At 60.0% G+C, this 54,097-nt stretch carries 62 protein-coding genes and 1 tRNA gene (2 of these 63 cut by a window edge); 33 read left to right on the top strand and 30 right to left on the bottom strand.

Annotated features, from left to right (window positions below):
- The 3 genes from ptsP to HNQ72_RS21130 all read right to left on the bottom strand — a co-directional run.
- Positions 1–2,150, bottom strand: the 5' portion of a protein-coding gene (ptsP, locus tag HNQ72_RS21140) for a phosphoenolpyruvate--protein phosphotransferase (protein ID WP_183995066.1). It extends 115 nt beyond the left edge of the window; 2,150 of the gene's 2,265 nt are visible here — the first part of the coding sequence; its start codon is at positions 2,148–2,150; its stop codon lies off the left edge, out of view.
- A gap of 81 nt (positions 2,151–2,231) precedes the next feature.
- The gene (locus tag HNQ72_RS21135) at positions 2,232–3,509 is read right to left on the bottom strand and encodes an aspartate kinase (protein WP_183995009.1); all 1,278 of its coding nucleotides are present in this window, start codon (positions 3,507–3,509) and stop codon (positions 2,232–2,234) included.
- A gap of 258 nt (positions 3,510–3,767) precedes the next feature.
- The gene (locus HNQ72_RS21130; protein WP_308422351.1) at positions 3,768–4,643 is read right to left on the bottom strand and encodes an SH3 domain-containing protein; all 876 of its coding nucleotides are present in this window, start codon (positions 4,641–4,643) and stop codon (positions 3,768–3,770) included.
- A 602-nt stretch (positions 4,644–5,245) separates the two neighbouring features.
- Between HNQ72_RS21130 and HNQ72_RS21125 the strand changes: the two genes are divergently transcribed.
- The 3 genes from HNQ72_RS21125 to HNQ72_RS31295 all read left to right on the top strand — a co-directional run bounded on the left by HNQ72_RS21125 (position 5,246) and on the right by HNQ72_RS31295 (position 6,795).
- Entirely contained in the window at positions 5,246–5,644 is a 399-nt protein-coding gene (locus tag HNQ72_RS21125) for a hypothetical protein (RefSeq protein WP_183995007.1), read from the top strand.
- Positions 5,645–5,698: 54 nt separating this feature from the next.
- Positions 5,699–6,445 carry a bifunctional 2-polyprenyl-6-hydroxyphenol methylase/3-demethylubiquinol 3-O-methyltransferase UbiG gene (gene ubiG / locus HNQ72_RS21120; RefSeq protein WP_183995005.1) on the top strand — a complete coding sequence of 249 codons (747 nt, stop codon included), beginning with the start codon at positions 5,699–5,701 and terminating at the stop codon, positions 6,443–6,445.
- A gap of 173 nt (positions 6,446–6,618) precedes the next feature.
- Entirely contained in the window at positions 6,619–6,795 is a 177-nt protein-coding gene (locus HNQ72_RS31295; RefSeq protein WP_183995003.1) for a type II toxin-antitoxin system RelE/ParE family toxin, read from the top strand.
- Here HNQ72_RS31295 and HNQ72_RS21110 read toward each other — a convergent pair.
- The 5 genes from HNQ72_RS21110 to HNQ72_RS21090 all read right to left on the bottom strand — a co-directional run bounded on the left by HNQ72_RS21110 (position 6,771) and on the right by HNQ72_RS21090 (position 9,746).
- Entirely contained in the window at positions 6,771–7,346 is a 576-nt protein-coding gene (locus tag HNQ72_RS21110; protein WP_183995001.1) for a DUF3291 domain-containing protein, read from the bottom strand. The two genes, HNQ72_RS31295 and HNQ72_RS21110, sit on opposite strands and share 25 nt — an antisense overlap.
- A 14-nt stretch (positions 7,347–7,360) precedes the next feature.
- Positions 7,361–7,789: a DUF1178 family protein gene (locus HNQ72_RS21105; RefSeq protein ID WP_183994999.1), complete on the bottom strand. Its 429-nt coding sequence runs from the start codon at positions 7,787–7,789 to the stop codon at positions 7,361–7,363.
- Complete coding sequence (locus tag HNQ72_RS21100; RefSeq protein ID WP_183994997.1) at positions 7,786–8,655, bottom strand: carbon-nitrogen hydrolase family protein; 870 nt, start codon at positions 8,653–8,655, stop codon at positions 7,786–7,788. The genes HNQ72_RS21105 and HNQ72_RS21100 overlap by 4 nt, the downstream gene beginning before the upstream one ends.
- Before the next feature lie 12 nt (positions 8,656–8,667).
- Positions 8,668–8,922: a glutaredoxin 3 gene (grxC, locus tag HNQ72_RS21095; RefSeq protein ID WP_183994995.1), complete on the bottom strand. Its 255-nt coding sequence runs from the start codon at positions 8,920–8,922 to the stop codon at positions 8,668–8,670.
- Between the two features lie 92 nt (positions 8,923–9,014).
- On the bottom strand, positions 9,015–9,746 hold the full coding sequence (locus HNQ72_RS21090) for a ComF family protein (protein WP_183994993.1): 732 nt from the start codon (positions 9,744–9,746) through the stop codon (positions 9,015–9,017).
- A gap of 56 nt (positions 9,747–9,802) precedes the next feature.
- On the opposite strand from HNQ72_RS21090, the gene HNQ72_RS21085 reads away from it, so the two are divergent.
- Positions 9,803–10,675: a methyltransferase domain-containing protein gene (locus tag HNQ72_RS21085; RefSeq protein ID WP_183994991.1), complete on the top strand. Its 873-nt coding sequence runs from the start codon at positions 9,803–9,805 to the stop codon at positions 10,673–10,675.
- 35 nt (positions 10,676–10,710) lie between these two features.
- Here the strand turns inward: HNQ72_RS21085 and HNQ72_RS21080 are convergent, their stop codons facing one another.
- The 6 genes from HNQ72_RS21080 to HNQ72_RS21055 form a co-directional block, all read right to left on the bottom strand.
- Positions 10,711–10,884 (bottom strand): Flp family type IVb pilin, encoded by a 174-nt coding sequence (locus HNQ72_RS21080; protein ID WP_183994989.1) that lies wholly within the window; start codon positions 10,882–10,884, stop codon positions 10,711–10,713.
- A 46-nt stretch (positions 10,885–10,930) separates the two neighbouring features.
- Positions 10,931–11,251, bottom strand: coding sequence for a hypothetical protein (locus HNQ72_RS21075; protein WP_183828186.1), 321 nt, complete (start codon positions 11,249–11,251; stop codon positions 10,931–10,933).
- A gap of 167 nt (positions 11,252–11,418) precedes the next feature.
- On the bottom strand, positions 11,419–11,829 hold the full coding sequence (mutT, locus tag HNQ72_RS21070; protein WP_183994987.1) for an 8-oxo-dGTP diphosphatase MutT: 411 nt from the start codon (positions 11,827–11,829) through the stop codon (positions 11,419–11,421).
- On the bottom strand, positions 11,826–12,596 hold the full coding sequence (locus tag HNQ72_RS21065; protein WP_183994985.1) for a GNAT family N-acetyltransferase: 771 nt from the start codon (positions 12,594–12,596) through the stop codon (positions 11,826–11,828). The genes mutT and HNQ72_RS21065 overlap by 4 nt, the downstream gene beginning before the upstream one ends.
- A gap of 8 nt (positions 12,597–12,604) precedes the next feature.
- The gene (gene argJ, locus HNQ72_RS21060; protein ID WP_183994983.1) at positions 12,605–13,846 is read right to left on the bottom strand and encodes a bifunctional glutamate N-acetyltransferase/amino-acid acetyltransferase ArgJ; all 1,242 of its coding nucleotides are present in this window, start codon (positions 13,844–13,846) and stop codon (positions 12,605–12,607) included.
- A 78-nt stretch (positions 13,847–13,924) separates the two neighbouring features.
- Positions 13,925–14,821, bottom strand: a complete 897-nt coding sequence (locus tag HNQ72_RS21055; RefSeq protein WP_183994981.1) for a peptidylprolyl isomerase — start codon at positions 14,819–14,821, stop codon at positions 13,925–13,927.
- 242 nt (positions 14,822–15,063) lie between these two features.
- On the opposite strand from HNQ72_RS21055, the gene secA reads away from it, so the two are divergent.
- The 3 genes from secA (at position 15,064) to HNQ72_RS21040 (ending at position 20,618) form a co-directional block, all read left to right on the top strand.
- Positions 15,064–17,775, top strand: coding sequence for a preprotein translocase subunit SecA (secA, locus tag HNQ72_RS21050; RefSeq protein ID WP_183994979.1), 2,712 nt, complete (start codon positions 15,064–15,066; stop codon positions 17,773–17,775).
- A gap of 165 nt (positions 17,776–17,940) precedes the next feature.
- Entirely contained in the window at positions 17,941–19,350 is a 1,410-nt protein-coding gene (locus HNQ72_RS21045; RefSeq protein ID WP_183995062.1) for a lipopolysaccharide biosynthesis protein, read from the top strand.
- Between the two features lie 2 nt (positions 19,351–19,352).
- Positions 19,353–20,618 (top strand): GNAT family N-acetyltransferase, encoded by a 1,266-nt coding sequence (locus HNQ72_RS21040; RefSeq protein WP_183994977.1) that lies wholly within the window; start codon positions 19,353–19,355, stop codon positions 20,616–20,618.
- Between the two features lie 72 nt (positions 20,619–20,690).
- Here the strand turns inward: HNQ72_RS21040 and HNQ72_RS21035 are convergent, their stop codons facing one another.
- The gene (locus HNQ72_RS21035) at positions 20,691–21,446 is read right to left on the bottom strand and encodes a hypothetical protein (protein WP_183994975.1); all 756 of its coding nucleotides are present in this window, start codon (positions 21,444–21,446) and stop codon (positions 20,691–20,693) included.
- A 231-nt stretch (positions 21,447–21,677) separates the two neighbouring features.
- Here HNQ72_RS21035 and HNQ72_RS21030 point away from each other — a divergent pair.
- The 4 genes from HNQ72_RS21030 to HNQ72_RS21015 all read left to right on the top strand — a co-directional run bounded on the left by HNQ72_RS21030 (position 21,678) and on the right by HNQ72_RS21015 (position 23,458).
- Positions 21,678–21,762: transfer RNA gene (locus tag HNQ72_RS21030), tRNA-Leu, on the top strand.
- A 185-nt stretch (positions 21,763–21,947) separates the two neighbouring features.
- Positions 21,948–22,229 (top strand): hypothetical protein, encoded by a 282-nt coding sequence (locus HNQ72_RS21025; protein ID WP_183994973.1) that lies wholly within the window; start codon positions 21,948–21,950, stop codon positions 22,227–22,229.
- A 123-nt stretch (positions 22,230–22,352) separates the two neighbouring features.
- Positions 22,353–22,694 carry a hypothetical protein gene (locus HNQ72_RS21020; protein WP_244654440.1) on the top strand — a complete coding sequence of 114 codons (342 nt, stop codon included), beginning with the start codon at positions 22,353–22,355 and terminating at the stop codon, positions 22,692–22,694.
- A gap of 224 nt (positions 22,695–22,918) precedes the next feature.
- The gene (locus HNQ72_RS21015; RefSeq protein ID WP_373289455.1) at positions 22,919–23,458 is read left to right on the top strand and encodes a disulfide bond formation protein B; all 540 of its coding nucleotides are present in this window, start codon (positions 22,919–22,921) and stop codon (positions 23,456–23,458) included.
- A gap of 33 nt (positions 23,459–23,491) precedes the next feature.
- On the opposite strand, the gene HNQ72_RS21010 is transcribed toward HNQ72_RS21015, so the two are convergent.
- Together HNQ72_RS21010 and HNQ72_RS21005 are read right to left on the bottom strand one after the other, a co-directional pair.
- Positions 23,492–24,049, bottom strand: coding sequence for an HNH endonuclease (locus HNQ72_RS21010; protein ID WP_148148246.1), 558 nt, complete (start codon positions 24,047–24,049; stop codon positions 23,492–23,494).
- Positions 24,050–24,148: 99 nt separating this feature from the next.
- Positions 24,149–24,805: a DNA-3-methyladenine glycosylase family protein gene (locus HNQ72_RS21005; protein WP_183994969.1), complete on the bottom strand. Its 657-nt coding sequence runs from the start codon at positions 24,803–24,805 to the stop codon at positions 24,149–24,151.
- A 181-nt stretch (positions 24,806–24,986) separates the two neighbouring features.
- Between HNQ72_RS21005 and gluQRS the strand changes: the two genes are divergently transcribed.
- Complete coding sequence (gene gluQRS / locus HNQ72_RS21000) at positions 24,987–25,868, top strand: tRNA glutamyl-Q(34) synthetase GluQRS (RefSeq protein WP_183994967.1); 882 nt, start codon at positions 24,987–24,989, stop codon at positions 25,866–25,868.
- Here gluQRS and HNQ72_RS20995 read toward each other — a convergent pair.
- Positions 25,797–26,771 carry a YihY/virulence factor BrkB family protein gene (locus HNQ72_RS20995; RefSeq protein WP_183994965.1) on the bottom strand — a complete coding sequence of 325 codons (975 nt, stop codon included), beginning with the start codon at positions 26,769–26,771 and terminating at the stop codon, positions 25,797–25,799. The two genes, gluQRS and HNQ72_RS20995, sit on opposite strands and share 72 nt — an antisense overlap.
- 82 nt (positions 26,772–26,853) lie before the next feature.
- On the opposite strand from HNQ72_RS20995, the gene HNQ72_RS20990 reads away from it, so the two are divergent.
- The 7 genes from HNQ72_RS20990 (at position 26,854) to HNQ72_RS20960 (ending at position 32,148) form a co-directional block, all read left to right on the top strand.
- Positions 26,854–27,687 carry an SDR family oxidoreductase gene (locus HNQ72_RS20990; protein ID WP_183994963.1) on the top strand — a complete coding sequence of 278 codons (834 nt, stop codon included), beginning with the start codon at positions 26,854–26,856 and terminating at the stop codon, positions 27,685–27,687.
- Positions 27,688–27,707: 20 nt separating this feature from the next.
- Positions 27,708–27,911: a twin transmembrane helix small protein gene (locus tag HNQ72_RS20985; protein WP_183828216.1), complete on the top strand. Its 204-nt coding sequence runs from the start codon at positions 27,708–27,710 to the stop codon at positions 27,909–27,911.
- Between the two features lie 12 nt (positions 27,912–27,923).
- Positions 27,924–28,496, top strand: coding sequence for a cob(I)yrinic acid a,c-diamide adenosyltransferase (locus HNQ72_RS20980; protein ID WP_183994961.1), 573 nt, complete (start codon positions 27,924–27,926; stop codon positions 28,494–28,496).
- Positions 28,497–28,518: 22 nt separating this feature from the next.
- Complete coding sequence (locus HNQ72_RS20975; RefSeq protein WP_183994959.1) at positions 28,519–29,265, top strand: rhomboid family intramembrane serine protease; 747 nt, start codon at positions 28,519–28,521, stop codon at positions 29,263–29,265.
- A 139-nt stretch (positions 29,266–29,404) separates the two neighbouring features.
- The gene (locus HNQ72_RS20970; protein ID WP_183994957.1) at positions 29,405–30,151 is read left to right on the top strand and encodes an electron transfer flavoprotein subunit beta/FixA family protein; all 747 of its coding nucleotides are present in this window, start codon (positions 29,405–29,407) and stop codon (positions 30,149–30,151) included.
- 25 nt (positions 30,152–30,176) lie between these two features.
- Positions 30,177–31,106 carry an electron transfer flavoprotein subunit alpha/FixB family protein gene (locus HNQ72_RS20965; RefSeq protein WP_183994955.1) on the top strand — a complete coding sequence of 310 codons (930 nt, stop codon included), beginning with the start codon at positions 30,177–30,179 and terminating at the stop codon, positions 31,104–31,106.
- A 166-nt stretch (positions 31,107–31,272) separates the two neighbouring features.
- Positions 31,273–32,148 (top strand): 3-hydroxybutyryl-CoA dehydrogenase, encoded by an 876-nt coding sequence (locus tag HNQ72_RS20960; RefSeq protein ID WP_183994953.1) that lies wholly within the window; start codon positions 31,273–31,275, stop codon positions 32,146–32,148.
- A gap of 3 nt (positions 32,149–32,151) precedes the next feature.
- Here HNQ72_RS20960 and HNQ72_RS20955 read toward each other — a convergent pair whose 3' ends face one another.
- The 3 genes from HNQ72_RS20955 to tlpA form a co-directional block, all read right to left on the bottom strand.
- Positions 32,152–32,550: a type II toxin-antitoxin system VapC family toxin gene (locus tag HNQ72_RS20955; protein WP_183994951.1), complete on the bottom strand. Its 399-nt coding sequence runs from the start codon at positions 32,548–32,550 to the stop codon at positions 32,152–32,154.
- Positions 32,550–32,792 (bottom strand): type II toxin-antitoxin system VapB family antitoxin, encoded by a 243-nt coding sequence (locus tag HNQ72_RS20950; RefSeq protein ID WP_183994949.1) that lies wholly within the window; start codon positions 32,790–32,792, stop codon positions 32,550–32,552. Before HNQ72_RS20950 ends, HNQ72_RS20955 begins: the two co-directional genes overlap by 1 nt.
- Positions 32,793–32,864: 72 nt before the next feature.
- The gene (gene tlpA / locus HNQ72_RS20945) at positions 32,865–33,533 is read right to left on the bottom strand and encodes a thiol:disulfide interchange protein TlpA (protein WP_183994947.1); all 669 of its coding nucleotides are present in this window, start codon (positions 33,531–33,533) and stop codon (positions 32,865–32,867) included.
- Positions 33,534–33,557: 24 nt separating this feature from the next.
- On the opposite strand from tlpA, the gene argH reads away from it, so the two are divergent.
- The 4 genes from argH (at position 33,558) to HNQ72_RS20925 (ending at position 39,433) form a co-directional block, all read left to right on the top strand.
- Positions 33,558–34,958 carry an argininosuccinate lyase gene (gene argH, locus HNQ72_RS20940; RefSeq protein WP_183994945.1) on the top strand — a complete coding sequence of 467 codons (1,401 nt, stop codon included), beginning with the start codon at positions 33,558–33,560 and terminating at the stop codon, positions 34,956–34,958.
- A gap of 101 nt (positions 34,959–35,059) precedes the next feature.
- Complete coding sequence (locus HNQ72_RS20935; RefSeq protein WP_148148233.1) at positions 35,060–35,257, top strand: hypothetical protein; 198 nt, start codon at positions 35,060–35,062, stop codon at positions 35,255–35,257.
- Between the two features lie 15 nt (positions 35,258–35,272).
- Positions 35,273–36,541, top strand: a complete 1,269-nt coding sequence (lysA, locus tag HNQ72_RS20930; protein WP_183994943.1) for a diaminopimelate decarboxylase — start codon at positions 35,273–35,275, stop codon at positions 36,539–36,541.
- Positions 36,542–36,697: 156 nt separating this feature from the next.
- Positions 36,698–39,433 (top strand): TIGR02302 family protein, encoded by a 2,736-nt coding sequence (locus HNQ72_RS20925; RefSeq protein ID WP_183994941.1) that lies wholly within the window; start codon positions 36,698–36,700, stop codon positions 39,431–39,433.
- 216 nt (positions 39,434–39,649) lie between these two features.
- Here HNQ72_RS20925 and HNQ72_RS20920 read toward each other — a convergent pair whose 3' ends face one another.
- From HNQ72_RS20920 to HNQ72_RS20910, 3 genes are all read right to left on the bottom strand, one after another.
- A complete protein-coding gene (locus HNQ72_RS20920; RefSeq protein ID WP_183994939.1) occupies positions 39,650–40,027 on the bottom strand; it encodes a response regulator in 378 nt (125 codons plus the stop codon).
- A gap of 150 nt (positions 40,028–40,177) precedes the next feature.
- Complete coding sequence (gene hpt, locus HNQ72_RS20915; RefSeq protein WP_183994937.1) at positions 40,178–40,720, bottom strand: hypoxanthine phosphoribosyltransferase; 543 nt, start codon at positions 40,718–40,720, stop codon at positions 40,178–40,180.
- 65 nt (positions 40,721–40,785) lie between these two features.
- Complete coding sequence (locus HNQ72_RS20910) at positions 40,786–41,460, bottom strand: hypothetical protein (protein ID WP_183994935.1); 675 nt, start codon at positions 41,458–41,460, stop codon at positions 40,786–40,788.
- 222 nt (positions 41,461–41,682) lie between these two features.
- On the opposite strand from HNQ72_RS20910, the gene ftsE reads away from it, so the two are divergent.
- The 4 genes from ftsE to HNQ72_RS20890 all read left to right on the top strand — a co-directional run bounded on the left by ftsE (position 41,683) and on the right by HNQ72_RS20890 (position 45,044).
- Entirely contained in the window at positions 41,683–42,342 is a 660-nt protein-coding gene (ftsE, locus tag HNQ72_RS20905) for a cell division ATP-binding protein FtsE (RefSeq protein ID WP_183686322.1), read from the top strand.
- 85 nt (positions 42,343–42,427) lie between these two features.
- The gene (locus HNQ72_RS20900) at positions 42,428–43,378 is read left to right on the top strand and encodes a cell division protein FtsX (protein ID WP_244654445.1); all 951 of its coding nucleotides are present in this window, start codon (positions 42,428–42,430) and stop codon (positions 43,376–43,378) included.
- A 70-nt stretch (positions 43,379–43,448) separates the two neighbouring features.
- Positions 43,449–44,180 (top strand): YdcF family protein, encoded by a 732-nt coding sequence (locus HNQ72_RS20895; RefSeq protein WP_183994932.1) that lies wholly within the window; start codon positions 43,449–43,451, stop codon positions 44,178–44,180.
- A 72-nt stretch (positions 44,181–44,252) separates the two neighbouring features.
- Complete coding sequence (locus HNQ72_RS20890; protein ID WP_183994930.1) at positions 44,253–45,044, top strand: lysophospholipid acyltransferase family protein; 792 nt, start codon at positions 44,253–44,255, stop codon at positions 45,042–45,044.
- Here the strand turns inward: HNQ72_RS20890 and HNQ72_RS20885 are convergent.
- Positions 45,029–45,568, bottom strand: a complete 540-nt coding sequence (locus HNQ72_RS20885) for a gamma-glutamylcyclotransferase (RefSeq protein ID WP_183994928.1) — start codon at positions 45,566–45,568, stop codon at positions 45,029–45,031. The genes HNQ72_RS20890 and HNQ72_RS20885 overlap by 16 nt on opposite strands.
- A 52-nt stretch (positions 45,569–45,620) precedes the next feature.
- Here HNQ72_RS20885 and HNQ72_RS20880 point away from each other — a divergent pair, with 52 nt between their 5' ends.
- Positions 45,621–46,625, top strand: coding sequence for a DUF2125 domain-containing protein (locus HNQ72_RS20880; RefSeq protein WP_183994926.1), 1,005 nt, complete (start codon positions 45,621–45,623; stop codon positions 46,623–46,625).
- A gap of 51 nt (positions 46,626–46,676) precedes the next feature.
- On the opposite strand, the gene HNQ72_RS20875 is transcribed toward HNQ72_RS20880, so the two are convergent.
- Positions 46,677–47,606, bottom strand: coding sequence for a prephenate/arogenate dehydrogenase family protein (locus tag HNQ72_RS20875; protein ID WP_244654438.1), 930 nt, complete (start codon positions 47,604–47,606; stop codon positions 46,677–46,679).
- Positions 47,606–48,712 (bottom strand): histidinol-phosphate transaminase, encoded by a 1,107-nt coding sequence (gene hisC / locus HNQ72_RS20870; RefSeq protein WP_183994922.1) that lies wholly within the window; start codon positions 48,710–48,712, stop codon positions 47,606–47,608. Before hisC ends, HNQ72_RS20875 begins: the two co-directional genes overlap by 1 nt.
- 141 nt (positions 48,713–48,853) lie before the next feature.
- Here hisC and HNQ72_RS20865 point away from each other — a divergent pair, with 141 nt between their 5' ends.
- Positions 48,854–49,282 carry a nuclear transport factor 2 family protein gene (locus HNQ72_RS20865; protein WP_183994920.1) on the top strand — a complete coding sequence of 143 codons (429 nt, stop codon included), beginning with the start codon at positions 48,854–48,856 and terminating at the stop codon, positions 49,280–49,282.
- On the opposite strand, the gene HNQ72_RS20860 is transcribed toward HNQ72_RS20865, so the two are convergent.
- Positions 49,273–50,022 carry a class I SAM-dependent methyltransferase gene (locus HNQ72_RS20860; protein WP_183994918.1) on the bottom strand — a complete coding sequence of 250 codons (750 nt, stop codon included), beginning with the start codon at positions 50,020–50,022 and terminating at the stop codon, positions 49,273–49,275. The genes HNQ72_RS20865 and HNQ72_RS20860 overlap by 10 nt on opposite strands.
- Positions 50,023–50,111: 89 nt before the next feature.
- On the opposite strand from HNQ72_RS20860, the gene gloB reads away from it, so the two are divergent.
- Both gloB and HNQ72_RS20850 read left to right on the top strand, forming a co-directional pair.
- Positions 50,112–50,882 carry a hydroxyacylglutathione hydrolase gene (gloB, locus tag HNQ72_RS20855; protein ID WP_183994917.1) on the top strand — a complete coding sequence of 257 codons (771 nt, stop codon included), beginning with the start codon at positions 50,112–50,114 and terminating at the stop codon, positions 50,880–50,882.
- Positions 50,883–50,885: 3 nt separating this feature from the next.
- Entirely contained in the window at positions 50,886–51,326 is a 441-nt protein-coding gene (locus HNQ72_RS20850; protein ID WP_183994915.1) for a cupin domain-containing protein, read from the top strand.
- 1 nt (position 51,327) lies between these two features.
- Here HNQ72_RS20850 and yddG read toward each other — a convergent pair whose 3' ends face one another.
- Together yddG and HNQ72_RS20840 are read right to left on the bottom strand one after the other, a co-directional pair.
- A complete protein-coding gene (gene yddG / locus HNQ72_RS20845; RefSeq protein WP_183994913.1) occupies positions 51,328–52,218 on the bottom strand; it encodes an aromatic amino acid exporter YddG in 891 nt (296 codons plus the stop codon).
- A gap of 51 nt (positions 52,219–52,269) precedes the next feature.
- The gene (locus HNQ72_RS20840) at positions 52,270–53,040 is read right to left on the bottom strand and encodes a DUF3108 domain-containing protein (RefSeq protein ID WP_183994911.1); all 771 of its coding nucleotides are present in this window, start codon (positions 53,038–53,040) and stop codon (positions 52,270–52,272) included.
- Positions 53,041–53,282: 242 nt separating this feature from the next.
- Between HNQ72_RS20840 and rpmB the strand changes: the two genes are divergently transcribed.
- Together rpmB and HNQ72_RS20830 are read left to right on the top strand one after the other, a co-directional pair.
- Entirely contained in the window at positions 53,283–53,573 is a 291-nt protein-coding gene (gene rpmB, locus HNQ72_RS20835; protein WP_148148213.1) for a 50S ribosomal protein L28, read from the top strand.
- A 109-nt stretch (positions 53,574–53,682) separates the two neighbouring features.
- Positions 53,683–54,097 carry the 5' portion of a queuosine precursor transporter gene (locus HNQ72_RS20830; RefSeq protein ID WP_183994910.1) on the top strand. It continues 227 nt past the right edge of the window, so 415 of the gene's 642 nt are visible here — the first part of the coding sequence; it begins with the start codon at positions 53,683–53,685; its stop codon lies off the right edge, out of view.

The raw sequence follows: 54,097 nt of genomic DNA, 5'->3' as shown, positions 1-54,097 counted from the left end.
AGACCAAGCAGCATCGCCTTGACCGGACCGATCGAGGTCGCCGCCATCGACACGGAGCGGAAACCGACGCCGATAAGCGCCATGGCGGAAAGCGGTTTGCCGGCCATTTCGCCGCAAAGCGTCACCAGCGTCCGGTTGCGCTCGCCGGCCCGCGCAATATCGCGCAGCATCCTGAGAAACGGTTTGCCGAGATTGTCGAAACGCTCGGAAACCCGCGCGTTGCCGCGGTCGGCCGCCATCGAGAACTGGAAGAGATCGTTCGACCCGACGGAAACGAAATCAACCTCCGCCATAAGCTCGTCGAGCTGCCACATCAGCGCCGGCACTTCCAGCATCGCACCGAACTGCAGCTTGCGCGGCAGCGTGTGGCCGAATTTGGAGAGATACTGCACTTCCTTCTGCAACAGGTCGCGCACCGCACGGATTTCCGAAACCTCGGTCACCATCGGGATCATCATCCGCAGTTCGGCACCGGCAGAAGCCTTCAGAAGCGCGCGGAGTTGGGTGCGCAACAGACCGGGCCGGTCGAGCGCGAGCCGGATCGCCCGCCATCCCAGCGCCGGGTTTTCCTCTTCCTGGGCGCGGAAATAGGAAACCACCTTGTCGCCGCCGATATCGAGCGTTCGGAAAGTCACCGGACGCCCCGCCGCCTGCTTGATCACACTGCGATAAAAGGCTTCCTGCTCCTCCAGCTTCGGCATGGTCGAGGCGATCATGAACTGCAGCTCGGTACGGAAAAGCCCGATGCCCTGCGCGCCGGATTCCGAAAGCTGCGGCAGATCCACCAGCAGGCCCGCATTCATGTTGAGGCTGATATGACGCCCGTCCCGGGTCAGCGGTTCGACGGACCTGAGCGCCCGGAACTGCTCCTGCCGCTTGGCGCGCAGGCGAACCTTTTCCTCATAGGCGTTCTGCAGGTCCGGCATCGGCCGCACATGCACCTGCCCGTCGTCGCCATCGATGATGATCGCGTCGCCGTTTTCGGCAAGCGCCACGAGACCCGTCGCCTGACCGACGACCGGAATGCCCATGGCGCGCGCAACGATCACCACATGGCTCGTCACAGCACCATCTTCCAGCACCAGACCACGCAGATTGGCGCGCGGATAATCCAGCAGTTCCGCCGCACCCATGGCGCGCGCGAGCACGATGGAATCGGACGGCAGCTCGTCCATGCTTCGCCCGGAATATCCGGTCAGCTGGCGCAACAGCCGGTTGGCCAGATCGTCGAAATCATGCATCCGTTCGCGCAGATACGAATCCGTCATGCGCATCATCCGCGCCTTGGTATCGCTCTGCACCTTCTCGACGGCAGCTTCCGCGGTCAGACCGTTATGGATCGCCTCTTCCATGCGGCGCACCCAGCCCTGGTCGTGGGCAAACATGCGGTAAGTCTCGAGCACCTCGCGATGCTCGCCTTCCTGCGCCACGTCGCGGCGCGACAGCATGTCGTCGATCGAGATGCGCAGCGAGCCGAGCGCTTCCGCCAGCCGGATGATTTCCTTTTCCGAATCCTCGTTCAGAAGGTTGGTCACGACGATGCGGTGCTCGTGCAGCACCACATGTCCGAGCCCGATACCTTCGTTGTAACCATTGCCCTGGATCGTCACCGCGCGGGTAAGATCGAGCTCCAGCCCAGGTGCTGTAATCTTCTTGAGGTCGCCGGTGGCGATCATCTCGGCGATCACCATCGCGGTGGTCTCGAGCGCCTCGACCTCGTCCTCGCGGTAGTTGCGACTCGCCTTGTTCTGCACGACCAGAACGCCGAGCGTGCGCCCGGCCCTCAGGATCGGCACGCCGAGGAAGGAATGGTAGATCTCTTCGCCGGTTTCCGGCAGGTAGCGGAAGGCCGGATGCGCCTGGGCATCGGAAAGGTTCAACGGCTGGGCGGATGCGGCAATCGTACCGACGAGACCCTGTCCCATCTGCAGCTGCGAAAGGTGGACAGCTTCTTTATTCAGGCCTTCGGTCGCGTAAAGCTCCAGAACACCGTCAGAGCGCAGGACATAGGCCGAGCAAACCTCGGCCACCATGTTGCTGGCAATCTGGCTGACGATCCGATCAAGGCGTTCCTGCGGATCCAGCGGTTCGGCCATCAGTTCGCGCAGGCGCTTCAACAAAACGCGCGGACCGGCCGACAGGTCTCTAATCGGCATAATGCTCCCCTTACAGCCCAACCATCGCCGACCCGGCGACGACGCACCGAAAGGAGCATCATGCCGGATTAGACATTATTCGCTTTTATCGAGACCGTAGGAGGAATGCAAAGTCCGAACCGCAAGTTCCGAATATGCACCGTCGATAAGAATGGAAATCTTGATTTCCGAGGTCGTGATCGCCTTGATGTTGATCGATTTTTCGGCAAGTGCCTGGAAAGCCTGCGCCGCAACGCCGGCATGGCTGCGCATGCCGATACCGATGACCGATACCTTTGCGAGACCTGATTCGGTCTGCACGACATCGAAGCCGATCTTTTCCTTGTTGGCTTCCAGAACGCTCATCGCCTTCTGCACGTCGCCCGAAGGCACGGTGAAGGTCATGTCGGTCTTGGAACCGTCCTCGGAAATGTTCTGGACGATCATGTCGACATTGATATGGGCTTCCGCGAGCGGCCCGAAGATCGCAGCCGATACGCCCGGACGGTCGGACAGACGACGCAACGAAATCTGCGCTTCATCCTTGGCATAAGCGATGCCGGTGACGACTTCCTGTTCCACGATTTCTTCCTCGTCGCAAATCAAAGTACCGGGCGGGTTCAAGAAGTCTCCCATGCCCGGTGCATCGGGATCTTCAAAGCTGGAGCGCACAAAGGTGCGGACCTTGTGGACCATGGCAAGCTCGACCGAGCGCACCTGCAGCACCTTGGAGCCGAGAGACGCCATTTCGAGCATTTCCTCGAACGACACCTTCTTCATCCGGCGAGCCTTGGGCACGATGCGCGGATCGGTCGTGTAGACGCCATCGACGTCCGTATAGATGTCGCAGCGATCGGCCTTGACGGCAGCGGCAATCGCCACGGCGGACGTGTCGGAGCCACCACGGCCGAGCGTCGCGATCCGGTTGTCAGGGCCTATCCCCTGGAAACCGGCAACAACAGCCACTTGGCCTTCGCCCATCCGCTTGATGATGTCGGAACCGTCAATCTCCATGATGCGTGCAGCACCGTGTGCGTTGTCGGTGCGGATCGGGATCTGCCAGCCCTGCCAGGAACGGGCATTGACGCCCATCGACTGCAGCGCGATCGCCAGGATACCGGATGTCACCTGCTCGCCGGAAGCAACGACGGCATCATATTCGCGCGCGTCGTAGAACGGCGAATTGGCGCCTGCCACTTTCGGCATGTCCTGAACCCAGCCCACCAGTTCGTTGGTCTTGCCGGACATGGCGGAGACGACGACGGCCACTTCGTGCCCTGCATCGACTTCACGTTTCACATGGCGTGCGACATTGTGAATGCGTTCGAGATTGGCGACGGACGTGCCGCCGAACTTCATGACGATGCGAGCCATACGACGAAAACCACCAACTCGCCCTCGGCCACGCCGGGGCGCCTATTTGCTAACGCTGGATATCCCGGCGGCTGCCTGAATATCGAGTTGGGGTCTCTTAGCGAAAAGGGGGGGCACACGCAATGGCCGGATCATGGGCAAACAGTACGCCTGTCATAAAACTGAAGAAGCGGTCATCATACGCAAATGGCAGTCGATAAGAACAAGGGGCCGCTTGCGCGACCCCCTGCCGATCTGTCGTCGATCTGTTCGAAATCGTCAGTTGCAATTTGGCCCGACGACGCAGTTCTGGTTACGCTGCGGACGCTGCTGTTCCTCGCGCTGCGGGCGTTCACGGTCTCGCTCGCGGGCTCTTTCGCGATCACGATCGCGATCTCTGTTCCGCTCGCGCGCCTGATCCCGATCCCGGGCCTGATCCCGTTCTCTTTCACGGGCACGATCCCTGTCTCTGTCACGATCACGCTCTCTCTCGCGGTCGCGATCCCAACCGGGAGGCGGGCGCCGATCGTTGCCGTCAAAGCGCGGCCGATCACGGTCCCTGTCACGGGCCTGATCTCTGTCACGATTTCGGTCACGTTCCCACCGGTCGCGATCACGGGACTGATCCCAGCGATCCCGATCACGGGATTGGTCCCACCGATCGCGATCACGGTCGCGATCCCAGCCCGGAGACGGACGGCGACCATCATCCCAGCGCGGCGGGGGCGGAAGTGGACGCTGCGCACGCCAGTTGTAATCCCGCCAGCGATCACGATCCCGATAGAAATTGCGGTCGCGGTAATAGGTGCCCCAATAATTGTCCACGTCGAACGTGACCGATGGGATGCCGAGACCGCCATAGTAATCCGGCGCCACATAAACGCGGTTCGAACGATAGGATGTCTGCACGTAATTGCCGGACACCCAGCCGCGCCCGCCGGCAAAGGAGACGTCGCACCAGTTGACCGAACTCATGCAGCCGTTGATCGTCACGGGCGCGCCGTAAGGAATGACTGTAACCGCCGGATAACCGGTACTGGGGCCGGACCGCATGTTGACGTTTGCGGTGGCGTAACCGCGCACCGCCGCCTCGGCGATCGCGGGCGCCACCAGGAGCGTGCAGAAAGCCGCAGCACTCATCAGGAACTTTTTCACGGGCTTCCTCCTGAGGAAATTATCGAAACGGACATTGTTCCGTATCGAGTTTTTATCGCCATAAAATGTCGACTGGCCCCAATTGTTCCAGCATCCGCCTGAATAGGTCATGAATGATCTATTGGGCATCCGTTCACTCCCGCAATATCACCACAGGCGGGGAAGCCCGATCTCACGAGACCATTAGAAATCAGACAGTTACCGAAAAGACGGCGCACTGCCGTCCCCACTCTTGATGCCTGAGCATAAAATCAACCCGTTCCGCTTCGGCTACACCGGTCCGCATAACCGGCGAGGCGGAACCGGTGATCGGATGTTCCGCCCTTATGCAGACGGACCTTCCGGAGCCGCGCAGAAAATGGTCTGCCCCTGAATAAGGCGTGCGTGTGTCGCACACATACCGGCCGGCAGTTCGATGAGGACATAAGCCCGACCGCCGCAGACGGACCGGAGTTGCGCGGAAAAACACACCGAACGGGACACGCCGAGTGTCACATATAAAAATTCAATTCGAGGCACCCGACGTGTCCCGGCCGAAACAAGAAACTCTCAGGCACCAAGGGAGGACTCCATCCCCCCATACAGACAAGGAGAGGTGACCAATGAAAAGAAACGATTTTTCCGAATACGAAAAGCGCCGCGCACAGGATCATGAAGAAGCATGGCGTTTATCGGCGACGCTGGAGAACATACACAGCCGCCACTGCCACTACAGGATGTGTCGCCGTTCCCAGTTCTGCAGCGGCCCGATGCTGCCTTCCGAACACCAGCGCAGCGTGATCAGCGCCCATAAGGAGATCGGACTGAGCGGCATGGCCTGTGCCCGTCTACCCATGTGTATGGCCAATGCCACGTTGGATCGCTACGCCTATGTCCGCGGTGCACTGGAAAAGATCACCGAAGCGCGCAACGGCGAGCTGAAGCACCTTACATTCTGGGACATCGTATTCCTCATTCAGATGCAAGCGCGCAGCCAGCACAGAAACGCACCGCGCACTTGACTTCTCCGGCCCGACAGCCGACTTCAGGTTTCGAATGTAAAGGGTGATAAGACGATGACGGAAGCAGCCAGGACGACGGTCGACAAGGATCAGGTCGAGATGTTCTCGAAAATGGCTGCCGAATGGTGGAGCCCGACCGGAAAATTCCGCCCGCTGCACAAGTTCAATCCGGTTCGCCTTGCCTATATCCGCGAACGCATCTGCCAGAATTTCGGTCGTGACCCGAAGGCGCATCGCCCGCTTGAGGGCCTTCGCATCCTCGATATCGGCTGCGGCGGCGGCCTTCTGTCCGAACCCGTCGCCCGCATGGGAGCGACCGTCATCGGCGCCGACCCGTCGGAAAAGAATATCGGCATCGCCTCGACCCACGCGCAGGAAACCGGCACGCAGATCGATTACCGTGCCGTCACCGCCGAGGATCTTGCCCAGGCAGGCGAAACATTCGACGTCATCCTCAACATGGAAGTCGTCGAACACGTAGCCGATGTGAACCTGTTCCTCACCACCTGCGCGTCCATGGTGCGCCCCGGTGGTCTGATGTTCATGGCGACGATCAACCGCACGCTGAAGGCCCGCGCACTCGCGATCTTCGCCGCCGAAAACGTCCTGCGCTGGCTGCCCCGCGGCACGCATCAGTATGAAAAGCTGGTCCGCCCGGAAGAGATCGAACGCCCGCTCCAGACCTCCGGTCTGCACATCGTTCACCGCACAGGCGTCTTCTTCAATCCACTGCAGGATCGCTGGAACCTCTCGCCCGACATGGACGTAAACTACATGCTGCTGGCAAAGCGCGAGGGCTGATTTCACCTCGCCGCGTACGAAATCCTCTAACGCCGTCAACGTGATCTCGCCAGACGCAAGCTCGACGCAGAGCTGCAGAAGGGCATCGACGATATCGAGGCCGGGCGCGTCATGTCGCTCGAAGAAGCCTTCGACAGCGTCTATGATGAACTCGGCTGGAAACGCCCTGCCCGATGAAGGTGATCTTTACCCGGGAGGCTCGCCAGGACCTCGCGGATGTCGCGCGACACATATCAGTTCACAATCAGGTTCGGGCACGATCCTATGTCGAAGAGTTGCGAACGGCTTGCCGATCGACTGACCGTCCCCCTCCCCGGCTATCATGCTATACTTTCATCGAAAGCACATGAGACATCAGGTGTTTGTGTCTTTCGGCGTTCAGCGCGGCGAGTTCGCGCACGCGGGTACGGTCGATCGATATCCGTTCGCCATCATACCCGTAGGGATCTTTGAAATGAAAAGCCCTTGGCCCCGGCCCATGGTCGTGCAGATATTCGAACCGCTCGACAGCCTCGGCCCAATCAGGACGGCCCTCGGACCACCAGAGAACCAGAGCCGGCCATTGTTTCTCAACCTGCCAGTTCTTGGCATGCTTCAGCGCATCGGCATGAACGCCGGAATAGGAAAACGCCATAAGCGATTCCAGATCGGCCCATAGCGAAAGCGAGGAAGGTGCCCACTCGAACCCGCTTCCATTGATGAATCGGGGAAAGACCTGCGTTCCCCAGCTCTCTGGTCCCGGTTCGCCCTCATAACCGGAGCGGCCGATGAACCCTTCGGCACATTCGGCAGCCGAAAAATTGGCGGGTTCCCGCAGACGAAAACCCTCGACCGCGGGACTGTCATAAGACGCAACGAAAAGGCCAAAATTGTAGATCGCCAGTTTCGCCGCGCTGGTCATCTCACTTGGCCATATCAGTTCGTATCGTCCGTAAAATCCGGCAATGGCGCCACCTCGATCCCTTCGTCGATCAGGTCGCGAACCTCGTCCGCACTCGCCTGACCGATGATCCCGCGGGCATCCGCCTCGCCATAATGGATCTTGCGCGCCTCTTCGGGAAATTTTTCGCCTACATCCTCGGAATTAGCGCGGATATTGGCGACAGCTTCGTGAAGCTTAACCATTGCTTCCTGCCGGGCGAGATCCATCGCCATCTGCTTCTTGGCTTCCTTTTTCCGCGCGGTGGAAACGGAAGGCGCCATCAACGACTTGGAAATCGAACCCGAATTGCAGATTGGACAGGTCAGAAAGCCGCTCTCCACCTGCCGGTCAAAATCGGCACTTTCGGAAAACCAGCCTTCAAAGGTATGTGCGTTGTCGCAGCACAGCGAATATTTGATCACACTGCCACTCCACCGGCACCCCGGTCAGCATCCGGGCCGGCAACATCCTCCAGCACGAACTCGCGTGCATTCTTCAGATTAGGCACCTTTTTGCGAGTAATCACAACGCTGTCCAGGTCGAGATCGGCAACGAGAACCTCCTCACCCGCATCGCCACCCCGTGCGAGGATTTTGCCCCAGGGGTCGATGATGAGTGAATTGCCATAGGTCTCCCGGCCGTCCTCGTGCACCCCGGCCTGCGCTGCCGCAATCAGGAAAGCGCCGTTCTCGATGGCCCGAGCCCGCAGCAGGATCTCCCAATGCGCCTCGCCCGTCTGTCGCGTGAAGGAAGCCGGCACCGTCAGGATCGTCGCTCCGGCGACAGCCTGGGCGCGGAACAGCTGAGGGAACCGCAAGTCGTAGCAGATCGACATGCCGAGCTTTGCGAAAGGCAGCTCCACCACCTTGGAGACACCGCCCGGCTCATAGGCGGAACTCTCCCGCCAGCTCTCGCCATTGTCGAGATCCACGTCGAACATGTGGATCTTGTCGTAGGTCGAGATCAGGCGGCCATCGGGCGCAAAGAGAAAACTGCGATTGGCGATCTTGCCGTCATCACGAGCAATTGCCGTCGAACCGACGTGCAGGAAAATGCCGAGCTCCGCCGCAAGTCCGCGCGCCGTCGCCACGATGATGTCATCCGCCTCGCCGCGCAGGACCTCGCGGGCAGCCTTGCGGTCCCGCTGCAGCATACCGGTCATTTCCGGCGTCTGGACGTAAGTCGCCCCGCGTGCCGCCGCATCCCGAACCAGCCGGGACATGTCGGCCGCGTTCTTGACCGGATCGACACCGGAACGCATCTGCACTGCAGCGACCTTGATCATCATCTAAACGTCCTGTTACGCAAGCATCGAGTCCAGCTTGCCTTCACGATCAAGCGCATGCAGATCATCGCAGCCGCCGACATGTTCGCCGTTGATGAAGATCTGCGGAAAGGTCGACCGACCATTCGACTTGGCGATCATTTCGGCGCGAAGCTCCTGGCTATAGGTCGCATCATGCTCGACGAACTCGACGCCCTTGGACTGAAGCAGAGCTTTCGCACGTGAGCAATAACCGCAATATTCGCGGGTGTAGATGGTAACATCCGTCATGATAATCTCCAGGCGCGCTGGGAGGAATACGCGCCGACTGTTGTCTCTCATATAGTTTCGGCCAGTGCCATTGCAAAGGTCAAAACACTGACTTAGGCGGCACCCGCCTTCTTCAACGCGCGTGTCGCAGCGGTAACTGTGGCACCGGTCGTGTAGACATCGTCGACAAGCACGATGTGTTTGCCGAACACCTCGGCCTCCCGTCCGTCGGCGACGGCGAAAGCCGCCCGGACATTGTCTTCGCGAGCCCGTGCAGTCAGCCCTACCTGTCGCTTCGTTCTCTTCGTCCGCACAAGCGCCGCCGGCAGATAGGGCTTCCCCGCCGATCTTGCGAGATGCCGCGCGAGCTCGGCTGACTGGTTGAACTTCCGGAGCGCAAAACGCGTCCGGTGCAAAGGCACCGGCAGGATTGCATCGCAGCTGCGCAGGCAATCGCCCCCCGCGCGCTCCATCCATCCCGCCATGATTGGCGCAAGATCGCCTCGGTCCCTATATTTGAGCCCATGAACCATGTTGCGCGCGGTACGATCGAAGACAGTGGCTGCGCGCAGGCGATCGAAAACCGGAGGATGTGCGATAGCTTGAGCCGAGAGCATGCCCGGCCCTGGATCATAGGAGAATGGCAGGCCGAGTATGTCGCAATAGGGCCTCTCGATGAAGCGGACCTCGCGCCAGCAGGAGGCGCAGACTGCCCCATGACGCCCCGTCAGAACGCCGCAACCGAGGCATACCGGAGGGTACACGACATCGGCGATCCGCTGCAGACAGGCCGAAGCGGATTGCGAAAGCGTTTTCACGAGACTATTGGCCAAATTGCCAGGCATGGACTTGACAATAAGCGACGGAATACGCCTTAGCGAAGCATAATCGGGTGGTGATGATGGAATTTCTCTTCGACGAAGACCTGCTGGCCCGCAGACGCGAACGAGCCTTGGCAAATCAGACTGGCAATGCGGATTTCCTGCTGGATCTGGCGGCAGGCGAATTGGCCGAGCGTCTTTCGGTCGTGGAGCGGCAGTTTCCTCTTGCCATCGAACTGCACGGAGGAACCGGGATCGCCGCGCGAAAGGCGATGGAAACCGGCAAGATCGAAACAATTCAGCGCGCAGAAACCAGCGAACGCTTCGCCAATGCAGGAGAGCACATCCTGTCCGCCGGTCTTGATGACGTGCCCATCGAGCCGGCATCGGTCAACCTCGTCCTGTCCCCGATGGCGCTGCATGCTGTCAATGACCTGCCAGGCACGCTGGTGCGCATTCGCCGCGGCCTGAAGCCTGATGGCCTGTTCCTCGCCGCTATTCCCGGTGCGGGAACCCTGTCTGAGTTGCGCGATGTGTTGCTTGCAGCCGAGGCCGAGCTGACACAAGGCGCAAGCCCCCGCGTTATCCCATTCGCCGATGTGCGCGATATAGGCGGTCTTCTCCAGCGGGCAGGTTTCGCCCTTCCTGTGGTGGACGCCGAAAACTACACGGTCCGATATGACAGCCTGTTTCCGCTGATGCGCGACTTGCGCGCCATGGGTATGGCCAATCCCTTAAGGGGTCGCAGCCGAAAACCCCTTGGGCGCGCATTTTTCCTGAGGGCAGCGGAAATCTATGCAGAGCGTTATTCTGATCCCGATGGCCGGATCAGGGCCACGTTCTCGATCATCTACGCCTCCGGATGGGCGCATCATGAGAGCCAGCAGCAACCGCTGAAACCAGGCTCTGCCAAAGTGCGTCTTGCAGATGCCCTTAAGGGCCTGGACGGCTAAGCTTCAGGCAAAAGAGGAAACGGCTTCAAGCCGTCTTATTTGGACGCATCGGTGTAGGTGTTGGTGATGGTGTTGAACATATTGCCCATCGCCTCGTAATAATTGCCGAGCGCAGCGGCAAGCGTGATGCCGAGGACCGCGGCAAGCAAGCCGTACTCCACTGCAGTTGCACCACTGATATCCCTGATAAAGCTGCGGAACAGGCGCATAGGTCGTCCTTGGAATGTAAGCGGTTCGATCATGCGCCGGAGTGGTTCAGCAATCGCCGTCCGCTCCGTAACCCTGAACGATGCAAACCGAACCGGGAGTCTCCTGCAGAACGCTCCTGCGGATCGTGTAGTGCTTCGAACCACCTTCGGCGGGCTTTATAGATCCCGTCGTCAGCATGTCGAAGTCTTCCTGCACATGCGCAAGGCGCTTCTGGTCCGACCGCTCCGCCAGCATCGGCGTCACGATCAGCGACAGGGCAATTACGGCTGTTCCGAAAAGCAGCGCAATATTGAGCGCTCCGGTCTTACCGGACCTGTACGTCGCCCGCTGGCGATTGCGCACAGTTTTCCAGAACTCGTCGTCCATTGCCCCGAAGCCTCGTCAGATCATTACGTGCCTGGCCACAAAGATGCCAGAATCCGTTGAACGAACTGTTAACGCGAGATAAATCCGACAGCTCTAATTTTAATTAGAGCCTTTCCTGGTGAAATTGGAGCGTTCTGCCGGAGCAGGTTTTCGTCGGGGCAAAAGCTCTAAAGCAGATCCTGAAGCATCGGGATCAGCGGCTCGTCTGCCGGCGGCATGGGGTAATCGCGAAGCGCGTTGGGCCTGACCCACTTGATCTGCTGCCCCTCGCGACCGGTCGGAACGCCCTCGAAGCGGCGGCAGACATAGAGCGGCATCAGAAGATGAAAGGTCTCGTAGGTGTGGCTCGCGAAAGTGAGCGGCGCAAGGCAGGCCACCTTCGTCGTGATCCCAAGCTCTTCATGGAGCTCCCGCACCAGCGTCTCTTCCGGCGTTTCACCGACTTCGACCTTGCCGCCCGGAAACTCCCACAGCCCCGCCAGCGATTTTCCCTCCGGCCGCTGCGCAAGCAGGATGCGTCCGTCGGCATCGATCAGCGCGCAGGCGGAAACAAGAAGCAGCTTTTTCGGTTCGCTCATGATTTCCGCCAGTAACGATAGGAATAGGCCTTGGTGAAGCCGAACCTCTGATAGAGCGCGATGGCAGCTTCGTTGGTTGACTCTACCTGCAGCCAGGCAGTGCGCGCACCGCTGATCCGCGCCCAGCGAAGCGCCGAGGACAACATGTCTGTGCCAAGCCGTTCGCGGCGATGGGATGGTGCAACGGCGAGCGAGAGAATGCCGGCCAGATCGTTGTCCTGCACGCACAACACCGTCGCCACGGCTCCATTGCCGGGATCCTGTTTCATGAAGAAGCCGGATGTGGGCTTGATTGCACTGAGTATCTCGGCAAGCGCCGGCTTCAAGGCCGGATCGTCACCGGCTACCGAAAGGCATGCATCGGCAAAACGGCCGATATCGTGGCTTGGCAGATAATCGAGCGTGTCGGGAAGCTCCAGCCGGGAAAGGTCGACCGTCATGACGTCCGCCGTCTCGAAGACCTCCCAACCGCTATGTGCCAGATGTTCAAGCAGTACCGGCGGCGCAAGCGGTGTTTCCCTCAGCACAAGCGTCCTGCCGTAATCCGCAAAACGCTTGGCAGCCTTTGCGAGTCTGAGATCGAGATCCCGATGATCGGATGGATCGAGCGGAACCACGCAGTTGACCCGTTTCGACGGATGTCCGCCGGTCAGCCGCACCTGCCAGCTTCCGTCATAGACGACGGACGCAGCAGGCCATGCACGAAACCCGACGGCTTCCAGCCTGCGGACCAGCGGCAGATCGGGCTTGACGGATGCTGCTGCCATCACCCGCATCAGCTCCGGTAATCGCCGTTGATGGCGACATATTCCTTGGTCAGATCGCAGGTCCAGACAGTCGCCTTGCCAGATCCGAGGCCAAGTTCGACCTTTACCGGAATGTCCTGGCCCTTCATCACGGCAGAGGCCGCCTCTTCGGAATAACCCGGATCGCGCTCGCCATTGACGGCAACGCGGATGTCGCCGAACCAGATCGCCAGCTTGTCGCGATCGGCAGCCTCGCCGGCCTTGCCGACGGCCATGACGATACGGCCCCAGTTGGCGTCTTCGCCGGCGGCAGCGGTCTTGACCAGCGGAGAATTGGCGATCGACAGCGCGATCGTCTTGGCGGCCGCATCGCTTTCCGCACCGGTGACGGTGATCTCGAGCATCTTGGTGGCGCCTTCGCCATCGCGGGCGACCTGGATCGCCAGGTCCTTCAGGAGCGCGTTCAGCGCCTCGCGGAAGGAGGCGAGCGCCGGATCATTGGCATCGGTAATCTGCTTCTGGCCGTCGGCGGCAGCAGCGCCGGTGGCAAACAGCATCAGCGTGTCGGAGGTCGACGTGTCGCTATCGACGGTCATCGAATTGAAGCTCGGCTCGACACCGGCCGACAGCATCGACTGCAGAGCGGCAGAAGAAATGTCGGCATCGGTAACGACGAAGGACAGCATTGTCGCCATGTCGGGCGCGATCATGCCGGCGCCCTTGGCAATGCCGTTGATCGTCACCTTCACGCCGCCGATCTCGGCGGTACGGGTCGCGACCTTTGGATAGGTGTCCGTCGTCATGATCGCCTTGGCGGCTTCCTGCCAGAAATCGCCGGTAGCGGTCTTGTTCATGTCGCCCAGCACACCAGCAAACTTGGTGGCATCGAGCGGTTCGCCGATGACGCCGGTAGACGCGAGATAAACCTCGTTCTCGCCGCAGCCGACAGCTTCGGATGCAGATTTCGCCGTCAGAGCGGTCGCAGCCTTACCCTTGATACCCGTGAAAGCATTCGCATTGCCGGAGTTGACCACCACGGCACGAGCCACGCCATGAGAGAGGTTCGAGCGGCAGAAATCGACCGGGGCCGAAGGGCATTTGGACTTGGTGAACACGCCGGCAACCGCTGCGGGCTTATCGAAAACCATCAGGAGCACGTCGGTACGGCCCTTGTACTTGATGCCGGCGGCAGCAGTCGCCATCCGCACACCGCGGACCAGGGGCATTTCAGGATAGGATTTCGGTGCGAGCGGAGAGACGGAAGCGGACATGGTCAATACCTGCGCGAAAAGTTTTCAGTAAGCGATAGAAAAAACGGGGGCACGAATGCCCCCGTTGTCATCAATGGATCAGGGCTTTGCAGCCGGGGCAGCTTCCGGGGCAGCCGCATCGCCGGCGCCGTCCTGCATCTTGCCAACTTCCTCATAGCCCTTCTTCAGGGCTTCGTCGGTGATCTCGACCTTCTGCTCAGCCTTGGCCTTTTCAAGGATGGCAACATACTTGTCGCGCATGACGAGCTGCTTCACCTGGTCCTTGACCTGGTCGAAAGCCGGCGGCGGTGCATCGCGCTTGTCTTCGACCTTGATGATGTGGAAGCCGAACTGGGTCTTGACCGGGGCCTTGGTATAGGCGCCCTTTTCGAGACCGAAAGCGGCCTCTTCGAATTCAGGAACCATGCGGCCCGGACCGAACCAACCGAGATCGCCGCCGTCATCCTTGTTGCTGTCCTGCGAGTTTTCCTTGGCCAGCTTGGCGAAATCCTCACCCTTGTCGAGCTTGGCGATGATCGCCTTTGCTTCATCCTCGGTCTTGACCAGGATATGGGCAGCCTTCACTTCTTCCTGCTTCGGAAGAGCAGCGATTTCCTTGTCGTAGCGAGCCTTGACCTCTTCATCGGTCGTTGCTTCGACGACATGCTTGCGGAAAAAGGCGTTATGCAGTTCGCGGTCGCCGATATAGGACATGCGCTTCTTGAAGTCGTCGGTCTTGTCGACGCCTTCGGCAAGCGCGCCGCTGGCAAGCAGCTTGACGTCGATCGCACCGGAAAGGGCTGCGACCTTCTTCTGCTCGTCCGGCAGCTGGGCCAGCTGCGGGTCGAGGTTCTGAACCGCAAGATCAAGTTCCGACTGGGTGATCTCGAGCGTGCCGACCTTGGCAACGACCTTGTCTTCCTGCGCGAAGGCAGGAGCCTGGAACGAGATCGCAGCGGCGATTGCCGCCGTTACGAGAAGTTTGTGACGCAACATAAGTTACCTTTCGCATGGATGCCGGTCTCAGGGTTTGGATCCGGCCTGAATCCTTCACAAACACCGGAATGTGGCCATAGTGTATCGGCCGCAACCGTTGACATAATTCGGACCCCCTCTTATCTGTCACGCAACTTGGCGTCCAGAAGAGTTTCCGGGCGTTACGGGACAATTTGCCGGCATGGAACCAACCTCTTCCGACCTGCAATCCCATGGCACTGAGATCAGAAAGGACCATTCGCATGGTCAGCTTCGGCGGCATCGCCCGCAAACTGTTCGGTTCGGCCAACGAGCGCCGCGTTCGCGGCTACAAGCCGACCCTTGCCAAGATCAATGCCATCGAGGAAGCGACCAAGGCGCTGACCGACGAACAACTGGCCCACAAGACGGTTGAGTTTCGCCAGATGCTGGCCGACGGCAAGACGCTCGAAGACATCATGATCCCGGCCTTTGCCGTGGCGCGCGAGGCTTCCCGACGCGTGCTCGGCATGCGTCCCTTCGACGTTCAGCTGACCGGCGGCATGATCCTGCATGACGGCGCGATCGCCGAAATGAAGACCGGTGAAGGCAAGACGCTGGTCGGCACCCTGCCGGTTTATCTCAACGCCCTGTCGGGCAAGGGCGTCCATGTCGTTACCGTCAACGACTACCTCGCCCAGCGCGACGCCGGCATCATGAGCCGCCTCTACAGCTTCCTCGGCCTTTCGACCGGAGTCATCGTCCACGGCCTGGACGACGAGCAGCGCCGCGCGGCCTATGCCTGCGACATCACCTACGCGACGAATAACGAACTCGGCTTCGATTACCTGCGCGACAACATGAAATACGAGCGCGGCCAGATGGTTCAGCGCGGCCACAATTATGCGATCGTCGACGAAGTGGATTCGATCCTCGTCGATGAGGCCCGTACGCCGCTGATCATTTCCGGCCCGCTGGACGATCGTTCGGATCTCTACACGACGATCGACACCTACATCCCGCTTCTGTCGGAAGAAGACTACGAGATCGACGAGAAGCAGCGTTCCGCCAACTTCTCCGAAGTCGGTACCGAGAAGCTGGAAAACCTGCTGCGCCAGGCAGGCCTCCTGAAGGGTGAATCGCTCTACGACGTCGAAAACGTCGCGATCGTCCACCACATCAACAACGCGCTGAAGGCCCACAAGCTTTTCACCCGCGACAAGGACTATATCGTCCGCAACGACGAAATCGTCATCATCGACGAATTCACCGGCCGCATGATGCCGGGCCGCCGTTATTCGGAAGGCCAGCACCAGGCACTGGAAGCCAAGGAGAAGGTTCAGATCCAGCCGGAGAACCAGACGCTCTCCTCGATCACCTTCCAGAATTACTTCCGCATGTATTCAAAGCTCGCCGGCATGACCGGTACGGCGCAGACCGAAGCGGAAGAATTCGGCAACATCTACAAGCTCGAAGTCATCGAAGTTCCGACCAACCTGCCGATCGCCCGTGTTGACGAGGACGACGAGGTCTACCGGACCTTCGAAGAAAAGTTCAAGGCGATCATCGTCGAGATCAAGGCCGCCCACGATCGCAACCAGCCGGTTCTCGTCGGCACGACCTCGATCGAAAAGTCCGAGCTTCTGGCCACCATGCTGCGCCAGTCTGGCTTCGACAAGTTCAACGTTCTGAACGCCCGTTACCACGAGCAGGAAGCCTATATCGTTTCCCAGGCCGGTGTGCCGGGCGCCGTCACGATCGCCACCAACATGGCCGGCCGCGGTACCGACATCCAGCTCGGCGGCAACGTCGACATGCGTCTTGAGCGCGAGCTCGAAGGCATTGAGGACGAAGCCGAGCGCAATGCCAAGGAAGCGGCAATCCGCGCCGAGATCAAGGAACTCAAGGTCAAGGCACTCGAAGCCGGCGGTCTCTACGTCATCGCTACCGAGCGCCACGAAAGCCGCCGTATCGACAACCAGCTGCGCGGCCGTTCCGGCCGTCAGGGTGACCCCGGCCGCTCCAAGTTCTTCCTGTCGCTTCAGGACGACCTGATGCGCATCTTCGGCTCCGACCGCATGGACGGCATGCTGCAGAAGCTGGGCCTCAAGGAAGGCGAGGCGATCGTCCATCCATGGATCAACAAGGCCGTGGAACGCGCCCAGAAGAAGGTCGAAGCCCGTAACTTTGACATCCGCAAGAACCTTTTGAAATACGACGACGTCACCAACGACCAGCGCAAGGTGATCTTCGAACAGCGTATTGAAATGATGGATTCGGAAGATGTTTCCGAGACAATCGAAGACATGCGCAACGAAGTCATCGAGGTCATTGTCGCCAAGCATATCCCGGAACGCGCCTATGCCGAACAGTGGGACGCGCCCGGCCTGCACCAGGATGTCCAGCGCCTGCTCAACCTCGAACTTCCGATCGAGGACTGGGTCAAGGAAGAAGGCATCGGCGAAGACGATATCCGCGAGCGCATTACCGAGGCAGCCGACGCTGCTGCCAAGGATCGCCGCGAACGCTTCGGCAACGAGGTGATGAATTACGTCGAGCGCTCGATCGTACTGCAGACGCTCGATCACCTGTGGCGCGAGCATATCGTCAATCTCGACCACCTGCGCTCCGTCATCGGCTTCCGCGGTTATGCCCAGCGTGACCCGCTGCAGGAATACAAGGCAGAAGCCTTTGAACTCTTCCAGGCGCTGCTGGCCAACCTTCGCGAAGCGGTTACCGCCCAGATGATGCGCGTCGAGCTGATGCAGAACCCGGAGCCTCCGGTTCCGCCACAGACCTATGAGGAACATCACCTCGACCCGATGACCGGTGAAAACCAGATTACCGGCCGCGACGATGAAGACTTCATTGCCGCCCCCGAGGATCGCCATCCGGAAGATCAGTCGACCTGGGGCAAGATCGGCCGCAACGAGGCCTGCCCATGCGGTTCCGGCAAGAAATACAAGCATTGCCACGGCGCCTTCGAACAGGCCTGAGGCATCTGGAAATAGCTGATACAAACGCCGCCCAACGGGCGGCGTTTTGCTTTTGAGGCCAACGGCATCCATCAGTCTATCGTCGCTGCCAACCGTTTCTTAACCGCGACCTGCCATGCTTTTTCATCAGTATTTGTGCGGCGGAACGAGTATCCCTTGCCCTTCATGGCGGTTATCGAAACAGCGGAAAAACTGCTTCCGCCGGGCCTGCGCGCCCGGATCGTACCGCTGATCGCAAAAATCGGCATCGTACTGACGGACAAGAGCGAAACGGCGAAGGCCCAGCGGCAGGCTCTGACGGCTTTCGCCATCCGCATCGCCTCGGCCGCAATCGCCTTTCTCTCCCAGATCGCTCTTGCAAGGCTGATGGGGGAATTCGAATACGGTCTCTACGCCTTCGTCTGGGTAATCGTGATCCTGACCGGCAATCTCTCCTGCCTCGGCTTCCACACCTCGATCATCCGCTTCTACCATCAGCATCTTGCAAGCGGCGAAACCGCGATGTCGCGCGGGCTGAACGTGGCATCCTGCCTTGTTGCATTTCTGACGGCAACGCTGGTCGGCACACTGGGCTTCGCCTTCTTGGCCGTATTCGGCAACGATATCGCCTCCTATTATCTCGTTCCGATCGGTATTGCGCTTTTCATCATCCCGATGATCGCGCTCGGCGACATTCTCGACGGCATGGCAAGGGCGCGCGGCTGGACCGTTTCGGCACTGGCGCCGACTTTCATCCTGAGACCGATCCTCATCCTCGTCTTCATGGCGACTGCGGAATTCATCGACGCACCGCATGATGCGACGACAGCAATGGGAGCGGCACTCGCCGCGACCTACGTCACCACGCTTGCCCATCTCGTGCAGCTCGCCGCGCTGATCCGCAAGGAGAGGAGCGAGGCGCCGCGCCGGTATCAGCTAGGCACCTGGATGAGATATTCGCTACCGCTCTTTCTCGTTGACGGCATCAGTTTTCTGCTGACCAATGCCGACGTGGTCGTGGTCGGCCTTTATCTCCCGCCCGATCAGGTCGGCATCTATTTCGCCGCAGCAAAAACGATCGTGCTGGTGCAATTCGTCTATTTCTCGGTCAAGGCTGCAGCCGCCCCACGTTTCTCCGCCATCATTGCCGCTGCAGACCATGATGCGCTTGCCGATTTCGCAGCCCAGTCGACACGCTGGACCTTCTGGCCGTCGCTCATCATCGGCCTTTGCGCCCTTGCCGCCGGCGAGCTGCTTCTGTCCCTCTTCGGCCCGAACTTTACCGACGGCTACGGGCTGATGGCCATCCTTTTTGCCGGCATCCTGGCCAAGGCATCCGTCGGCCCGGCGGAAGTCCTGCTCACTATGGCCGGACACCAGAAACTCTGCGTTGGAGTTTATGCTGCAACACTGATCGCTGCTGTAATCCTGTATTCTGTGATGATCCCGCTATTCGGCTTGACTGGAGCAGCCGTTGCGGCTGCTACTGCAATTATGATCGAATCCCTGCTGCTTCATCTGACAGTCCGCCGCACACTCGGCATCACGCTATTTGCTTTCGCACGCAAACCTCTTGCCGGTTTGGGAGCGAATTGACCATGCAATTCCCACCACCGGGCATCGAAAATGCGAAGGAGCAAGCTGCCCTGGGACAGGATAGGCAGGAATTGCCCGAAGCTGATCTCAACCTGCCTGTCGGCCGGGCCGGACGCGAATTCTCGCTCTATCCCGCAACTCTCGGCTATGAGCTGCAGGAAGAGCTGGAGTTCCTGTCGCATCGGGCGATGGAACCCAACATCTTTTTCTCTGCCCGCCTTCTGGCTCCTGCCATGCCGCGCGTGGAAGACAAGCAGGTGCGTTTCGCGCTGATCCGCGATGACAACGGCATGCGCTCGCGCCTGCGCCTGCTGATGCCCTTTACCGTCGAGCGGCCGGGCTTTTCGGTCGGCGCTCCGATCATCCGTACCTGGGCCAATCCCTTTGGGCCGCTTGGAACTCCGCTGCTAGACACAGAGGATGCCGCCGAGACGATCGACAACCTGTTTGAAGTTCTGACCCAGCCCCGGACCAAACTGCCATCGGTTCTGGTTCTGCCGGATATTCGCCTCAACGGTCGCTTCGCTCAACTGGCGAAGGCCGTCGCTATTGCCCGCGATCTTTCAGTCGCCACGACCGACACGTTCCGGCGCCCGATGCTGGAAAGCTATCTCGATGGTGAGAGCTACCTGAAGCAATCCGTATCGGCCCATCATTATCGCGAGATGCGCCGCCAATGGCGCAATCTGGAAAAGCTTGGCACCCTGACCTACAGCGTTGCCCGCCAGCCGGAAGAGGTCCGCCTGCGAATGGAGGAATTCCTTGCCCTGGAAGCGAAAGGCTGGAAGGGCAAAAAGCGGTCAGCGCTGATCAACGACCGTTATCGTGCCGCCTTCGCCCGCGAAGCGATAACCAACCTCGCCGAAATCGACGCGGTGCGCATTCACACGGTCGATCTCGATGGCCGCGCGATCGCCTCGATCATCGTTTTCATCATGGCCGGCGAGGCCTATACGTGGAAAACCGCCTATGACGAGAGTTTGGGCCGCCATTCGCCTGGCAAGCTGCTGATCATGAAGCTGACGGAGTGGCATCTGGACGATGCCAACATCCTGCGCACCGACAGCTGCGCCGTGCCCGATCATCCGATCATGAGCCGCATGTGGGAACAACGCGATGAGATGGGAAGCCTCATCATCGGCCTGACACCCAATAGCGACCGTGATGTCCGCCAGGTTGCAACCCAGCTTCATCTCTATCGAAACACCCGCAATATAGCCCGTATCCTGCGCGAAAAGATCATGAATCTGGCCGGCCGTGATACGTGACGAGAAACCGCGCGGGCGATGCAACACACTCAAGGGGCCGGCGTGTCAGCCAGCCCCGAGGAACCGTGGCCGCTAACGCGACGCGGTCATGCGCAACATGCGGCAGAGCTGGACGAGCGCCGGATCATAATCGCCGGCCGAGACATCCACGCACCGCTTCAACAGCTTCTGCCTTTCGCTCGGCGACATGGCGTTGAAGGCAGCCCGCTGAGGACCGGTCAATCCGCCTCCGGCACCACCACCACCCGTCCCCGGCCCTGTTCCGGGCGTGCCGCCTCCGATCCCTACTCCCACATCCACGCCGACGCCAGTTGTGCCTCCGACACCGAGCCCGACAGTCGCGCCGATTCCGCCTGTACCGCCGATCGATGCGGTCGTTCTGGCATTGATGCCGTTCGAGGTGCTGGCGCCGACCCGCGCATTCACCCCGTCGCTGCCTCCCACGGATGCGGCAACACCGGCATTCAGCCCACGTGAACCGTTGACGTTTGCACCGGCATTTACACCACGGCTTCCTCCGACCGAGGCATTGGCGCTCGCCACGCTGGAATTTCGCCCAACACCCACGCCGGCATTCGCACCATTGCGACCACCAACGGATGCCCCGGCACCGACACCGCCGGAGCTGCCGCCGACGCTGGCTCCGGCATTGACGCCGTCACGCCCTCCCACCGACGCCCCTACACCGAGCCCGCCACTGCTGCTTCTGCCAACGCTGGCGCTGACGCCCCGATCACCCCCGATGGATAATCCCTGAGCATAGACCGGCGTCAGCCCGGCCGCCGTGATGCATGTGGACATCAATGCCGAAACAAATAGTTTTTTCATGACACTCTCCTCCTTGAGGGTCTGCCTGCAGAACCCACGGATTCGAATTCCAATCGCCAGTATTAGTTTCAGATTATTCTAATATAAGACTCGCGAATATTAACGGTTTATGACGACGCCGCTTCGCGCCTCGCGTTCTTCCGGGACGCGGATCGTTGCGGATCACATTTGAAGAACTTGCGCCTTGCATCTTCGTGGCCGCGCATGGTAAGCGCGTTCCACATCTACTGTGCCCCGTTGGCGGAATTGGTAGACGCGCCTGACTCAAAATCAGGTTCCGAGAGGAGTGCTGGTTCGATTCCGGCACGGGGCACCATATTATCCGAAATAGACATATAAAATGTCAGCTGCCCGATTAAAGCCGTGCAGATATTTTCCCGTATTTGCGGTAAAACGACTGGCCGAGAGACAATATCCGGCATGCATCTTCAAGCTCCCCGTTGCGATGCACGTAATTTTTCCTAAATGACTTGGCATCGAGGAAAGATGGAGAAGAACTAGATGAGCGCCGAATTCGGCCCCTACGTCCAGATGTGCACTCTTGCTCAGCAAATGGCTGTCCAATATCAGAAAGACACCAACCTCGCCTTGGCGCCTTTTCTGAAACATTTCATGGATGAGGTCGAAGTGAACGTGGCTGCCGATAGTTTCAATCATCTCGGGTTCATGCAAAAGATCCGCGAGCCGGTCGAATTGGGAGCGGAAAAGGCTTCCGACGCACGACGTAAGGAGTTTCTTCAGGCTCTTGCAGATGCTCTGCATGAACGTATCCAAAGACACTGAGCACATGCCGGCGACGACTGAACCGCTCCGGCTGAACAATCAGGCCCAAGAGATTTGAACCTGCCCCCTGCCCTGGCGCCTCTCGACAGCCGTTCATGCGATGGTTGCACGCTCTGTTGCCGATTGCCCGATATCGATGACCTCGACAAGCCTGCAGACGAATGGTGCAGGCACTGCATTGCCGGGCGGGGCTGCTCCATCTATTTGGATCGCCCGAAACTCTGTCGTGATTTCCTTTGCCGCTGGATGCTCGACGACGGTCTGGGCGACGAGTGGGATCCGTTGAAATCCCACATGATGGTCTATGGACAGGGACGACAGATCACCATCCTTGCTGATCCGGATCGAACCGACCTATGGCGTCATGAGCCGTATATGTCGCAACTCAAGAACTGGGCGACAGGCGCGGCGCCGACGGGAGGATATGTGATCGTGTTCTGGCGAGACGAAGTGGTAAAAATCTAAACACATGTGTCCGGGCCGCTGACACGATGACGCGCGGCCATAGCGAGCCTTGCAGTTCTTGCGTCCCCCGCTAGCGTTCCGAAAGACGAGAAGGTCGATCACGACAATTTGCCGAAGGCAGAGTGTTACGCTGACATGTCCACCCGTTTACAGACTGGCGGATTGTGCTCTACAGCTTCGGCCCAATTTGGCCCAATCGGCACAATATCGAACGACAGAGTTCGATGGCGATTATGAAGGAGATGCGCATGGCGCTGGCAGGTTCCACCACAAGGTTCAGCACGGGAGTAGCTTATGCCGGCTTCCTTACCCTTGCCATGGCCGCAACGGTCGGCAGCGCTCTGGGCTTCGAGCATATCGGCGGCTACATTCCCTGCGCCCTCTGCCTGCTTGAGCGAGACCCTTACTATTTCGGCATTCCGATCGGCATTCTTGCGGTCGGTTCGGCAGCTTTCGGCCTGCCCTCCTGGATCACCCGTTCGCTTCTGATCGTCATCGGCATCATGATGCTGGTCGGTGCCGGCATGGGCGTCTATCACTCTGGCGTCGAATGGGGCTTCTGGCCCGGTCCCACCGCCTGCGGCGGCAGCACGGCCGTCACCACCAATGCCGGCAATCTGCTCGGCGACCTGAACACGGTCCACGGCCCGTCCTGCGCCGACGCTGCCCTTCGCGTGCTCGGCCTGTCTTTTGCCGGCTGGAATGTCGTCGCCAGTATTTTCCTCGCAGCCGTTGCCTTCATCGGCGCAAAAAAGGCCGCTTAAGCGGCCTTCGTGCGATCAGATCGACTGGTGTAATCAGGGCTGCAGCTCAGTATCCCAGTAGAGATAGTCCATCCAGCTTTCATGAAGATAGTTCGGTGGGAAGAGCCGGCCGTTGTTATGAAGATCCTGCACGCTCGGTGCATAGGGTTTCTGGTGCGGGATCATGCCGGCCTGTTTGGGCAATTTGCTGCCCTTGCGCAGATTGCAAGGGGAACAGGCCGCCACGACATTCTCCCAGGTCGTCTCGCCACCATGGGCACGGGGAATGACGTGATCGAAGGTCAGTTCGTCATCCGCGCCGCAATACTGGCATTCGAACTTGTCGCGCAGGAAGACGTTGAACCGGGTAAAGGCCGGGTTTCGGGTCGGCTGCACGTAGGTCTTGAGGCTGACGACGCTCGGCAGCTTCATCGAAAAGCTGGGCGAGCAGACCGAATGGTCGTATTCGGCGATGATGTTCACACGGTCAAGGAAGACCGCCTTGATCGCGTCCTGCCAGGACCACAACGACAAGGGATAGTAACTCAGCGGCCGGTAGTCAGCGTTCAAGACGAGCGCCGGCAAGGCCTGCGGGGAGACTGCAATCGTCAAGTGACGCTCCTACCCGATTCGGCATCTATCTCCTCTATATTAGGTCCGTTGTTACAGGATTGTGAAGCCCTATAAATGCAGCGGGATACTTCCCCGCATTTATACGATGGGCAAAGCCTCGCGACGCATCGTCGCAGCGTAATAGGCCCAGAAAAGTCTGGCCGCGATTGACCGGTAAGGCGCCCATGACCGGGCGATTTCGGCGAGTTCTTTTGCCGCCGGCCGCTGCTCCATTGCGAAGGCACGAGCCACGGATGTCTGCAGCGCCACGTCGCCGCCGGGAAAGACATCCGCATGGCCGGCGCAGAACATCAGATAGACTTCCGCCGTCCAAGGCCCGATGCCGGGGAGAAGCACAAGCTGCCGAAGCGCCACCTCACCCTCGATCACGCAGATCGCATCCAGATCGATCGCACCGGTGAGCACAGCTTCGGAAAGCTTCCGCAGGGTCGAGGCCTTGGCGCGCGAAAGGCCGAAAGTGGCAATAATCTCGGGATCAAGCGCGGCATAGGCTTGCGCCGTGACCGGCCCCACCGCCTCGATCCGCCGCCAGATCGCATCCGCACTTGCCCGCGACACCATCTGCGAGACGATGATCGAGGCGAGACCGGCAAAGCCGGGCGCAGCAAGCCTGAGCGGCAGCGGGCCGGCGATCTCGGCAATCGGGACAAGGCGAGGGTCGAGTTGCAGGAGCTGGTTGAGCCCGGCTTCGATATCGGCGTCGTTACGGATGATGCTGAAGTGGTTTTCGCCCATGGGGTTTTCTTGGCTGTCTTTGGATCCTCTGGTCAAGCCCGAGGATGACGAGCTTCAGGAACGCGCTCGACAAAAAGCGGCACAGGGAGCTTGCTGAAATGTCTCTTTAGGCTTCTATCTGCAGACTTCTCTTCCGTCATCCTCGGGCTTGCCCCGGGGGTCCAAACGCAAGCACGGATTCATGCCTTCGAAGACTTCAGATCGTCCCGTTTATCGTTTCGCCCCCAGCCCGAATGGTTTTCTCCATCTTGGCCATGCGCTTTCGGCATTTTTGAACCACGACATGGCGAAGGCGAGTGGCGGGCGGTGTCTGCTGCGCATCGAAGACATCGACCTGACGCGCTGTACAGCCGAATTCGAGGAGATGATCTATCGCGATCTCGCCTGGCTCGGTTTCGACTGGGAAATGCCGGTGCGCCGCCAGTCAGAGCATTTCGATGCCTACCGGGACGCGCTCGACAGGTTACGGGGCATGGGCATCGTCTATCCCGCCTTTCTTACCCGCGGCGAGGTGAAAGCCCGCGTTACGGCATATGAAGCAGGTGGAAAAAACTGGCCGCGTGATCCCGATGGCTCGCCGCTTTATCCGGATGACGACAGGCTGCGCAACGAGGCGGAACGGACGCACCTTATCGCCAAGGGGATCAAACACGCGTGGCGAATGGATGTGATGAAGGCGATGGCTCTGGTCGGCAAGCAGCTTTCATGGCAGGAAACCGGCAGCGGCCACCCCGAGACAATCCCGGCTGATCCGACGATCTGGGGCGATGTGATCCTGTCGCGCTCGGATGCGCCGTCGAGCTATCATCTGTCGGTCGTGGTCGACGATGCGTTACAGGGAATTACCCATGTGGTGCGGGGTGAAGATCTCTATACAGCAACCGCCATCCACCGGTTGCTGCAGGAACTGCTTGGCCTGCCCGAGCCGGTCTATCATCACCATCGGCTGGTTGTCGGCAGCGACGGGCGAAAACTGTCGAAAAGCGAAGGCTCAACCGGAATTGCGGTTCTTCGTGACGAGGGCCTCCTGCCCGGCGACATTCGCCGCCTCGTCGGGCTCTGAGCGGCCGGCGCGCTTTGCCTTGCGCTTCTTGTTGACCTGATTGACTACCGAATAGACCTTGTATTTCAGGATCGCCGCATTGAGTTCGGCACCCAGCATGAAGATCACGCCGACCATGTAGAGAAAGACGAGCACGATCATGATCGAGGCAAGGCCTGCATAGGTGGCCGCGTAATTGGCAAAACTCGACAGGTAATAGGCGAAACCGAAACCGAAGATCGTCCAGATGACGATGGTCAGTACCACGCCCGGAAGCACATCGATGATCCGCCGGTCCCCAGCCGGCAGCCATTTGTGGGAAAAGAGCAGGCCAAGCATCAGAAGCAGGCCGGTGCCGACGAGGCCCCAATTGGCGAGCGCATTGAGGTCGCTCATCAGCCAGGGGAATTTCGTCTCGGCAAAGCGTTGCGCCACCGGCACCGCCAGAAGCACGATGCTGATCACCGCAAAGATGATCACCGCGACGATGACGTAACCGAGGCTGGCAAGGCGCGTCACATACCATGCCCGCGTTTCGGTCACCCGATAAGCACGATTGAGCGAGATGCGCAGGGCCTCAACGCCGTTGGAGGCGAAGTAGGCGGCCGCAAGCACGGAAACCGTCAGAAGCCCGCCGCGCGGCATGTCGATTACCCGCTGGATTTCCGACGCGATCGGATTAGCGATATCCGCCGGCCAGGCATCGAACATCAGGTGGATCGCCGTTTCTGAAAATCCGCCGGCGCCGAGAAAACCGGCAAGTGCAGTGCCGAAGATCAGGAACGGGAACAGCGCCAGGAGCCCGGAAAGCGCCACATGACTGGCCATGGCCCAGCCGTCATCCTCCGTGAAATGCCAATAGGCATCCCACAGGACCTTGAAGGCCAATCGGTGCCATCGCGGCCGGCGTATTTCTTCCTGCAAGGTCTGCTCCGTTGTGACTTAAGGCGAAATATGGGAGGAACATTCTCACTTGTACAGGTGAGTGCCGAGGAAGAATTCCTGAATGACTGCAACAAGAACGATCATCGTCACCGGCTGTTCCTCCGGCATCGGCGCTTATGCGGCAAGGGCATTAAAGGCAGACGGCTGGCGCGTCTTCGCAACGGTTCGAAACAGCGAAGATCTCACTGCCCTTGAAGCTGACGGCATAGAGGCGCTGATCCTCGATTACACGAAGCAGGATACGATCGATCAGCTGGTAAAAACCGTGGTCGAACGCACCGATGGCAGGATCGACGCGCTGTTCAACAATGGCGCCTATGGTCAGCCGGGAGCGGTGGAGGATCTGGCGACGGATGTGCTGCGCATCCAGTTCGAGACCAATCTCTTCGGCTGGCACGAACTGACCCGCCAGATCATTCCCCTCATGCGAGCTCAAGGGCGCGGCCGCATCGTAAACTGCTCCTCCATCCTCGGCCTTTTGCCTTATCGTTATCGCGGGGCTTACACGGCCTCGAAATATGCGCTCGAAGGACTGACGCTGACACTGCGCATGGAACTGGCCGGCAGCGGCATCGAGGTGAGCCTGATCGAGCCCGGCCCGATCACCACCCGCTTCACCGCCAATGCACTCGCCAAGATCAGCGAGAATATCGATCTGACCGGCTCCGTACATGCCGCCGACTACGCGAGGCAGCTGCAACGCCTAGACGGCAGCGGCCCCGTCAACCGCCACAAGCTTGGTCCGGAAGCCGTTTACAAGGTGCTCGATCATGCCTTGAACGCGCCTCGTCCAAAGCCGCATTATCTGGTAACCAGACCTGCAAAGCGGGGTGCGTTTCTGAAGCGACTGCTCCCGGCGCAGCTCTTCTATACGCTGATGCGCCGTATCGACTGACAACTGACGGGAGGCAGGACATGTCGAGCTTCACTACCTTTCTAACCCTGATCGTGATGGGTCTCGTCGTGCTCGTGCTGATCCGCGGTCTGATCAACATGCTGAAAGGTACAGACGCCAACCGCTCGAACAAGCTGATGCAACTGCGCGTCATCCTGCAGGCGGTGGCGATTGCGCTTATCATGCTGACGCTGTGGATCACCGGCGGGGGAAGGCCAAGCTAAGGAAAAGAAAACATGGTCAAGCTGAACAAGATCTATACCCGCACCGGCGATAAAGGCACGACCGGGCTTGTCTCTGGTCCGCGCCGCGAAAAATTCGACCTGCGGGTGGAAGCTTACGGCACGGTTGACGAAGCCAATTCGGCGGTCGGCCTCGCCCGGCTTCATACCATCGGCCTCGACGAACTGGACATCATGCTTGTCCGCATTCAGAACGATCTCTTCGATCTCGGCTCGGACCTTGCGACACCCGACACCGGCGAGGAGTTGAGCTACGAGCCACTGCGCATCATCGAGGCGCAGGCGGAGCGGCTGGAGCGGGAGATCGACGCCCTGAACGGCGAGCTTGATCCCTTGAAATCCTTCGTGCTGCCCGGCGGCACGGCAGCGGCCGCACACCTGCATATGGCACGCACGATCGCAAGGCGCGCCGAACGGCTGATGGTCGAGCTGTCGCGACAGGAAAAGGTCGGCGCCGCGGCGCTGAAATACATCAACCGCCTCTCCGATTTCCTCTTCGTCGCCGCCCGCTTCGCCAATGATCGCGGACAGGCTGACATTTTGTGGGTACCCGGCAAACACCGCTAAACGCCACTCCAGGAGGTCGCGTATGTTCGTCCCGCTGCATGACACGAACGAACTGAAATATATCCGCGTCCAATGGGTCACGATCAGCCTGATCGTGCTGAATGTGCTGGCATGGCTGTTCACCACATTCGCTCCGGTGGAACAGGCGGAGCGTGCGTCACTGGGCCTGGGCTTCATCCCTGCCCTGATCTTCGACCACGCGGTTCTCGATCCATCACTGGTCCTGGTGCCGGAAGATATGACCTTCCTGACCTACGCCTTCCTGCATATCGATTTCTGGCATCTCGCCCCCAACATGCTTTTCCTTTGGGTCTTCGGCGATAATGTCGAAGATGCGCTCGGCCATTTCCGTTTCCTGATCTTCTATCTTCTCTGCGCCGCAGCGGGAGCCGCACTCCATGGTTTCGTTACCCCTCAATCGGAAGGCCCGCTGATCGGTGCCTCGGGTGCGATTTCCGGCGTGGTTGCCGCCTATTTTCTGCTGCATCCGCGGGTACGGGTGTGGGTCCTGGTGCTCTTTCGTATTCCCCTGCCGCTTCCCGCCTTCATTCCGCTGGCGCTCTGGATTGCCCAGCAATTCGTCATGCTGGCGCTGAACATGGATGACGCCGTCTCCTGGGGAGCGCATGTGGGCGGCATCATCGCCGGCGCGCTTCTGGTTCTCGTCATGCGCCGTCCCGGGGTTCCGCTCTTCGACCGACAGATCGTCACCCCTCGCGCCGTACATCACAAACAGAGCGTTCCGCAGGTACCGGCACGCGTCGAATAGGGATATGAGAAATGCGCAAGTGTCGGCATGGAAACGGCGTTGTAATCGGGTGAAAAATGCGTATCCATGTCGCCCACTGACACATGAGGAGATGGCAAATGTCGCATTTTGCCGTCGGAGATAGTCAAGGAAGGACCCCATGAAGATCCTGGTGCCTGTTAAGCGAGTCGTCGATTACAACGTGAAAATCCGCGTCAAACCGGATGGCACGGGCGTTGAACTCGCCAATGTGAAAATGTCGATGAACCCGTTCGACGAAATCTCCGTCGAAGAGGCTCTGCGACTGAAGGAAGCAGGCAAGGCGGAAGAAGTGGTGGTCGTGTCAATCGGACCGGCCAAGGCGGAAGAAACGCTGCGCACCGCGCTCGCCATGGGTGCCGATCGCGCCATCCTGATCGAGACCGACGATGCCGTCGAGCCGCTCGCCGTTGCCAAGATCCTGAAGGGCGTCGTTGACGCCGAAGCGCCTGGCCTGATCATCGTCGGCAAGCAGGCGATCGACGACGACAGCAATCAGACCGGCCAGATGCTGGCGGCTCTGCTCGGCTCTGCACAGGCAACCTTTGCCTCCAAGATCGAGATCGCCGGCGACAAGGCGACCGTGACCCGCGAAGTCGATGGCGGTTCCCAGACGATTGAAGTCAAGCTTCCAGCCGTCGTCACCACCGACCTGCGCCTCAACGAGCCGCGCTACGCTTCGCTGCCCAACATCATGAAGGCGAAGAAGAAGCCGCTCGACAAGAAGTCGCCTGCCGATTTCGGCGTCGATACCACGCCTCGCCTCAAGGTGCTGAAGACCGAAGAGCCGGGCGGCCGCAAGGCTGGCGTCAAGGTCGGGTCGGTTGAAGAGCTGGTTTCCAGCCTCAAGACCGCCGGCGTGATCTGAGAACGGAAGACAGGAGACAACAATCATGACCATTCTTCTTCTGGCAGAAAACGACGCATCCGGCCTGTCCGACCAGACCGCGAAGGCGCTCACCGCCGCATCGAAAATCGGCGGCGACGTGCATGTTCTGGTCGCTGGCGCAGGTGCAAAGGCTGCTGCCGACGCCGCCGCCAAGCTTTCCGGCGTCTCCAAGGTTCTCGTGGCCGAGGATGCGAGCCTCACCAACAATCTCGCGGAACCGCTGGCCGACCTGATCGTCTCGCTTAGCGCTTCCTATGACGTGATCGTCGGACCAGCCACGACGTCTGCCAAGAACGTCCTGCCGCGCGTTGCAGCCCTGCTCGACGTGATGCAGATCTCGGAAATCGTCGAGGTCGTCTCGGCTGACACGTTCAAGCGCCCGATCTATGCCGGCAACGCCATCCAGACCGTTCAGTCCACCGATGCCAAGAAGGTCATCACCGTGCGCACGGCATCGTTTGCCGCAGCAGGCGAAGGCGGTTCGGCAGCGGTTGAAACCGTTTCGGCTGCCGGCAATCCGGGCGTATCGAGCTTCGTCTCCGACGCACTCGCCTCGTCCGAACGTCCGGAACTGACCTCCGCCAAGGTGATCATCTCGGGCGGCCGAGCACTCGGATCTTCGGAAAAATTCCAGGAGGTCATCCTTCCGGTCGCCGACAAGCTGGGTGCCGCCGTTGGCGCATCACGCGCCGCGGTCGATGCCGGTTACGCCCCGAACGACTGGCAGGTCGGCCAGACCGGCAAGGTCGTCGCGCCTGACCTCTACATCGCGGTCGGCATTTCCGGCGCCATCCAGCACCTCGCCGGCATGAAGGATTCGAAGGTCATCGTCGCCATCAACAAGGACGAGGAAGCCCCGATCTTCCAGGTCGCCGATTACGGCCTCGTCGGCGATCTCTTCGACATCCTGCCAAAGCTCGAAAAGGCGCTCTGACAGACGAGCCGCCTTCGCGGCAGCGAAAAAAGCTGGCAAAATGATGGCCAGGCGAATAGAAAAATGCCGGACCGCTGCACGTGGCCCGGCATTTTTTAAATAAGAATTTTCAAATAAAAAGCGTGCACCACAAGTGCGCCAAAGCCCAAGGGATGGAGTAAGCGTTATGGCCTTCCAGAATATCGGCATCATCGGCGCAGGTCAGATGGGCTGCGGCATCGCGCATGTTTCCTCTCTCGCAGGCTACAAGGTGCAGATCTACGATCTGGACCCGGACCGGATCCAGGCAGCACTTGCAACGATCAACGGCACGCTCGCCCGCCTCGTCGCCGGCGAGAAGATCACCGATGAGGAACGCAACGCGGCTCTCTCTAAAATCTCCGGCTCCGCAGACGTGAATGATCTCGCGCCGATGGATATCGTCATCGAGGCGGCAACCGAAGACGAAAGCGTCAAGCGCAAGATCTACGCGCATGTATGCCCGGTCCTGAAGCCCGAGGCGCTGCTCGCCACCAATACCTCGTCGCTCTCGATCACCCGCCTTGCTTCCGCGACCGACCGTCCCGAGCGGTTCATGGGCATTCACTTCATGAACCCGGTGCCGGTGATGAAGCTGGTCGAACTGGTGCGCGGCATTGCCACCGACGAGCCGACCTTCAGGGCGGCCAAGGAATATGTCGCTTCGCTCGACAAGACCGTTACCGTCTCCGAGGATTTCCCGGCCTTCATCGTCAATCGTATCCTGCTGCCGATGATCAACGAGGCGATCTACACCCTTTACGAAGGCGTGGGTTCGGTGGACGCGATCGACACAGCCATGAAACTCGGCGCCAACCATCCGATGGGCCCGCTTCAGCTCGCCGATTTCATCGGTCTCGATACCTGCCTGTCGATCATGCAGGTTCTTTATGATGGCTTGGCTGACAGCAAATACCGCCCCTGCCCGCTTCTGGTGAAATATGTCGAAGCAGGCTGGCTCGGCCGCAAATCCGGCCGTGGATTTTATGACTACCGCGGCGAGGTTCCGGTTCCGACGCGGTAAGACTCAGGCCCTGGCAATGTCGGTGTGAGAAAAATCGTTGCCCTTGAACATCAAGGGCACATCATGAACCTTCGCACAGGCATAGGACATGCAATCCGCCAAATTGAGCTGGGCGGGATGGCCGCGCCCTTTGCCGTATTTTGCGAAAGCTGCGACGGCTTCGGTTGCGATAACACCGTCGATTGGCACCACATCGATATTGGCTGCAACGAGCAGATCCCGGATACGCCGCTCTACTGCGACAGGATCGATATCCAGCATCGTGCCAAGACGCATCGACGCTTCGAGAATGACGAGGCCTGAGGTCAATTTGGCTGTCGAATGCTCGATCCGCTCTGAATATGCTGCTGCATCGGCCTCATCGGCGAGGAGAGCGACGATCACCGAAGTGTCGATGAACATCAGGGCTGTCCCCACATGTCATCGATTTCATCCTTGCTCAGGACACGCCCGTTCGGGCCTGCCTGCCTCTTCAGGTCTTGCGCGATTTCGGCAACCCGCTTCGCAAGAGGCGCCTTGACGCTCTCCCGCCTCAACTCTTCTTCAAGTGCCTGAATGACGGCGGCCGTCATCGTTACATTGCGTTTCTTCGCAAGTTTTTCGGCAAGTTCTCTCGCGCGTTCATCGCGAATTTGCAGTGTCATGGAGCCACTCCATCAATGGAAGCGCCATTATATCATTACAAGCAACCAACGTCATCCATACAAAGATGAGGGTTAGCTCCCCTTCGCTGCCGTGATCAGCGCTTTCGCATCCTCGCTGTCCCAGGCGGCCGGGCCATTCATCGAGCCGATCAGGCAGCCTTTTTTATCGAGGATCAGGGTTGCCGGCAGGCCGAAGGCGAGGCCTTCCTTTTTCACCGCGTTAAACACTCCCATCGAGCTGTCGCTGTAGAAGGCGAGTTTGTCGATCTTGTAATCCTGATAGAAATTCTTCGGTTTCTGGTCGCTGCCGGTATCGATATTGACGGCGACGACCTCGAAATCACTCCCGCCCATCGTGCTCTGCAAGGCGTTGAGCGCCGGCATCTCTTCCCGGCAGGGCACGCACCATGTGGCCCAGAGGTTGAGGAGCACGGTCTTGCCGGCAAGATCGGCTACCTTCATGTCCTTGCCTTCCGGCCCCTTGAATGCCAGCTGCAACGGACGCGGCGGTTGCGCTGCGGCCATGGCGGCCACTTCGCCCTTGGAAAAGGCGGAAACTGACTTCGCCAGTTCGGCAGAACCTTCGCACTGACCGGCAGAGGCCGTCGTCAGGCCTTCCATGCCATTGCCAGACCCCATGCTCCTCACGTATACCGCCACGGCGCCGGCGGTGATCCCCGCGACGGCGGCAATCATGATCAATCGGGCGGATGGGAGACCAAGCGGTCTTTTGGACGTCATCACTTAACTCCAGGACTAAGCATCATGGCCGATACGAAGGACGCGACCTCTTCCAATCAGATGTGGGGCGGACGCTTCGCTTCCGGGCCGGACGCGATCATGGAGGAGATAAATGCCTCGATCGGTTTCGACAAGAAGCTCTACGCCCAGGACATCCGAGGCTCGATCGCCCATGCAACCATGCTGGCCGAAAAAGGCATTATTTCGCGCGAAGATAAAGAGAAGATCGTCGAAGGTCTGAACACGATCCTGTCAGAGATCGAGAGCGGAAAGTTCGAGTTCTCGCGCAAGCTCGAAGACATCCACATGAACATCGAGGCACGGCTGGCGACGCTGATCGGCCCCGCGGCCGGCCGCCTGCATACCGCCCGCTCACGCAATGACCAGGTGGCGCTCGATTTCCGCCTCTGGGTGAAGGAAGAGCTTGCCAAGACCGAGAAGATGCTGACCGATCTCATCGCAGCCTTCCTCGACCGCGCCGAAGAGCATGCAGACACCGTCATGCCGGGCTTCACCCATCTGCAGACCGCCCAGCCTGTCACCTTCGGCCATCACTGCATGGCCTATGTCGAAATGTTCGGCCGTGACCGCGCCCGCGTGCGCCATGCGATCGACCATCTGGACGAAAGCCCGATCGGCGCGGCAGCGCTCGCCGGCACCGGCTTCCCGATCGACCGCCACATGACGGCGAAGGCCCTCGGTTTCCGTGAGCCGACCCGCAACTCGATCGATACCGTTTCCGACCGCGATTTTGCGCTGGAATTCCTCTCGGTCGCCTCGATCTGCGCCGTCCACCTGTCGCGCCTTGCCGAAGAAATCGTCATCTGGTCGACGCCGCAATTCGGCTTCGTGCGCCTGTCGGATGCTTTCTCGACCGGCTCCTCGATCATGCCGCAGAAGAAGAACCCGGATGCAGCCGAACTGGTGCGCGCCAAGACCGGCCGTATCAACGGTTCGCTGGTGGCGCTTCTGACCATTATGAAGGGCCTGCCGCTCGCCTATTCAAAGGACATGCAGGAAGACAAGGAACAGGTCTTCGACGCTGCCGAGAACCTCGAACTGGCGATTGCCGCCATGACCGGCATGATGCGCGACATGACCATCCGCGCCGACCGCATGCGCGCCGCTGCAGGCTCGGGTTATTCCACCGCAACCGATCTGGCCGACTGGCTGGTGCGCGAGGCAGGCCTGCCTTTCCGTGATGCCCACCATGCCACCGGCCATGCCGTGGCGCTGGCAGAAAAGAAGGGCTGCGAACTTGCAGAACTTTCGCTCGACGAACTAAAGGCGATCAATCCGGCGATCACCGAGAAGGTCTTCGATGTTCTGACCGTCGACGCCTCCGTTGCCAGCCGTCAGAGCTTTGGCGGCACCGCGCCGTCCGAAGTGCGGAAGCAGATCGCTTACTGGCGCGGCCGCAATTGAACCCATATCAATTGATCGCCGATTGATACGGAAATGAACTGCACAAAAGGCTGGAACTTCGTTATGAAAGTTCCGCCTGTCCGTGCCGGAGAAAGAAGAGAATGTCCAAGTCGCTGATGAATACCGCCCGCGTCGCCCTGGTGCTTGGCCTTGCCGGCATCATTACCGTTGGCTGCGGCCGCAAAGGCGAGCTGGACCGCCCAAGCACCCCCGTGGAACAGCAGAACGTTCGCAAATCGGACGCGGCAAAAAAAGACCCGGTTGCCGAACGCCCCTTCATCCTCGACAAGCTTCTGTAATTTCCGGGACCTGACGTGAACCATTTCCAGTATATCGACGGCGTTCTGCACGCCGAAAACGTCGACATTCGCGACATCGCCAAGGCTGTCGGAACGCCGTTCTACGTCTATTCGACGGCAACGCTGGAGCGCCATTACAAGGTCTTCGCAGCAGCGTTTTCTGACGTGGACACCATGGTCTGTTACGCCATGAAGGCGAATTCCAACCAGGCTGTGCTGAAGACGCTTGGCCGTCTCGGCGCGGGCGTCGATGTCGTCTCGGGCGGCGAGCTGCGCCGCGCGCTGGCCGCAGGCATTCCGGCAAACCGCATCATGTTTTCCGGCGTCGGCAAGACGGTCGGCGAGATGGATCTGGCGCTGGAAGCCGGCATCTACTGCTTCAACGTTGAATCCGAGCCGGAACTGGAAGTGCTGAACCTTCGCGCCATCAAGGCCGGCAAGAAGGCGCATGTCTCTTTCCGCATCAACCCGGATGTGGATGCGGGAACGCATGCCAAGATCTCGACCGGCAAGAAGGAAAACAAGTTCGGCATCGCCTATGAACGCGCCCGCGCGGTCTATGCGCATGCAGCAGAGCTGCCCGGCATCGAAGTTACCGGCATCGACATGCATATCGGTAGCCAGATCACCGAGCTTGCACCCTTCGAGCACGCTTTCCGCCTGCTGCGCGAACTGGTCGATACGCTGCGCGGCGATGGCCACCGGATCGACCATGTCGATATCGGCGGCGGTCTGGGCATTCCTTACAAGGACGACAACACGCCTCCCCCGCTGCCGGATGCCTATGCAGATACGGTCAAGCGCCAGCTGCGCTCCCTCAACTGCAAGATCGTTACCGAACCGGGCCGCCTGATCGTCGGCAATGCCGGCATACTGGTGACCGAGGTCATCTACGTGAAGGACGGCGGCGAAAAGACTTTCGTCATCGTCGACGGCGCGATGAACGACCTGATCCGTCCGACGCTCTACGAGGCCTATCACATGATCCGCCCGGTCGTCGTGCCGGCGACCGATGCACCGCGCATCCGTGGCGATATCGTCGGCCCGGTCTGCGAGACCGGCGACTATCTGGCGCTCGACCGCGAGATGGCCGAACCCAAGCCGGGCGACCTGATCGCAGTCGCATCTGCCGGTGCTTATGGCGCTGTGCAGGCCGGAACCTACAATTCCCGCCTTCTCGTGCCGGAAGTTCTGGTCAAGGGCTCGGAGTTCCACGTCATCCGCCCGCGCGGCACCTATGACGAGCTTATCGGGCTCGATTCCGTCCCGGCATGGCTCAGCTGAGGGCGGATAAACGCCCGGATGCGCATTTGACGTGACATTCACAATTGCGGGAAACTGCCTAAAATATGAGGGCCGGCCCAAGCCTGCCCTCGTCTTCGCCACAAAGACTGTTATCTTAGAGGCTTGTTTGCGCCGCCACGATCGGAGACGGACCGCATGAGCTTTACCCGCAAAGGTGCTTTCGAGACCCATCCCGCGCTTGCCCGCAGGGTGGCCCTGAAGCGTTCCTTCGCGCGTATCGTCCTGTTTTTCGAGCGTCTTTTGCCGCGGGCGCTTGCCCCGGCCGGCATCGTTGCCCTGTTTTTCTCCGCGTCCTGGTTCGGCATTTTCCGCCTGTCGCCGGACTGGCTGCGCTGGGTCCTGCTCACCGCATTTCTTTTCGCACTGATCGCAACCCTCCTGCCCTTGGCTCGAATTCGCTGGCCGAGCGCCAATGAAGCGGACCGTCTGCTGGAGGATCGCAACAATCTTCCACACCAGCCGGTGGGCGTGCAGGAGGATGAACCTGCCTTCGAGACCCCCCTCTCCCGCGCCTTGTGGAAGGAACACCAGATCCGCATGGCGAAGCGCATCGCAGCGCTCGATGCAGGCCTGCCGCAACCGGATATCGCCAAGCATGACCGTTTCGGCCTGCGCGCCATCCCGGCGTTGATCTTTACCGTGGCGCTGGCCTTTTCCTATTCCAACCGCGGCGGCAGCCTGGGCGATGCCTTTATTCCCGCACCTCCGGCACCCAGCATCAATCCCGACCTGCGCATCGATGCGTGGCTGACCCCGCCTTCCTATACCGGGCGCGCACCGGTGTTCCTGACAGGCCAGCAGGCGCAGAACAATAACGGGACCGTATCGATACCGCAGAACTCCGCCCTGACGGTCCGCGTGACCGGCGGCGAGGGTGAAGAGGCCGTGGTCTTCACGACCGCCGCCGACAAGCAGAATGCCGTGCTTGAAACGGAAGAGGCAAAGGCTGCTGCGAAAAAGGCCGCCGAGCAGGCCTCGAATGGCGCGCAGGCACCGGCCGCCCAGACGACGGCACCTCAGCCACCGGCTGCCCCAGCAAATGGCAACCAGCCGCTTGCGCCACGCACCTATGCCATGGCAGTCAACGAAAGTGGCAACCTGACCGTCAACGGCCAGAACTGGACATTCAACGTCATCCCCGATCGCCCACCGGAAATCGCCTTCGAAGGCCAGCCGAAGCGCTCGGTTAATGGTGCATTGGAAATCGGCTTCAAGGCCAAGGACGATTACGGCATTCGCGAAGCCCATGCGCTGATCGAGCCTGCGGGTCCGCAGGACCCGGCAACCACGCCGCTCTATCCGTTGCCCGAATACCGGCTCGACCTGCCTCGCCAGACCAGAGGCCAGGAGATCAAGGGCCTGACCAGCCGCAGCGTGATCGAGCATCCGCTTGCCGGAAAGCGTGTTCGCGTGACGCTGGTCGCAACCGATGGCGCAGGCCAGACGGGGCGCAGCCCGGTGCATGAAATGATCCTTCCCGGCCGCGGCTTCTCCGAGCCGCTCGCCGCAGCCGTTGCCGAACAGCGGCAGGTATTCGCGCTCGACACCCGCCAGATGCCGAAGGCAATCGCGCTCAACGAAGCCCTGACCATTCGCCCCGATGAGACCATTCCGAACCTCGGCCATTTCCTGCTGATCGAATCCGCCCGCGGCCGCATGAAACTTGCCCGGGGCGAGGAGCAGTTGAAGGAAACGGCCGACTATCTGTGGGAGATCGCGCTCGGCATCGAAGACGGCGACCTGTCGCTGGCAGAACGCCGCCTGCGCGATGCGCAGCGCAATCTTTCCGAAGCCCTGCAGAATGGCGCAAACGATCAGGAAATTGCCCGCCTGATGCAGGAAATGCGCGAGGCGATGCAGCAATATATGAACGAGCTCGCCCAGCGGATGCAGAATGCTCCAAGGGCGCAGCAGAACATGCAGGCGCAGAATGTCATCCGCCAGCGCGACCTGCAGAACATGATGGACCAGATCGAGAACCTTGCCCGTTCCGGTAATCGTGACGCCGCCCAGCAGATGCTGAACGAGCTGCAGCGGATGATGAACAACCTGCAGGCCGGACGCCCGCAGCGCGGCCAGCAGGGCCAGCAGCAGCAAAACAGCCAGATGCGCCAGCAGATCGACAAGCTTGGCGAAATCATGCAGGAACAGCAGCGCCTGATGGACCAGACCTTCAAGCTGGATCAGGCACTTCGCGACCGCATGCAGCGCGGCGATCCTGACCAGCAGGGCGAAGGCGAGCAGCAACAGTCGCAGCAGGGTCAACAGGGCCAGCAGCAGCAAGGCCAACAGGGGCAACAAGGCCAGGGCCAGCAAGGTCAGCAGAACACCGACCAGATGACCGCCGAACAGCTGCGCGAGGCGCTGAAGAACCTGCGCGCCCAGCAGGAAGGCCTCGGCAAGAAGCTCGGCGAATTGCAGCAGGGCCTGAAGGGTCTTGGCATGCAACCCGGCGAAGGCTTCGGCCAGGCAGAGCGCGAAATGGGCAATGCCGGCAAGGCTCTGGGTCAGGGTCAGGGCGAACAGGCTGTGCAGGGACAGGGCAATGCGCTCAATGCCCTGCGCCAGGGCGCCCAGAACATGATGCAGCAGATGATGCAGGCCATGCAGGGCCAAGGCCAGGGACAAGAGGGCCAGCAGAATGGCGAGGGTGAAGGCATGGCCAACCAGGGTGGCCAGAACGGCCGTGACCCCCTTGGCCGCCCCCGCGCCACGTCAGGCCCGGATTTCGGCGATCAGGTGAAAGTGCCGGACGAGATCGATGTGCAACGCGCCCGCGAAATCCTCGACGCCATTCGTGAAAAGCTGGGTGGTGCGCTCTCGGGTGATGCGGAGCGGCAATATCTGGAGCGGCTGCTGGAAATCAGGTGAGGGTGAAGAAGGCAAAGGCGGCGCGAGCATTGCCCCTTATCCGCCTGCCGGCACTTTCTCCCCGCCATGACGGGGATGACATATGCGGCGATGTCTCCATCTCTGGCGTCAAGCGGAGCAAGTCTCCTCTCCCCGCTTGCGGGCCGAAGGACGGGTGAGACCCGTGGCTAGCCCTGGCATGGGCTAGGGTCAGTGGTAGCTTCTCTCAGATAGATTTCAAGCAGCGTGCGACGACACACCCGCAAGCGCTCTTGCGACTGCCTTGCGGATATCCGGCAGCGCAAACGGCTTCGGCACGACGTCGACGATCTTGCTGGCGAGGTCATCGGCGCGTTCCCGCTGCTCGGCATAACCGGTCATCAGCAGGATTTTCATATCGGGAAAACGGGCGGAAGCCTGATGGGCCAGTTCGATCCCGTCCATGACCGGCATGCGGATATCGGAAAGAAGCAGATCGTAGGAGCCCTCGTCGAGCTTCTCAAGTCCTTCTGCCCCATCACCGGCTTCAAAGGTCTCGTGACCGTCAAGACGCAGCGCGCGTGCGACGAAGCGGCGGAGAGATTCCTCGTCTTCGGTAATAAGGATTCTGGCCATAGCGATCATCGCTCCCTGTGTTTCAATTCGGGAGCAAATGACCAGACTTTCCTTTTCGAGGAGTAAACGGAGCCCCCGCGGAGGCTCCGGATGGTTAACGCCTTGCCACCGCCGGGATGCTATTTCCTGCTTCCCGACGCCCGTCCAGTATCAGGCGTCGCCGGTAACGACGCCGACGAACGGCAGTTCGCGGAAGGCATAGGCTGCATCCATGCCGTAGCCGACGACGAAATAGTCGGGGCATTCGAAACCGACATAATCGGCTTCCAGCTCTTCCTTGCGCTTGACGCTCTTGTCCAAAAGCACGGCGATCGTCACGTTGCGCGCGCCGCGCTCATAGAGCAGTTCCTTAGCGAATTTCAGCGTGCGGCCGGATTCGAGAATATCATCGATCAGAAGCACGTCGCGGCCATGCACGTCGCTGTCGATATCCTTGACGATGCGGACACCCTGCGACACCGTGCCCGTGCCATAACTGGACAGCGTGATGAACTCGACTTCCGGTGCAAGGCCGGTCTCATGCAGCGAACGCAGAAGGTCGGCTGCAAAAATGAATGATCCTTTGAGGATCGCGATCACCAGCAGGTCCTTGGTCGGACCTTTGGCGATCTCGGCAGCGATGGCATGATTGCGCTCTGCAATCTGCTCGGCGGAAAATAGCGGTTCGATCTGCTTGCCGCGCACGACTGGCATGAGGCTCTCCTGCGTGTCTCTCAAAGACGCCGCGATAGCACAATCGGCCCTGCTAAAGAAAGCTTTCAGGCTCCGCGCCCGGCCAATGAGAGCCTCAGATCGGGAAGTTTTCCACCGGGATGGGGTACACGCACGGAAAAGCCATAACTTTCGCGGCCACCGATCTGCGAGGCAGAGGTCGAGATCAGCGTGCTTGTCACCACGGTTTCACCCGAAAGAAGGTCGGCACGGATCGACGGCATGTCGAGGCGGCCCTCCGTGCGGTTCTCAACGATCCCGTTGATCAGGAGCACCCGCATACCATTCGCGTCCTGCGGAGTCATCGTCACATGGGTGATATCGAGCGCCGGGCCCGGCTCGGCCGATGGGCCCGAAAGCAGCGAGAAACCGCCGAAGATCGTAAACACCGTCACCACGACGCTTGCGACCACGGCAACGAAGGCATCCGGCGACAGACGCAGCAGTTTTCGTTCGATCGCGCCGATCATGCCGCCGGCAATGGTTTGGCGAGGCATGGCTTCGGCTTTGCGCGGTCGGCGATCGTTCGAAGAGGTAGCAGCGCGGCGGCGAGCCCAATCGTTGACCGGCACGAAATGCGCGTCCTCGACCTGGGACGCCTTTACGAATGGCTTGGGAAAACGGATGACCTTCCCTTTGCCGTCCTTCTCGTCACCCTCGGGCGGAAGAATATCGACCGGCATCTCGGCACGGGCTTGGCGACGGTCCTGGAAGGTGCTCATGGTGCCCTCTCCGCCTACCTCCTCTTTACCCCGTGATCAGTCTCGATCAGGCTTCAGAGGTCGGGCATTGAAACAAACTCTCCCCAGTCGTAAACTGACATGGTTAACGCTTTCCAAATTCGGCCTGAAAATCGCCCTTTTGACTGCTTGATTTACCCTTCGTTTACCCGCGGCGTTAAGAGATAGCCGCTGAAGCTTCACACAGCCAAGACAAGGTCGCCGGTGATCCATTTCGAAAATGTCGGTCTGCGTTATGGCATGGGCCCGGAAATCCTCCGGGACATGACGTTCGACATTCCAAAACGATCCTTCCAGTTCCTGACCGGCCCCTCGGGCGCGGGCAAGACGACGCTGCTGAGGCTGTTGTTTATGTCGCTCAATCCGACCCGCGGCATCATCCGCATGTTCGGGCGCGACCTGTCGCAGATCCCGCGTGACGAGTTTCCCATGCTGCGCCGCCGCGTCGGCATCGTCTTTCAGGACTTTCGTCTTCTCGACCATTTGACGACCTACGAGAACGTCGCCCTGCCGCTGCGGGTCAGGGGCAAGGACGAGGCCTCCTATCGCAATGACGTGATCGACCTTCTGAAATGGGTCGGTCTTGGCGAGCGGATCAACGTGCTTCCGGCAATCCTGTCGGGCGGTGAAAAGCAGCGTGCGGCGATCGCCCGCGCCCTGATGGACCGCCCGGAAATATTGCTGGCCGACGAACCGACGGGCAATGTCGACCCGCCGATGGCGCGCCGTCTGCTGAGCCTGTTTCTGGAATTGAACCGACTGGGCACCGCCGTCGTTATCGCAACGCACGACCTCGCATTGATGGATCAGGTCGACGCGCGACGCATGATCCTGACAGATGGACGGCTCGACATCTATGAGTGAAGCAGACCGAATGGGAAGGTCGCAATTTCCCGAAGAGGAAACCACCAAAAACGGACGCCAGGACACCGCACGGCGGCGCACGGAAATGCACGTCCGCTCGACAGCCGCAATCCTGCCGCCCGCCAACATCCAGGGCAATGCTTTGATGGTCGTCATCGCCATCATGGCCTTTCTCGCCTGTCTCACGCTCGGCGCCGTCAGCATGGTGCGCGCCACGGCAGCCGGCTGGCAAAGCCAGATATCCCGCGAGATCACCATCCAGATCAAGCCGGCCGAAGGGCTGGACATGGATGCTGCGCTGAAAAAGGCGCGGGACCTGGCGCTGACATTCGTCGGCACCAAGTCCGGCACGATCATGGATGACGCCGCAACCGCGAGACTTCTCGAACCCTGGCTCGGCTCAGACCTGCAGCTAGACGACCTGCCTGTGCCCCGCCTCGTCATCATCACTATCGACGAAAGCAATCCGCCGGATTTCGAGGGGATGCGCGCATTGTTGAAGACGGAAGTGCCGCAGGCGTTTCTCGACGATCACCGCACTTGGGTCGACCGGCTCGTTTCCATGGCCCGCACCACGGTCTGGATCGGCACGGGCGTCCTGATCCTCGTTTTCACCGCGATGATCCTGACGGTAATCTTCGCCACTCGCGGCGCGCTTTCGGGCAACCGCCATATCGTCGAAGTGCTGCATTTCGTCGGCGCCGAACGCACCTTCGTTGCGAACGAATTTCAGAAACACTTCCTCAAGATCAGCCTGAAAGGCTCCGCGGTCGGCGGGGTGGTGGCAGCGCTCCTCTTCGCCACGGCCAGCCTCTGGCAGTCAAATTCCCGTGCGACACCTGAAAGTGAGCAGGCTATGGCGCTTTTCGGATCTTTCACGATCGGCTGGAACGGCTATCTCGGCATCTTTGCCACAATGCTGATCATCGCGCTTCTGACCACGTTGACGGCGCGTTTCACCGTGATGCGGACGATCGACGAAATCGACCTCGTAAGATCCGATCCATCTCGCTCAGATGGACTGCCACCATCATGACATTCAATCATATTACCTGGTAACGTTTCGAGGACTATTCACCGCCTCAATCTGCGACTAATGACAGGTCATGAAATTCGGCTGGAGCAATCGCTGGACGCCCGAAAGCCGCCCTCCGGGCAGGCCGGAAATCGGGCTATTGTCGCGCCAGAGCGCCTTGCGGCGGTTCGCAAGGCGACTGATCATGCTGGTCTTTATCTGTGCGGCTATCCTCGGCGGTGGTTTTTTATGGTTCGCTGATTCGGTCACGTCGCTGCGCGCCCCCGACGGCGTAAAAGCCGACGCCATTGTGGTTCTTACCGGCGGTTATCTTCGCATCGAGCAGGCAGTCGGCCTGTTGCGAGACGGCGCGGGTAAGCGTCTGCTGATCTCCGGCGCTCATCCCTCCACCACGCCGACCCAGATCCGCAAGGCGACCCAGGCATCCGCCGACCTGTTCAAATGCTGTGTCGATATCGGTTACGATGCGATCGACACGATCGGCAATGCCAACGAGATCACCCGCTGGATCCATGACCATGGTTACAAATCCGTCCTGGTCGTGACCAACAACTATCACATGCTGCGCAGCCTGCATGAATTGCGCCGCGCCGATCCCGCAACCGAATTCATTGCTTATCCGGTCGTCAACGCCGACCTTGCCCGTCGCGCCTGGTTCGCGGAACCCGACACGCTGCGCACGATGCTGTCGGAATACGGAAAGGTCGTGCTCGCCTCACTGCGGGACTGGCTCGGCATGGCGCGCTGGACCGGGCTTCGGACAGAAGAAGATCCTGACAAAACCAAGAATTCTTCTCCCTGATCTCGCACCGAGAACTCTTTTTTCCGTGCCCGATCTCGTGTAGGCAACGCGCAATCCTCAAAGGAACCCATCATGCTGTTGCTGCGCTCGATCCTGTTCAATACCGCATTCTATACCAACACCATCCTGCGCATGATCCTGCTGTCGCCGTACTATTTTCTCGCCCCGCGCAAGGCGGCTTTTAGCGTTCCGAAAGCCTGGGCTTCATCCAACAACTGGCTGATGGAAAAGATCGTCGGTGCGACTTTCGAGATCGAGGGCATGGAAAACATTCCCGAGGGCGGCTGCATCTTCGCGCCGAAACACCAGTCGGCCTGGGATACGTTTGCGCTACTGCCCTACCAGCGCGATCCGGTCTATATCCTGAAGCGCGAACTGATGTGGATCCCGCTTTTCGGCTGGTATGTGGCCAAGCAACGGATGATCCCCGTCAATCGCGGCGCCCGCGGCAAGGTCATGGTCGAGGTGATGAAGCGCACCCGGCAGGAAATGGAAAACGGCCGCCAGCTGATCATCTACCCGGAAGGAACGCGCCGCGCGCCTGGCGATGAACCACAATACCGCTACGGCATCGCCCGCATCTATCGTGACGTTCAGGTGCCGGTCGTACCGATCGTTGCCCATTGGGGCCTGTTCTGGGGCCGTCGCAAGCTCATCAAACATCCCGGCCGCTTCAAGGTCCGCATCCTGCCGCCGATCGAGCCCGGCATGGATCCGGATGCGTTTTACGCGTATCTGATCGAGACGCTGGAAAAGGCGAGCGACGAACTGCTGATCGAGACGGTCGAAGCCAACCCGAACCTGCCGCTGCCACCGACGGCGGCAAAGCGCCTGGCGGAACTGCGGGCTCAGTCCGCCGTCTGAGCCGATTTCGGACTGACAGCCGCACCGACCGCCTCAAGCCAGAGATCACGAATGCCCATCTGCTTCAGCTGCGTCACAGTATTGAGCACATAGGCATCATTCGGGCCCGACTGGCCATGTGACCGAAGCACGACGGCGGCGGCTTCTTCCACGCCGAGGCTGCCTGCGTATTGCGGATGCAGCCGATCGACGACGTAGGTGACCGCCTTCACCCGCCGCCCGTCCGGCAGGCCGATGGGAACGATGCGTTCTAGATAGACATTGGTGATCAGCTCACGCTTGCGCAGATAATCCAGCGCATCGTCACGATCCTTGTCGTCAACCCTGAATGCCATGCCACGACAGGACCCACCCCGGTCCAGCCCCATGACGAGACCTGGATTTTCTGCTGTTCCGCGATGCGCCGTTGACCAGATGCAAAGCGAGCGGCGAAACCCGTGAACACGTGCAGCCTGCCGGTCCACATAGGGAAATCCCGGGTTCCACATCAGTGATCCGTAGCCAAACACCCAAAATTCGTCCATATCGCACGCCATGCCATCATTTTAGTTTGCGTCGCACCATTGGGAGAACAACATGGCAGCGTCAAGCCGATCCGGCACCAGCAGAAAACTCTGGTTTCTTGCGAGTGCCGTCGTGCTCGTCATCGCACTGTATACCGCAGGCTGGTTTTATGCCGCCTCGGCCCTGCGCGAAAGGACGCTGCTTCTGCTCGGCAGCCAGGCGGATGCCGGTATTTCGGCCAACTGCGAGAATGCCGAATATCGCGGTTATCCCTTCCGCATCGGGCTGTTCTGCTCGAAGGTCGATGTCGACGATACCGTCAACGGCATTTCGGCAAGCTTCGGCTCGTTGCGCTCGGCGGCTCAGGTCTATAATCCGGGCCATATAGTCTGGGAGCTAGATGCACCATCGGAAGTGCGCACCGGCCATGGCCTTTCCGTCGCCAGCACCTGGGAAAGCCTGCAATCCAGCCTCGTCACCAAGCTGAAGGGCGTCGAGCGCGCCTCGATGGTGATCCAGAAGCCGAAGACGACTATCCTGTCGTCGGCCAGCGGGCAGGCCTTCGATGTCGCCGCCGACCAGTCGGAGATCCACCTGCGCCAGAACGGTACCGATCTCGATGCCGCCATCCAATTGCAGAACGCCACGACAACCGCCAAGGGGCTGCCGCAGCTTCTGCCCGCCACCAACACCAGCATCGACGTGACGTTCAAGGACCGCGCCGGTGTACTGGATGGAAGCGACCGCCGCGGGCTTGCGCTGCATGGTTCGGAAGGGGATCTGCGCGAATTCAAGGCCGATCTCGGCCAGGGTCAGGTGCTGACACTAGCCGGCCCGTTCTCATTCGACGACAGGGGTCGCATGTCCGGCAAGCTGAAATTGAGGATCGAGGACATTCCGGCCTGGCAGGACAGCCTCAGCCGCGCATTTCCGGGTCTCGAATCGACGATCGGCACCGCGGCAAACATGCTGCAGGCGCTCGGTGGTGGAGAGAAGGCCTCGCTCGACCTCACCATCCGCCGCGGCAAGGTGTTTGCCGGCGGACTGATACCGATCGGCGAAATCCCGCCGATCTGAGGACCATCATCCGAAGCCGGCACCGGCGTCGGATGATCTCATGACACAGATTTATTTCTTGGTTTCGAGCGCGTGGCGGCCAAAATCCGGCGCATCCACGTCCTGGCCGGCCTGCACGATGGACCGGCGGATCGCACGGGTGCGGGTGAAAAGCTCAAACAGCTTGTCGCCCTCGCCCCAGCGGATCGCCCGCTGCAGATAGGCGAGATCTTCCGAAAACCGCGCCAGCATTTCGAGGATCGCATCCTTGTTATGCAGGCAGATGTCGCGCCACATGGTCGGATCGGATGCGGCCAGACGGGTAAAATCGCGAAAACCGGAAGCGGAGTATTTGATCACTTCCGATTCCGTCACCGTTTCCAGATCATCGGCCGTGCCGACGATATTGTAGGCGATGATATGTGGAAGATGCGACACGATCGCCAGCACCTTGTCATGGTGCTCCGGATCCATGTCGTCCACCCGCGAGCCGAGCGCAATCCAGAAGGCCTTCAGCCTGTCGAGAGCGGCAGTATCGGTATCCGGCAGCGGTGTGAAGATGCACCAGCGATCACGGAACAGGCCGGCAAAACCCGCATCAGGACCGGATTTTTCCGTACCCGCCAACGGGTGGCCCGGAATGAAATGCACATTGTCCGGCATATGCGGCGCCATCTGCGCGATGACGGAAGCCTTGGTCGAACCGACATCGGTGACAATCGCGCCCGGCTTCAGCGAGCCGGCGATCTGCTTGGCAACCGCTTCCGAAGCACCGACTGGCACCGAGACGATGACGAGATCGGCATCCCTCACGGCATCGGCTGCCGACACCGTGTATTCGGTACCGAGCTCCAGCTCCTCCGCACGCGTCAACGTGTCCTCGCTGCGCGTCGAGACGACCACATGTTTTGCAAGCCCGAGCTGCTTGACGTCGCGGGCGATGGACGAGCCGATCAGGCCGATACCGATCAGCGCGATCCGCTCGAAATGCACGTCACTCATCATTTGCGTCCCATGAATTCGCCGAGCGCTTCGATGACGCCGCGATTGGCTTCTTCCGAGCCGACCGTCATGCGCAATGCATTCGGCAGGCCGTAACCCTTCACCATGCGCAGGATGTAACCGCGGCTGGTGAGGAATTCGTCGGCATCAGGCGCACGCTTGCCGTCGATGTCGGGGAAGTGGATCAGCACGAAATTGGTGACCGACGGCGTGACCGTCAGACCGATCGTCTCGAAGGCATGGGTCAGCTTGTCCTTCCAGAGCAGGTTGTGCTCGACGGCATCGCCGACGAAATTCTGGTCGCGAACGGCAGCAGCACCGGCGGCGATTGCCGGCGCATTCATGTTGAACGGACCACGCACGCGGTTCAGCGCATCGAGAATGCCGGCGGGACCATACATCCAACCGATACGCAACGCGGCAAGCCCATAGACCTTCGAGAAGGTGCGGCACATGACAACATTCTTGTTCTGCGAAACCAGTTCGACACCCGCTTCGTAATCGTTCTTGCGCACATATTCCGCATAGGCCGCATCAAGAACCAGAATGACGTTCTTCGGCAGACCGGCATGCAGGCGGCGGATATCGGCAACCGGAACATAGGTGCCGGTCGGGTTGCCCGGATTGGCAATGAAGACGAGCTTGGTCTTTTCCGTGACGGCAGCAAGGATCGCGTCGACATCGACGGTATAATCCTTCTCCGGCACTTCGATCGCCGCAGCACCCGCACCCATGATCTGGATCTTGTAGACGAGGAACCCGTGCTGGGTGATGATCGCCTCGTCACCGGCGCCGAGATAAACGTGACACAGCAGGCCGAGAAGTTCGTCCGAGCCATTGCCGCACATGATGTTCGCGACATTCAACCCATGTACGGAGGCGATTGCCTCGCGCAGCGCCAGCGCCTGACCATCCGGATAAAGCTCCAGATGCCCGGCCGACTGACGGAATGCCTCGATTGCCTTGGGGCTGGCACCAAGCGGCGTTTCATTGGAGGAAAGCTTGAAGACGCGCGCAACGCCGGGAGCATGTTCCTTGCCGGGCACATAGGCGGCGATATCCAGAATGCCTGGACGCGGAACGGGCTCACTCACAACGATGCTCATCGGATCAACCTTCTTGGAAATGCCTGCTCTGGCAGGGATGTGAGAGGGATTAAAGCCGAAAACGATCATTGTCGAGAGCAAGTGTCGGAACGATCGGAACCAAAACGTCTTTCAGATGATCGACGACAGAAGGAGGAGATCATGGCAACCGGAGACCACGACGATATCAGAGCCTTGCTGGAAGAATGGATGCGGGCCTTAAGGGACAAGGACGCAGACGGGATCATCAATTGCCAGTCCGCAACTGTCCGCCAATTCGGCCTTGCCCCACCACTCCAGGAGACAGGAAACGACAAAGCCGGCCTTCAAGCCTGGTTTGACACCTGGGATGGGCCGCTGGAATTCCACGTTCGTGACACGGACCTGAGGCCCGGTGGCGACATTGCCTGGTGCTCAGCTCTTGCCTGGCTGGGAGGCACGAAAAAAGACGGAGAGAAAAACGGGTTCTGGTTCCGGCTGACTGTCGCCTTCTCCCGCGAAGATGGCCACTGGCTGATTGCCCATATCCACGAATCCGTGCCCTTCTCCATGGAAGGACAGCCACTCGGCCTGTTCGACCTTCAACCCTGATTACGGTCGCGCGTGGTCCTGACGCCCTGCGGCGCCAGCACAGGTACAAAAACGCGGCGTGATGCACGCGCGGCAACCGGCAGCCCCTGATAGAGCCGCTTCTGCGCCTCGATGACGATGACGCCGGAAAAGACCGGCCAGAACCGCCGACCCAGGCGTTCAAGGAGGTTACGAAACTTCAGGATCGTACGGACCTTGGACGGCGGGAAAAACAGGGCCTCGGCCGATGCACCGGGTGTGAAATTCGCCTCCCGCAGCAGGGTCGTGAGCTGGCTGCGCGAATAGGGCCGGCCTGAACCGAAGGGCGTGTGTTCCATCCGCGCCCAGACCCCGCGGCGGTTCGGCACGACGATGACCAGCCGTCCGCCGGGAGCGAGCACCCGCCAGATTTCCTTCAGGCTTTCGCGCGGATTTTCGGTAAATTCCAGCGAATGAACCATCAGCACGCGATCGACAGAACTGTCCGGCAGCGGCAGTTCTTCGTCGAAAACCAGAGCAGTCGAGGAATTTTCGCCGACCGGCCAGTTCACGGCCCCCTGCCCCGCCGGCATGAAGGCAAAGGTGCGTTCCGTATCGGCCCGGAACCGGTCGAGATAAGGCACCGCATAACCGAGACCGACCAGACGTTCTTCCGGCAGCCGTGCCCAGAGCGAGGAGAGCGCCATCGCGATCGACTGCTCCGCCAGACGGCCAAGCGCGGAATGATAGAACTCACGGAGGTCAACAATATCGACAGACAAAACGCAAATGCTCGTGTTCAGTGGTTGGACTTGGACATGCCTCTCTCTACATTGTTGCGCAAGAAGCATTGAGCAATAGGTCTATTCTGATGAAGCCTTTGGAAATCGAAGTTTTTTCCTGCAGGAGCGATAATTACGGCGTTCTGGTGCATGAACCGGAAAGCGGATTGACGGTATCGATCGATGCGCCTGAGGAAAAACCCATCGTCGAGGCAGCAAATCGCCGCGGCTGGAAACTCACCCATATCTTCACCACCCACCACCACACCGACCATGTGGAAGCCAATCTGGCGCTGAAGGAGCGTTATGGGCTGGAGATTATAGGACCGGTCAACGAGGCGGTCGCCATCCCCGGGCTCGACAGGAGTGTCGAGGACGGTGAGGAATTCCAGTTCGGTGAACATCTCGTGCGGGTGATCGAAACGCCCGGCCACACCGCCGGCCATATCTGCTTCCATTTCCCTGACGACAAGATCCTGTTTGCCGCCGATACGCTGTTTGCGCTCGGTTGCGGACGCCTGTTCGAGCGCCCCGCCGCCGACATGTGGCACTCGCTGCAGAAACTGGCAGGCCTCCCGGATGAGACCGCGATTTATTTCGGCCACGAATACACGTTGTCCAACGCGAGATTTGCGCTGACGATCGATCCGGACAATGAGCCGCTGCAGCGCCGCGCCGCCCAGATCGAGGAACTGCGCAGAGAGGGCAAGTTCACCATTCCGACCATGATGGGGCTGGAGAAGGAAACCAACCCCTTCCTGCGTGCCAAAGATCCAAAAATCCGCCGCAACTTGATCATGGAAGGCAAGACGAACGAGGAAGTGTTTGCCGAAATCCGCAAGCGCAAGGACAATTTCTGACCGATGACACCCAATCCCGTCGAGCAGACAGCAGAAGAAATCATTGCCACGCTGAACATGCAGCGCCACCCGGAAGGCGGATGGTTTTCCGAGACCTTCCGGGATGGCGACGGCAGGAGCCGTGGCGCCTCGACGGCGATCTACTACCTGCTGCAGGCGGGTGAACGGTCGCATTGGCACCGCGTCCGCGATGCAGCCGAGGTCTGGCATTATTATGCCGGAGATCCGCTGCTTCTGAAGATTTCGGATGGGACGACGGTTGAGGAAATCCGCCTGGGCACGGATTTCGCTTCCGGCGAGCGTCCGCAGGCGGTGGTGCCGGCAAATGCCTGGCAGTCAGCCGAACCGCTGGGCAGCTTCACGCTCGTCGGCTGCACCGTGGCACCAGCATTCGAATTTTCGAGTTTTGAGATGGCAGAGCCCGGCTGGGAGCCGGGCCGATAAACTATTCCGCGGGCGCCTCTGCCGCTTTCCGCTTGGGCTTGATCATCTCCTTCGCGGCCAGCACTGCCCCGCCGGTAATCAGCACGCAGGCGATCAGGATCCGCCAGCTCGGTTCGGCAAATCCGCTGGCGAGCAGGATCAACGTCGAAAGCAGTGGCGCGGCATAGCTTGCAGCCCCGATCACCTGAATATCGCCATTCTTGACGCCGTAATCCCAGGCATAGAAGGCAGCACCCACCGGCAACAGGCCAAGGCCGACCACTGCCGCCCATTCGCCACCGCTCGCCGGCCAGACCGTCGTTTCCAGCGCCAGATGGCAGACGAGCGACAGGAGCGACGTTGAGAGGCAGAAGCCCGTCACGACGTCCGTCGACACCCGATCGAAACTACGCGTCAGCAGCGAATAACCGGACCATGTGAAGGCGCAAAGCAGAGCCGCGCCATAACCCAGGAGATAGGACTGGTCGAAGGATACGCCATTGCGCGAGACGATAGCGATAGTGCCGCATAGTCCGGCAAGTGCCCCGGCGACGTGATACCAGCGCAGCCTTTCCCCTGGCAGAAACGCCGAACCGACAACGATCAATAGCGGCCAGAGATAGGCGATCAATCCGGCCTCAACAGCCGGCGCGTTACGAAGCGCGGTAAAATAGAGGAAATGATAGCCGAAGAGACCGGCGATCCCGATGATCCACACTTTCGCCGGCTGCTTGAGCAGCTTGATACGCTCCGGCTTGATGGCCAGCAAAACCAGCCCCGGCAGACTACCGATCGCGAATGTCATCGCATTCATCTGGAAAGGCGGAACGCTTCCGGAAGCCGCCGTCATGAGTGCCAGCAGCGACCACATCAGGATCGCCGTAAAACCGATCAAGGTACCCCGTAACTTCAACCCCAGTTCCCCTCTTTATTGGCCTCATCCCCACAGGCCCGAGACACGCCCTCAGCCGCCGTATCGGGCAGCCGTTATATAGAGCGGTCCCATTCTCGTCGGGATACGGGCATAAATAGGGGCATATACATTGGACCCGCCAGCCTTGGCAAACCACACTTCCATCGGCGTCTTCTGCAGATACTCGATGTCATCGCGTCCCTTACGGTAACCGGATTTCGGCTGGTAGCGGACAGTGCAGACGATGGCTTCGCCCTTGAAGCCCTTGGTCTCATAAGGCTTGGTCCCTTCCCGCTTGAGAAGCAGATCCATCCGCGATTCGCCGTCATAAACAGGAATACGGCTCGGGCAGACCGTAGCGCCTTCCGGGAATATCAGCCCACTCAAGGGATCGAGCACCGAGCGCAGATCCTGCGGCGTGACAGGCACCCAGTTTTCCGCCTTGCGGCGGGGAGCCGGTGTGATCGTCGTGTCCGTCACATTGCCGTTGGTATAGACCACATCATAGATCCGCGTCCGTTTGCCGAGCTTGTAGACCAGATTGTAGCGATCGGCCTGCAGGCGATCTCCCTCGATGCGTCCCGCCACATTGGTCTCGGCAGACACCTTCTTGATAACGTTGACGATACCACCGGACTTGAAGATGCCGTTGATCTTGTAGCCCTTCCCGTCGAACTCGCTCGAGAAGCTTGCCGTACCGATCGGCAGGATACCGAGCGTGATGTCGTAATCGGTGACATGCCTGTCAGCAGACAGCGCAGGTGAGATACCAGCGACGAGGAGAAGCAAAACTCCCGCAAGCGGGCGTATGGATGAAAACATGGCTTGCCTGCACCGATTTGAAAATTCCATGAATCCGATATAAGAGGCGCATCGTGGCAAGAAAATAGCCATGGTTGCAGTTAGTCGCGGTGCAAAGGCGCACGAAAGCCAAGGTTTTGGCTTGACGCGCCGAGCCTCACTGACTATAGAACCGCAACTTTCCAATCAAGACCAGTTGGATCGGCATGCCGGACATTGTCCGGATGAGCCTCCGATTGCAGAAGAAAACAAAGGTGAATGCCATGTCTCGTGTATGCGAACTGACCGGCAAGGGCGTAATGACCGGCAACAACGTCAGCCATGCCAACAACAAGACCCGTCGTCGGTTCCTGCCGAACCTGTGCCAGGTCACTCTGATCTCCGACGCTCTCGGCCAGCGCTTCCGTCTGCGCGTTTCCGCGCACGCCTTGCGTTCGGTTGAACACCGCGGCGGCCTCGATGCCTTCCTCCTGAAGTCCGACGAGACCGAACTGTCGATGCGCGCTCGTCTGCTGCGTCGCCAGATCGCCAAGAAGACTGCAGAAGCCGCTTAATAGCGCCTTCAACACTTCACCGGCTTTGGAAAAGGCTTGACCGGATAATACCGGGCAAGCCTTTTCTCTTGGCCTATCCGCAACTGGTGGCATACCCCAGGATAAAAAAATGCAAGTCGCACGCTATACCCTTATCTACTCCCTCGCGATGGCAGCCATCGTCGTGGCCTCCAATATCCTCGTCCAGTTCCACCTGACCGGAACTCTGTGGGGCATCGCTCTCGGCGACATCCTCACCTGGGGCGCCTTCACCTATCCCGTCGCCTTCCTCGTGACCGACCTCGCCAATCGCCAGTTCGGCCCGGCCATTGCCCGCCGCATCGTGTTTGTCGGCTTTGTCGTCGGCGTTGCCCTGTCCTTTTGGCTCTCGGAACCACGCATCGCGATTGCCTCCGGCACCGCATTCCTGATCGGCCAGCTTCTCGACATTTCGGTCTTCAACGAACTGCGCCGCCAGACCTGGTGGAAGGCGCCGCTTGCTGCATCGATGATCGGCACGGTGATCGATACGGTATTGTTCTTCT

Origin of the sequence: Aliirhizobium wenxiniae, from assembly GCF_014201355.1 — a bacterium.
Lineage (GTDB): Bacteria > Pseudomonadota > Alphaproteobacteria > Rhizobiales > Rhizobiaceae > Neorhizobium > Neorhizobium wenxiniae.
Note: the sequence above shows the minus strand (reverse complement) of the source record. Positions and strands in the feature narration are given on the sequence as shown.

What these genes read in the sequence shown, in the direction of transcription:
- HNQ72_RS20840 (WP_183994911.1), bottom strand. Translation starts at nt 53,040, where the DNA reads ATGTTTTCATCCATACGCCCGCTTGCGGGAGTTTTGCTTCTCCTCGTC.
- HNQ72_RS20880 (WP_183994926.1), top strand. Translation starts at nt 45,621, where the DNA reads ATGGCAGCGTCAAGCCGATCCGGCACCAGCAGAAAACTCTGGTTTCTT.
- HNQ72_RS20960 (WP_183994953.1), top strand. Translation starts at nt 31,273, where the DNA reads ATGGCCTTCCAGAATATCGGCATCATCGGCGCAGGTCAGATGGGCTGC.
- HNQ72_RS20890 (WP_183994930.1), top strand. Translation starts at nt 44,253, where the DNA reads ATGCTGTTGCTGCGCTCGATCCTGTTCAATACCGCATTCTATACCAAC.
- HNQ72_RS20935 (WP_148148233.1), top strand. Translation starts at nt 35,060, where the DNA reads ATGTCCAAGTCGCTGATGAATACCGCCCGCGTCGCCCTGGTGCTTGGC.
- HNQ72_RS20990 (WP_183994963.1), top strand. Translation starts at nt 26,854, where the DNA reads ATGACTGCAACAAGAACGATCATCGTCACCGGCTGTTCCTCCGGCATC.
- HNQ72_RS21055 (WP_183994981.1), bottom strand. Translation starts at nt 14,821, where the DNA reads ATGTTGCGTCACAAACTTCTCGTAACGGCGGCAATCGCCGCTGCGATC.
- HNQ72_RS21100 (WP_183994997.1), bottom strand. Translation starts at nt 8,655, where the DNA reads ATGATGATCAAGGTCGCTGCAGTGCAGATGCGTTCCGGTGTCGATCCG.
- HNQ72_RS21080 (WP_183994989.1), bottom strand. Translation starts at nt 10,884, where the DNA reads ATGCGCCTGTTCCGCAGCTTTATCAGGGATATCAGTGGTGCAACTGCA.
- HNQ72_RS20865 (WP_183994920.1), top strand. Translation starts at nt 48,854, where the DNA reads ATGGCAACCGGAGACCACGACGATATCAGAGCCTTGCTGGAAGAATGG.
- HNQ72_RS20980 (WP_183994961.1), top strand. Translation starts at nt 27,924, where the DNA reads ATGGTCAAGCTGAACAAGATCTATACCCGCACCGGCGATAAAGGCACG.
- HNQ72_RS21040 (WP_183994977.1), top strand. Translation starts at nt 19,353, where the DNA reads ATGCAATTCCCACCACCGGGCATCGAAAATGCGAAGGAGCAAGCTGCC.
- HNQ72_RS20985 (WP_183828216.1), top strand. Translation starts at nt 27,708, where the DNA reads ATGTCGAGCTTCACTACCTTTCTAACCCTGATCGTGATGGGTCTCGTC.
- grxC (WP_183994995.1), bottom strand. Translation starts at nt 8,922, where the DNA reads ATGACGGATGTTACCATCTACACCCGCGAATATTGCGGTTATTGCTCA.
- HNQ72_RS20850 (WP_183994915.1), top strand. Translation starts at nt 50,886, where the DNA reads ATGACACCCAATCCCGTCGAGCAGACAGCAGAAGAAATCATTGCCACG.
- rpmB (WP_148148213.1), top strand. Translation starts at nt 53,283, where the DNA reads ATGTCTCGTGTATGCGAACTGACCGGCAAGGGCGTAATGACCGGCAAC.
- HNQ72_RS20920 (WP_183994939.1), bottom strand. Translation starts at nt 40,027, where the DNA reads ATGGCCAGAATCCTTATTACCGAAGACGAGGAATCTCTCCGCCGCTTC.
- HNQ72_RS21085 (WP_183994991.1), top strand. Translation starts at nt 9,803, where the DNA reads ATGGAATTTCTCTTCGACGAAGACCTGCTGGCCCGCAGACGCGAACGA.
- HNQ72_RS21125 (WP_183995007.1), top strand. Translation starts at nt 5,246, where the DNA reads ATGAAAAGAAACGATTTTTCCGAATACGAAAAGCGCCGCGCACAGGAT.
- argJ (WP_183994983.1), bottom strand. Translation starts at nt 13,846, where the DNA reads ATGTCCGCTTCCGTCTCTCCGCTCGCACCGAAATCCTATCCTGAAATG.
- HNQ72_RS21135 (WP_183995009.1), bottom strand. Translation starts at nt 3,509, where the DNA reads ATGGCTCGCATCGTCATGAAGTTCGGCGGCACGTCCGTCGCCAATCTC.
- HNQ72_RS31295 (WP_183995003.1), top strand. Translation starts at nt 6,619, where the DNA reads ATGAAGGTGATCTTTACCCGGGAGGCTCGCCAGGACCTCGCGGATGTC.
- HNQ72_RS20910 (WP_183994935.1), bottom strand. Translation starts at nt 41,460, where the DNA reads ATGAGCACCTTCCAGGACCGTCGCCAAGCCCGTGCCGAGATGCCGGTC.
- HNQ72_RS21110 (WP_183995001.1), bottom strand. Translation starts at nt 7,346, where the DNA reads ATGACCAGCGCGGCGAAACTGGCGATCTACAATTTTGGCCTTTTCGTT.
- HNQ72_RS21005 (WP_183994969.1), bottom strand. Translation starts at nt 24,805, where the DNA reads ATGGGCGAAAACCACTTCAGCATCATCCGTAACGACGCCGATATCGAA.
- gluQRS (WP_183994967.1), top strand. Translation starts at nt 24,987, where the DNA reads ATGCCTTCGAAGACTTCAGATCGTCCCGTTTATCGTTTCGCCCCCAGC.
- HNQ72_RS20975 (WP_183994959.1), top strand. Translation starts at nt 28,519, where the DNA reads ATGTTCGTCCCGCTGCATGACACGAACGAACTGAAATATATCCGCGTC.
- HNQ72_RS20885 (WP_183994928.1), bottom strand. Translation starts at nt 45,568, where the DNA reads ATGGACGAATTTTGGGTGTTTGGCTACGGATCACTGATGTGGAACCCG.
- tlpA (WP_183994947.1), bottom strand. Translation starts at nt 33,533, where the DNA reads ATGACGTCCAAAAGACCGCTTGGTCTCCCATCCGCCCGATTGATCATG.
- HNQ72_RS20950 (WP_183994949.1), bottom strand. Translation starts at nt 32,792, where the DNA reads ATGACACTGCAAATTCGCGATGAACGCGCGAGAGAACTTGCCGAAAAA.
- HNQ72_RS20875 (WP_244654438.1), bottom strand. Translation starts at nt 47,606, where the DNA reads ATGAGTGACGTGCATTTCGAGCGGATCGCGCTGATCGGTATCGGCCTG.
- hisC (WP_183994922.1), bottom strand. Translation starts at nt 48,712, where the DNA reads ATGAGCATCGTTGTGAGTGAGCCCGTTCCGCGTCCAGGCATTCTGGAT.
- HNQ72_RS21035 (WP_183994975.1), bottom strand. Translation starts at nt 21,446, where the DNA reads ATGAAAAAACTATTTGTTTCGGCATTGATGTCCACATGCATCACGGCG.
- ubiG (WP_183995005.1), top strand. Translation starts at nt 5,699, where the DNA reads ATGACGGAAGCAGCCAGGACGACGGTCGACAAGGATCAGGTCGAGATG.
- argH (WP_183994945.1), top strand. Translation starts at nt 33,558, where the DNA reads ATGGCCGATACGAAGGACGCGACCTCTTCCAATCAGATGTGGGGCGGA.
- HNQ72_RS20965 (WP_183994955.1), top strand. Translation starts at nt 30,177, where the DNA reads ATGACCATTCTTCTTCTGGCAGAAAACGACGCATCCGGCCTGTCCGAC.
- HNQ72_RS20970 (WP_183994957.1), top strand. Translation starts at nt 29,405, where the DNA reads ATGAAGATCCTGGTGCCTGTTAAGCGAGTCGTCGATTACAACGTGAAA.
- HNQ72_RS20895 (WP_183994932.1), top strand. Translation starts at nt 43,449, where the DNA reads ATGAAATTCGGCTGGAGCAATCGCTGGACGCCCGAAAGCCGCCCTCCG.
- HNQ72_RS21090 (WP_183994993.1), bottom strand. Translation starts at nt 9,746, where the DNA reads ATGCCTGGCAATTTGGCCAATAGTCTCGTGAAAACGCTTTCGCAATCC.
- HNQ72_RS20925 (WP_183994941.1), top strand. Translation starts at nt 36,698, where the DNA reads ATGAGCTTTACCCGCAAAGGTGCTTTCGAGACCCATCCCGCGCTTGCC.
- hpt (WP_183994937.1), bottom strand. Translation starts at nt 40,720, where the DNA reads ATGCCAGTCGTGCGCGGCAAGCAGATCGAACCGCTATTTTCCGCCGAG.
- HNQ72_RS20900 (WP_244654445.1), top strand. Translation starts at nt 42,428, where the DNA reads ATGCACGTCCGCTCGACAGCCGCAATCCTGCCGCCCGCCAACATCCAG.
- secA (WP_183994979.1), top strand. Translation starts at nt 15,064, where the DNA reads ATGGTCAGCTTCGGCGGCATCGCCCGCAAACTGTTCGGTTCGGCCAAC.
- HNQ72_RS21065 (WP_183994985.1), bottom strand. Translation starts at nt 12,596, where the DNA reads ATGGCAGCAGCATCCGTCAAGCCCGATCTGCCGCTGGTCCGCAGGCTG.
- HNQ72_RS21015 (WP_373289455.1), top strand. Translation starts at nt 22,919, where the DNA reads ATGGCGATTATGAAGGAGATGCGCATGGCGCTGGCAGGTTCCACCACA.
- mutT (WP_183994987.1), bottom strand. Translation starts at nt 11,829, where the DNA reads ATGAGCGAACCGAAAAAGCTGCTTCTTGTTTCCGCCTGCGCGCTGATC.
- HNQ72_RS21045 (WP_183995062.1), top strand. Translation starts at nt 17,941, where the DNA reads ATGGCGGTTATCGAAACAGCGGAAAAACTGCTTCCGCCGGGCCTGCGC.
- HNQ72_RS20955 (WP_183994951.1), bottom strand. Translation starts at nt 32,550, where the DNA reads ATGTTCATCGACACTTCGGTGATCGTCGCTCTCCTCGCCGATGAGGCC.
- HNQ72_RS21075 (WP_183828186.1), bottom strand. Translation starts at nt 11,251, where the DNA reads ATGGACGACGAGTTCTGGAAAACTGTGCGCAATCGCCAGCGGGCGACG.
- gloB (WP_183994917.1), top strand. Translation starts at nt 50,112, where the DNA reads ATGAAGCCTTTGGAAATCGAAGTTTTTTCCTGCAGGAGCGATAATTAC.
- HNQ72_RS21025 (WP_183994973.1), top strand. Translation starts at nt 21,948, where the DNA reads ATGAGCGCCGAATTCGGCCCCTACGTCCAGATGTGCACTCTTGCTCAG.